Origin of the sequence: Halomonas sp. 18071143 (genome assembly GCF_019211725.1) — a bacterium.
In the GTDB taxonomy this organism is placed as follows: Bacteria; Pseudomonadota; Gammaproteobacteria; order Pseudomonadales; family Halomonadaceae; genus Vreelandella; species Vreelandella stevensii.
On record NZ_CP078120.1, the window covers coordinates 2732532 to 2787402 of the forward strand.

Annotated in this window: 58 protein-coding genes and 1 pseudogene (2 of these 59 only partly in view); 23 read left to right on the forward strand and 36 right to left on the reverse strand. The window is 60.9% G+C overall.

Going from position 1 to position 54871, the window contains the following annotated elements; translation table 11 throughout:
- The 3 genes in view from ntrB to cynS are tightly spaced (at most 10 nt apart) and all read left to right on the forward strand, a layout consistent with a single transcriptional unit that may run on beyond the window.
- Positions 1-404: the 3' end of a nitrate ABC transporter permease gene (gene ntrB / locus KVY02_RS12785; protein ID WP_096922563.1), read on the forward strand. Its footprint begins 454 nt before the window's first position; only the last 404 of its 858 coding nucleotides appear in the window; its start codon lies beyond the left edge, outside the window; its stop codon occupies positions 402-404.
- Positions 405-414: 10 nt separating this feature from the next.
- On the forward strand, positions 415-1371 hold the full coding sequence (locus tag KVY02_RS12790; protein WP_100731155.1) for an ABC transporter ATP-binding protein: 957 nt from the start codon (positions 415-417) through the stop codon (positions 1369-1371).
- Positions 1364-1804: a cyanase gene (gene cynS / locus KVY02_RS12795; RefSeq protein ID WP_039176430.1), complete on the forward strand. Its 441-nt coding sequence runs from the start codon at positions 1364-1366 to the stop codon at positions 1802-1804. Before KVY02_RS12790 ends, cynS begins: the two co-directional genes overlap by 8 nt.
- A 103-nt stretch (positions 1805-1907) precedes the next feature.
- Here the strand turns inward: cynS and xylB are convergent, their stop codons facing one another.
- From xylB to KVY02_RS12845, 10 genes are all read right to left on the reverse strand, one after another.
- The gene (gene xylB, locus KVY02_RS12800) at positions 1908-3392 is read right to left on the reverse strand and encodes a xylulokinase (protein WP_218313632.1); all 1485 of its coding nucleotides are present in this window, start codon (positions 3390-3392) and stop codon (positions 1908-1910) included.
- A complete protein-coding gene (locus KVY02_RS12805; protein WP_218313633.1) occupies positions 3392-4879 on the reverse strand; it encodes a mannitol dehydrogenase family protein in 1488 nt (495 codons plus the stop codon). Before KVY02_RS12805 ends, xylB begins: the two co-directional genes overlap by 1 nt.
- A complete protein-coding gene (locus KVY02_RS12810; protein WP_218315085.1) occupies positions 4863-5528 on the reverse strand; it encodes a nucleoside/nucleotide kinase family protein in 666 nt (221 codons plus the stop codon). The genes KVY02_RS12805 and KVY02_RS12810 overlap by 17 nt, the downstream gene beginning before the upstream one ends.
- Positions 5529-5535: 7 nt before the next feature.
- A complete protein-coding gene (locus tag KVY02_RS12815) occupies positions 5536-6321 on the reverse strand; it encodes an L-iditol 2-dehydrogenase (RefSeq protein WP_218313634.1) in 786 nt (261 codons plus the stop codon).
- Complete coding sequence (locus tag KVY02_RS12820) at positions 6305-7003, reverse strand: HAD family hydrolase (protein WP_039176442.1); 699 nt, start codon at positions 7001-7003, stop codon at positions 6305-6307. Before KVY02_RS12820 ends, KVY02_RS12815 begins: the two co-directional genes overlap by 17 nt.
- Positions 7000-8157: an ABC transporter ATP-binding protein gene (locus KVY02_RS12825; RefSeq protein ID WP_039176445.1), complete on the reverse strand. Its 1158-nt coding sequence runs from the start codon at positions 8155-8157 to the stop codon at positions 7000-7002. The genes KVY02_RS12820 and KVY02_RS12825 overlap by 4 nt, the downstream gene beginning before the upstream one ends.
- An 11-nt stretch (positions 8158-8168) precedes the next feature.
- Positions 8169-9017 carry a carbohydrate ABC transporter permease gene (locus KVY02_RS12830; protein ID WP_096922556.1) on the reverse strand — a complete coding sequence of 283 codons (849 nt, stop codon included), beginning with the start codon at positions 9015-9017 and terminating at the stop codon, positions 8169-8171.
- A gap of 31 nt (positions 9018-9048) precedes the next feature.
- Positions 9049-9939 (reverse strand): carbohydrate ABC transporter permease, encoded by an 891-nt coding sequence (locus tag KVY02_RS12835; RefSeq protein ID WP_039176453.1) that lies wholly within the window; start codon positions 9937-9939, stop codon positions 9049-9051.
- An 82-nt stretch (positions 9940-10021) separates the two neighbouring features.
- Positions 10022-11344 carry an ABC transporter substrate-binding protein gene (locus KVY02_RS12840; RefSeq protein ID WP_218313635.1) on the reverse strand — a complete coding sequence of 441 codons (1323 nt, stop codon included), beginning with the start codon at positions 11342-11344 and terminating at the stop codon, positions 10022-10024.
- Between the two features lie 157 nt (positions 11345-11501).
- On the reverse strand, positions 11502-12461 hold the full coding sequence (locus KVY02_RS12845; RefSeq protein WP_193460774.1) for a sugar-binding transcriptional regulator: 960 nt from the start codon (positions 12459-12461) through the stop codon (positions 11502-11504).
- Positions 12462-12580: 119 nt separating this feature from the next.
- Between KVY02_RS12845 and KVY02_RS12850 the strand changes: the two genes are divergently transcribed.
- Positions 12581-12892 (forward strand): Nif3-like dinuclear metal center hexameric protein, encoded by a 312-nt coding sequence (locus KVY02_RS12850; protein WP_016914566.1) that lies wholly within the window; start codon positions 12581-12583, stop codon positions 12890-12892.
- Between the two features lie 18 nt (positions 12893-12910).
- Here the strand turns inward: KVY02_RS12850 and KVY02_RS12855 are convergent, their stop codons facing one another.
- A complete protein-coding gene (locus KVY02_RS12855) occupies positions 12911-13468 on the reverse strand; it encodes an NUDIX hydrolase (protein ID WP_218313636.1) in 558 nt (185 codons plus the stop codon).
- Positions 13469-13563: 95 nt separating this feature from the next.
- On the opposite strand from KVY02_RS12855, the gene KVY02_RS12860 reads away from it, so the two are divergent.
- The 4 genes from KVY02_RS12860 to KVY02_RS12875 are packed head-to-tail and all read left to right on the forward strand — an operon-like array spanning position 13564 to position 17060.
- Positions 13564-14235, forward strand: a complete 672-nt coding sequence (locus KVY02_RS12860; RefSeq protein WP_218313637.1) for a CoA pyrophosphatase — start codon at positions 13564-13566, stop codon at positions 14233-14235.
- Entirely contained in the window at positions 14232-14900 is a 669-nt protein-coding gene (locus KVY02_RS12865) for a 2OG-Fe(II) oxygenase (RefSeq protein WP_016914569.1), read from the forward strand. Before KVY02_RS12860 ends, KVY02_RS12865 begins: the two co-directional genes overlap by 4 nt.
- Positions 14863-16434, forward strand: coding sequence for an ATP-binding protein (locus KVY02_RS12870; RefSeq protein ID WP_256357488.1), 1572 nt, complete (start codon positions 14863-14865; stop codon positions 16432-16434). Before KVY02_RS12865 ends, KVY02_RS12870 begins: the two co-directional genes overlap by 38 nt.
- Positions 16434-17060: a response regulator transcription factor gene (locus KVY02_RS12875; protein ID WP_218315087.1), complete on the forward strand. Its 627-nt coding sequence runs from the start codon at positions 16434-16436 to the stop codon at positions 17058-17060. Before KVY02_RS12870 ends, KVY02_RS12875 begins: the two co-directional genes overlap by 1 nt.
- 3 nt (positions 17061-17063) lie before the next feature.
- Here KVY02_RS12875 and KVY02_RS12880 read toward each other — a convergent pair whose 3' ends face one another.
- Together KVY02_RS12880 and KVY02_RS12885 are read right to left on the reverse strand one after the other, a co-directional pair.
- On the reverse strand, positions 17064-18017 hold the full coding sequence (locus tag KVY02_RS12880; protein ID WP_371317428.1) for a L,D-transpeptidase family protein: 954 nt from the start codon (positions 18015-18017) through the stop codon (positions 17064-17066).
- Positions 18018-18264: 247 nt separating this feature from the next.
- Complete coding sequence (locus tag KVY02_RS12885; RefSeq protein ID WP_218313639.1) at positions 18265-19260, reverse strand: IS5 family transposase; 996 nt, start codon at positions 19258-19260, stop codon at positions 18265-18267.
- Positions 19261-19699: 439 nt separating this feature from the next.
- On the opposite strand from KVY02_RS12885, the gene KVY02_RS12890 reads away from it, so the two are divergent.
- Positions 19700-20107, forward strand: a complete 408-nt coding sequence (locus tag KVY02_RS12890; protein ID WP_016914573.1) for a PRC-barrel domain-containing protein — start codon at positions 19700-19702, stop codon at positions 20105-20107.
- Between the two features lie 172 nt (positions 20108-20279).
- On the opposite strand, the gene KVY02_RS12895 is transcribed toward KVY02_RS12890, so the two are convergent.
- Complete coding sequence (locus tag KVY02_RS12895) at positions 20280-20702, reverse strand: OsmC family protein (RefSeq protein WP_016914574.1); 423 nt, start codon at positions 20700-20702, stop codon at positions 20280-20282.
- Positions 20703-20852: 150 nt separating this feature from the next.
- Here KVY02_RS12895 and KVY02_RS12900 point away from each other — a divergent pair.
- Positions 20853-21587 (forward strand): annotated as a pseudogene (locus tag KVY02_RS12900) (DMT family transporter); the annotation flags it as partial.
- Here the strand turns inward: KVY02_RS12900 and KVY02_RS12905 are convergent.
- From KVY02_RS12905 to KVY02_RS12935, 7 genes are all read right to left on the reverse strand, one after another.
- Entirely contained in the window at positions 21541-22389 is an 849-nt protein-coding gene (locus tag KVY02_RS12905) for an MOSC domain-containing protein (protein WP_081139109.1), read from the reverse strand. The pseudogene KVY02_RS12900 and the gene KVY02_RS12905 overlap by 47 nt on opposite strands.
- Positions 22390-22584: 195 nt before the next feature.
- Positions 22585-23697, reverse strand: coding sequence for an RNA-guided endonuclease TnpB family protein (locus tag KVY02_RS12910; RefSeq protein WP_218313640.1), 1113 nt, complete (start codon positions 23695-23697; stop codon positions 22585-22587).
- Between the two features lie 170 nt (positions 23698-23867).
- Entirely contained in the window at positions 23868-24863 is a 996-nt protein-coding gene (gntR, locus tag KVY02_RS12915) for a gluconate operon transcriptional repressor GntR (RefSeq protein WP_218315088.1), read from the reverse strand.
- A gap of 78 nt (positions 24864-24941) precedes the next feature.
- Positions 24942-25472, reverse strand: coding sequence for a gluconokinase (locus KVY02_RS12920; protein ID WP_081139106.1), 531 nt, complete (start codon positions 25470-25472; stop codon positions 24942-24944).
- A gap of 12 nt (positions 25473-25484) precedes the next feature.
- On the reverse strand, positions 25485-26765 hold the full coding sequence (locus KVY02_RS12925; protein WP_081195555.1) for a TRAP transporter large permease: 1281 nt from the start codon (positions 26763-26765) through the stop codon (positions 25485-25487).
- A 5-nt stretch (positions 26766-26770) separates the two neighbouring features.
- Complete coding sequence (locus tag KVY02_RS12930; RefSeq protein WP_081139103.1) at positions 26771-27397, reverse strand: TRAP transporter small permease; 627 nt, start codon at positions 27395-27397, stop codon at positions 26771-26773.
- 66 nt (positions 27398-27463) lie between these two features.
- Positions 27464-28540 carry a TRAP transporter substrate-binding protein gene (locus tag KVY02_RS12935; RefSeq protein ID WP_081139102.1) on the reverse strand — a complete coding sequence of 359 codons (1077 nt, stop codon included), beginning with the start codon at positions 28538-28540 and terminating at the stop codon, positions 27464-27466.
- Positions 28541-28847: 307 nt separating this feature from the next.
- On the opposite strand from KVY02_RS12935, the gene KVY02_RS12940 reads away from it, so the two are divergent.
- From KVY02_RS12940 to KVY02_RS12955, 4 genes are all read left to right on the forward strand, one after another.
- A complete protein-coding gene (locus tag KVY02_RS12940) occupies positions 28848-29297 on the forward strand; it encodes a MarR family winged helix-turn-helix transcriptional regulator (protein WP_081139100.1) in 450 nt (149 codons plus the stop codon).
- 112 nt (positions 29298-29409) lie between these two features.
- On the forward strand, positions 29410-29835 hold the full coding sequence (locus tag KVY02_RS12945; RefSeq protein WP_081139099.1) for an organic hydroperoxide resistance protein: 426 nt from the start codon (positions 29410-29412) through the stop codon (positions 29833-29835).
- A gap of 183 nt (positions 29836-30018) precedes the next feature.
- Entirely contained in the window at positions 30019-30879 is an 861-nt protein-coding gene (yghU, locus tag KVY02_RS12950) for a glutathione-dependent disulfide-bond oxidoreductase (RefSeq protein WP_218313641.1), read from the forward strand.
- 89 nt (positions 30880-30968) lie between these two features.
- Complete coding sequence (locus KVY02_RS12955; RefSeq protein ID WP_256357610.1) at positions 30969-31103, forward strand: DUF2798 domain-containing protein; 135 nt, start codon at positions 30969-30971, stop codon at positions 31101-31103.
- Positions 31104-31317: 214 nt separating this feature from the next.
- Here the strand turns inward: KVY02_RS12955 and KVY02_RS12960 are convergent, their stop codons facing one another.
- From KVY02_RS12960 to KVY02_RS18340, 12 genes are all read right to left on the reverse strand, one after another.
- Positions 31318-31635, reverse strand: a complete 318-nt coding sequence (locus KVY02_RS12960) for a DUF6693 family protein (RefSeq protein ID WP_016914589.1) — start codon at positions 31633-31635, stop codon at positions 31318-31320.
- A gap of 53 nt (positions 31636-31688) precedes the next feature.
- Positions 31689-32009, reverse strand: a complete 321-nt coding sequence (locus KVY02_RS12965) for a hypothetical protein (protein ID WP_016914590.1) — start codon at positions 32007-32009, stop codon at positions 31689-31691.
- Between the two features lie 38 nt (positions 32010-32047).
- Positions 32048-33025 carry a lipid A deacylase LpxR family protein gene (locus KVY02_RS12970; protein WP_100731629.1) on the reverse strand — a complete coding sequence of 326 codons (978 nt, stop codon included), beginning with the start codon at positions 33023-33025 and terminating at the stop codon, positions 32048-32050.
- A gap of 148 nt (positions 33026-33173) precedes the next feature.
- The gene (locus KVY02_RS12975) at positions 33174-33713 is read right to left on the reverse strand and encodes a YaeQ family protein (RefSeq protein ID WP_039176533.1); all 540 of its coding nucleotides are present in this window, start codon (positions 33711-33713) and stop codon (positions 33174-33176) included.
- 104 nt (positions 33714-33817) lie between these two features.
- A complete protein-coding gene (locus tag KVY02_RS12980) occupies positions 33818-34516 on the reverse strand; it encodes a glutathione S-transferase family protein (RefSeq protein WP_081195552.1) in 699 nt (232 codons plus the stop codon).
- A 67-nt stretch (positions 34517-34583) separates the two neighbouring features.
- Entirely contained in the window at positions 34584-35201 is a 618-nt protein-coding gene (locus KVY02_RS12985) for a LysE family translocator (protein WP_100731631.1), read from the reverse strand.
- Between the two features lie 118 nt (positions 35202-35319).
- Entirely contained in the window at positions 35320-36093 is a 774-nt protein-coding gene (locus tag KVY02_RS12990) for an enoyl-CoA hydratase-related protein (protein WP_081195551.1), read from the reverse strand.
- 128 nt (positions 36094-36221) lie between these two features.
- Positions 36222-37118 (reverse strand): 3-hydroxybutyryl-CoA dehydrogenase, encoded by an 897-nt coding sequence (locus KVY02_RS12995; RefSeq protein WP_081139087.1) that lies wholly within the window; start codon positions 37116-37118, stop codon positions 36222-36224.
- The gene (locus KVY02_RS13000; RefSeq protein ID WP_218313642.1) at positions 37067-38713 is read right to left on the reverse strand and encodes an acyl-CoA synthetase; all 1647 of its coding nucleotides are present in this window, start codon (positions 38711-38713) and stop codon (positions 37067-37069) included. The genes KVY02_RS12995 and KVY02_RS13000 overlap by 52 nt, the downstream gene beginning before the upstream one ends.
- Positions 38714-38836: 123 nt before the next feature.
- Complete coding sequence (locus tag KVY02_RS13005; RefSeq protein WP_081195550.1) at positions 38837-40633, reverse strand: acyl-CoA dehydrogenase; 1797 nt, start codon at positions 40631-40633, stop codon at positions 38837-38839.
- Between the two features lie 114 nt (positions 40634-40747).
- A complete protein-coding gene (locus KVY02_RS13010) occupies positions 40748-42118 on the reverse strand; it encodes an MFS transporter (protein ID WP_218313643.1) in 1371 nt (456 codons plus the stop codon).
- Positions 42119-42282: 164 nt separating this feature from the next.
- On the reverse strand, positions 42283-43344 hold the full coding sequence (locus KVY02_RS18340) for a transposase (RefSeq protein ID WP_256357489.1): 1062 nt from the start codon (positions 43342-43344) through the stop codon (positions 42283-42285).
- Between the two features lie 21 nt (positions 43345-43365).
- Here KVY02_RS18340 and tnpA point away from each other — a divergent pair, with 21 nt between their 5' ends.
- From tnpA to KVY02_RS13040, 5 genes are all read left to right on the forward strand, one after another.
- On the forward strand, positions 43366-43782 hold the full coding sequence (gene tnpA, locus KVY02_RS13020; protein WP_026001627.1) for an IS200/IS605 family transposase: 417 nt from the start codon (positions 43366-43368) through the stop codon (positions 43780-43782).
- Positions 43783-44121: 339 nt separating this feature from the next.
- Positions 44122-44511, forward strand: coding sequence for a VOC family protein (locus KVY02_RS13025; RefSeq protein ID WP_016914602.1), 390 nt, complete (start codon positions 44122-44124; stop codon positions 44509-44511).
- A gap of 117 nt (positions 44512-44628) precedes the next feature.
- Positions 44629-45024: a DUF4870 family protein gene (locus KVY02_RS13030; protein WP_016914603.1), complete on the forward strand. Its 396-nt coding sequence runs from the start codon at positions 44629-44631 to the stop codon at positions 45022-45024.
- Between the two features lie 3 nt (positions 45025-45027).
- Positions 45028-45960 carry a lysophospholipid acyltransferase family protein gene (locus KVY02_RS13035; protein WP_100731635.1) on the forward strand — a complete coding sequence of 311 codons (933 nt, stop codon included), beginning with the start codon at positions 45028-45030 and terminating at the stop codon, positions 45958-45960.
- Between the two features lie 11 nt (positions 45961-45971).
- Complete coding sequence (locus KVY02_RS13040; RefSeq protein WP_218313644.1) at positions 45972-46334, forward strand: hypothetical protein; 363 nt, start codon at positions 45972-45974, stop codon at positions 46332-46334.
- A gap of 35 nt (positions 46335-46369) precedes the next feature.
- Here the strand turns inward: KVY02_RS13040 and KVY02_RS13045 are convergent, their stop codons facing one another.
- Both KVY02_RS13045 and KVY02_RS13050 read right to left on the reverse strand, forming a co-directional pair.
- Positions 46370-47779 carry a mannose-1-phosphate guanylyltransferase/mannose-6-phosphate isomerase gene (locus KVY02_RS13045; RefSeq protein ID WP_218313645.1) on the reverse strand — a complete coding sequence of 470 codons (1410 nt, stop codon included), beginning with the start codon at positions 47777-47779 and terminating at the stop codon, positions 46370-46372.
- Positions 47776-49386: an alkaline phosphatase gene (locus KVY02_RS13050; protein ID WP_218313646.1), complete on the reverse strand. Its 1611-nt coding sequence runs from the start codon at positions 49384-49386 to the stop codon at positions 47776-47778. Before KVY02_RS13050 ends, KVY02_RS13045 begins: the two co-directional genes overlap by 4 nt.
- A 193-nt stretch (positions 49387-49579) precedes the next feature.
- Here KVY02_RS13050 and KVY02_RS13055 point away from each other — a divergent pair, with 193 nt between their 5' ends.
- Genes KVY02_RS13055 through KVY02_RS13070 form a run of 4 tightly spaced genes read left to right on the forward strand, consistent with a single transcriptional unit; the run spans position 49580 to position 54647 of the window.
- Positions 49580-51109 carry a glucan biosynthesis protein gene (locus KVY02_RS13055; RefSeq protein WP_218313647.1) on the forward strand — a complete coding sequence of 510 codons (1530 nt, stop codon included), beginning with the start codon at positions 49580-49582 and terminating at the stop codon, positions 51107-51109.
- Entirely contained in the window at positions 51102-53060 is a 1959-nt protein-coding gene (gene mdoH / locus KVY02_RS13060; RefSeq protein WP_218313648.1) for a glucans biosynthesis glucosyltransferase MdoH, read from the forward strand. The genes KVY02_RS13055 and mdoH overlap by 8 nt, the downstream gene beginning before the upstream one ends.
- On the forward strand, positions 53061-53840 hold the full coding sequence (locus KVY02_RS13065; protein ID WP_100731641.1) for an FkbM family methyltransferase: 780 nt from the start codon (positions 53061-53063) through the stop codon (positions 53838-53840).
- 36 nt (positions 53841-53876) lie between these two features.
- On the forward strand, positions 53877-54647 hold the full coding sequence (locus KVY02_RS13070) for a creatininase family protein (protein ID WP_081195542.1): 771 nt from the start codon (positions 53877-53879) through the stop codon (positions 54645-54647).
- 81 nt (positions 54648-54728) lie between these two features.
- Here KVY02_RS13070 and ribA read toward each other — a convergent pair whose 3' ends face one another.
- Positions 54729-54871, reverse strand: the 3' end of a protein-coding gene (gene ribA / locus KVY02_RS13075; protein ID WP_100731642.1) for a GTP cyclohydrolase II RibA. Its footprint extends 970 nt past the window's final position; only the last 143 of its 1113 coding nucleotides appear in the window; its start codon lies off the right edge, out of view — the gene reads right to left on this strand; it ends in the stop codon at positions 54729-54731.

Here is a 54871-nt window from a genome sequence, read left to right on the forward strand (position 1 = left end):
TTCGGGATGCCGAAGCGTCAGCCATCTTCGTGATCTTTATCTGTTCCATTTGGCCGATGCTGCTCAATACCGCCTTTGGCGTGGCCGGTGTGCGCAGCGACTGGGTGAACGTGGCACGCACCCATGAACTGTCGCCGCTGCAAACGGCCTTCAAGGTCATTTTGCCCGCCGCGGCCCCGACCATTCTGACCGGCATGCGTATCTCCATCGGTATTGCCTGGCTGGTCATCGTCGCCGCAGAAATGCTCGTGGGTGGTACCGGCATCGGCTACTACGTCTGGAACGAGTGGAACAACCTGGACCTGACCAGCGTGATCTTTTCCATCCTGATGATTGGCGTCGTCGGCATGCTGCTGGATATGTCGCTGGGCTATGTCGCCCGTTTCGTCACCTACGCCGAATAAGGAGCCTGTCATGAGTCATGCCTTTGTAGAGGTGCAGAAGGCCGCCAAACGCTTCCCCGGCGCTGGCAAGGACGCTGCACCGCTCACGGTCTTCGAAGACATCAGCTTTCAGCTCAAGAAGGGCGAGTTCGTCTGCATCATCGGCCACTCCGGCTGTGGCAAATCCACCATCATGAATGCGCTGGCCGGGCTGGATCAGTTCTCCGAAGGCTCCATGGTCATGGATGGCAAGGAGATCCATGGGCCGAGCCTCGAACGTGGCGTGGTATTTCAAAACTACAGCCTGCTGCCCTGGCTCACTGCGCTGGACAACGTGCGCTTTGGCGTACGTGCCCGCTGGCCCGCCTGGAGCGAGCACGAAATCACCGAGCACAGCATGAAATACCTGACCCTGGTGGGCTTGAAAGAAGTGGTCGGCCGCAAGCCCGCCCAGCTCTCTGGCGGCATGCGCCAGCGGGTCAGCATCGCGCGTGCGTTTGCCACCAAGCCCAAGTTGCTGCTGCTGGATGAGCCCTTTGGGGCCCTGGATGCCCTCACCCGCGGCGTCATCCAGGACGAACTGGTCAAGATCTGGAGCCAGGACCAGCAGACCGTGTTCATGATCACCCACGACGTGGACGAAGCCATTCTGCTGGCCGACCGTATCTTCCTGATGACCAACGGCCCCCAGGCGCGGATTGCCGAAGCGGTCGAAATCGACCTGCCACGGCCGCGCCAGCGGGCGGAGATCGTCAAGCATCCCCACTTTTATACGATTCGCAACTACCTCGTCGACTTCCTGGTAAACCGCTCCAGTGAGCTACGCACCCAGGAGTCCGACGGCAAGGGCCTGCGCTACCCCACACCGGTCAACCCCGTGACCCTGGCAGAAGGCAGCGCCTCGCCCGACTCCACCCCGGCACCCAAGAGCGTGCCGCCCCAGGAAAAGCTGGTCACATTTACTCCCAAGGAGATCCGTCATGGATAAGCTTGAAATGCGTCACACCCTTCTCGCCGCCAAGGCACGCAAGCAAATGAGCTGGGACGAGATTGCCAGCGCGGTCGGCATGTCACCGGTCTGGGTGGCGTCAGCCTGCTACGGCATGAACAGCGCCAGTGCCGATGTCGCCCATAAACTGTGCGACGTGCTGGAAGTCGATGGCGACGTGGCCACCGCGCTGACCGCCTTCCCCACCAAGGCATGGGATGAGGCCATTCCTCAGGACCCCTTCATCTACCGCCTGTACGAAGTGGTCGGCGTTTACGGTGAAACCCTCAAGGATGTCGTGCAGGAGAAGTTTGGCGACGGCATCATGAGCGCCATCGACTTCACCATGGAGATGGAAAAGATCGAAGACCCCAAGGGCGACCGCGTGCTGCTCACCCTGAACGGCAAGTTCCTGCCTTATAAGTCCTGGTAAGCCGCCTGGGGACACCCCGCCCTGCTGCCACGCCAGCGCCTGTCGATGAGACAGGCGCTGGCGTTATGGTGCATAGAGTGAGCGGCATTTGAAGCAATGGGTATTAAAGCGAGTGACGCTGCGCCAACAGCGCCAGGTAGCGCCGATACGCCTCATGGTACGCGGCCACACGCTGGGGATCCGGCTCTGCCAGTGAGGCAGCGTCCAGGTGAACCAACCGCTCGCAGAGCGAGGCCAGGCTCACGCCCTCGGGGCCCAGGTCGCACCAGGCCGCCTGAATGGCGGCGCCCAGAGCGGCGGCATCGGTGATCTCAGGGCAGATCACTTGGGTATTGGTCATGTCGGCCACCATTTGCCGCCACACGGGGCTGTTCGCACCGCCGCCGATCAGCCGAATCTGGCGGGTACCTGCGGCCAGTTCTCCCAACAGTTCCAGCCCGTAGCGCAGGCCAAAGGTAGCGCCTTCCATCACCCCACGACACAGGTTGGCCTGGGTCATGTTCACGCTGGTCAAGCCCAGAAAGTCGCCAGAGGCATCCGGCAACATGGGTACCCGTTCCCCGTTGAAGAACGGCAGTACCGTCACGCCTTCGGCGCCAATCGGGGCGCTGGCCACCCGCTCGCCAAAGGCCGCCAGATCCAGCCCGAACAACTCGCGCACGCGGGTCGTTGCCGACGTGACGTTCATGGTACAGATCAGCGGCAGCCAGCCACCGTGGCTGGCGCAGAAGTTGGCCACCATGGCGCTATCGCAGACCACGGGCTCGGGTGAGTAGGCACATACCGTGCCGGAGGTTCCCAGGCTCAAGGTAATCAAGCCACGGGTAATATTGCCGGTGCCAATCGCCCCCATCATGTTGTCGCCACCGCCGGAAGAGACGATCACGCTATCGCTCAGCCCCAGCTCTTGCGCTACCAATGGGCGGACTCGACCAACGGGCTCCCGGGGCTCGATGAGGCGTGGCAGCACGCGCTCAGGGTCGAGTTCTGGCGCAATGGCGGCGAACACCTCTTTTTGCCAACGCTGGGTACGGGTGTCGAAATAGCCAGTGCCCGAGGCATCGCCTGCCTCGGTGACCCGCTCACCGGTCAGCCAGAAATTCAGGTAGTCATGGGGCAGCAGCAGCGTGGCGATACGCTGATAGGCGTCCGGATGGTGCTCGCGAAGCCAAGCCACTTTCGAGGCGGTATAACCGGTTTGCAGCACCAGGCCAAGCTTCGCCAGGCAGCCCGCTTCCCCGCCTAACGCCTCGACCAGCGCACTGTTTTGCGCGCTGGTTTCGGTATCACACCACAGCTTGGCGGGATACACCGGCACGCCGTCGGCATCGAGGGCCACCATGCCATGCTGTTGACCGGAAACGCCAATGCCGCGTACCTGTCGGGCATCGATGCCCGACCGCTGAATGGCCTCGGAAAACGCCCCCTTGAGCGCCGCCAACCACTCGGCGGGCGCCTGCTCGCGGCGGCCGTGTTCGCCTTCGTCCAGGCGGTGCGGGCGGCTGCCTTCCCCCAGGATGACGCCACGCTCCACATCCACCACCACGACCTTGGTACTCTGCGTACCGCAATCCACCCCGATATACATCACACGGTTCCTTTCGACGCGACCAGAGCTTCAAGGGTAGCCCGTGCGCCCCGCTCATGCAGCGACTTCAGCGCCTCCAGGTAGGCATCAAGGAAGCGGGGCTGCTCTGCCAGGTCGCCAAACAGCTCGCGGTTTTCCACGAAGGCCGCCGGGTGGGTGCGGTTATTGGCGGCAATGGCCATCAACGGCTCCCGCAGGCGGTCCACGATCTCGATGGGGTTGCCCTGCTCGTCGACGCCCTCGGCATAGCGTGCCCAGCTGGCCACCACGGCAGCGCTGCGCTGGATCTCGCCGCCCTGAGCAAGCTGCTGGCGAATCACCGGCACCAACCACTTAGGAATACGATCCGAGCTTTCCGCGCACAGCCGCGCCAGGGTGTCTCTGATTTGAGGATTGGCAAAGCGCTCGATCAGCGTCAACTGATAGCTTGCCAGGTCCACCCCCGGCACGGGGGCCAGCGTCGGCGTGCCCTCTTCGCGCATGTACCCCAGCAAGAACTCCACGAACAGCGGGTCCTGGCACACCTCATGGGCGTAGCGATAGCCCGCCAAATAACCAAAATAAGTGAGCGCCTGGTGGCTGGCATTGAGCAGGCGCAGCTTCATCAGTTCGTAGGGCTCGACATCATCGACGACCTGAACGCCAACGTTCTCGAACGCCGGGCGACCCAAGGGGAAGTGGTCTTCCAGCACCCATTGGGTAAAGGGCTCGCACACCACGGGCCAGGCGTCTTCAACACCAAAGCGCTGGGCGAGCTCTTCGATATCCGTAGGCGCGGTCACCGGTGTGATACGGTCCACCATGGCGTTGGGAAACGCCACCTCGGTAGCCAGCCAGTCACCCAGCTCTGCACTTCGGGCGCGGGCGTAGGCGCTGAACATGCGCTTGGCCACGTCGCCGTTGCCCTGAATGTTGTCGCAGGACATCACCGTAAACGGCGCAATGCCCCGTGCCCGGCGGCGCACCAGGGCTTCCACCACAAGGCCAAAGCTGGTGGAGGGGCGCTCTGGATGGGCGAGATCGTCGCGCACCTGAGGAGCGTCCAGATTGAATTCTCCGGTGACCGGATGAAAGTTGTAGCCACCCTCCGTGACCGTGAGCGACACGATTTTGATGGCGGGGTCCGCCATTGTTTCGATCACCGCGTCGGGGTTCTCCGGGGCAAACAGGTAATCCACCATGCTGCCAATCACCCGGGGCCGATACTCGCCATCGGGGTATTTCACCACTAGGGTGTAGAGGAAATCCTGAGCTGCCAGCACCTGCTGCATGCGCTTGTCGCCGGGCATGACCCCGACCCCCACGATCCCCCACTCCAGCGCTTCGCCCTGGTTCATCAGAGCATCCACGTACATCGCCTGATGAGCACGATGAAAGCCCCCGACCCCTATATGCACGATGCCGGGGGTCAGTGCCTGTCGGTCGTAAGCAGGTCTCTGTACGGCCTGGCCGAAGGCCGCCAGCGTATGGTTATTCAACGAGATCATGGTCACTCTCCGATAAGGCGGACAGGGATGGTCGCCAGCGCTGGTCAGGTGATACGCTGCGCGTTTTCACCAGAGCCGCGTTGAGCATGTCTTTCTGGTGGGTTCGCTCCATGGCACCCGCGAGGTCCTGCCCCATGCACAACCAGCGCTGTATCAGCCGCTCGGCCAGCACGGTATCCTCCACGTCGATGAACAGCGTCCAGTCGAACAGAGAACGCAGCGCTCGCCAGGGCTCCTGGTCGAGCAGCAGATAATTGCCCTCCACGATCACGATGCGATGCTCGAGCGTGATCAAGCGCCCCCCGGCCCTCGCCAGGTCCAGCGGGCGATCGAAAATGGGCACGGCCACCGGACGGTCAGCGCGACGAATACGCGCCAGGTCGTGGCGAAGGCCGTCCACGTCGAACGTATGCGGCGCTCCCTTGAGCGGGAGCTGCTCTTCCCCCAGGACAGCGTTATCGAAGTGATAGCCATCCATGGGCACGACCGCTGCCACCCTTGGCTGGCGCTGATTGAGCGCATCGCACAGCAGGGCACTCCCGTAAGACTTGCCAGCACCGGGCGGCCCGGCCAGGGCAACCATGTAGCGCGCTTGGCCTTGCGCGGCATCCAGCAGTTGGTGGCTCAACGAAACAACATCAGGGCTCATTGGCATCTCAGCTCATCCAGTTGCCGCCATCGACGTTGAGGGTCTGGGCCACAACATAGTCGCTGTCCTGGCTGGCCAGAAAGACGGCAGCACCGGTGTGGTCCTCCGGCAGCCCCATCCGCCCGTAGGGCACGGCCTCGCCCACCAGGCGCTTTTTCTCGCCCAGCGGGCGGTGCTCGTAGCGGGCAAACAGCGCATCGACCTCTTCCCACATCGGCGTATCCACCACGCCAGGGGCAATGCCGTTGACGTTGATGCGATGTTTGATCAAATCGAGCCCGCAGGATTGGGTCAGGCTGATCACGGCGGCTTTGCTGGCACAGTAAACGCTCACCAGGGGCTCGCCTCGTCTGCCCGCCTGCGAGGCCATGTTGATGATCTTTCCACCCTGCCCCTGGGCCACCATGGCGCGAGCCACGGCCTGCAGGGTGAAAAACATGCCTTTGGTATTCACCGCGAACTGTTTGTCGAAGCTGGCTTCGGTGACCTCCAGCACGGGCGCCATGTCGAAGACCGCGGCGTTGTTGACCAGAATGTCGATACCGCCAAAGCGCTCGGAGACCTTGCTCACCATGGCGTCGATGGACGCCTGGTCGCATACGTTCAGCACCACGCCCATCACCCGTTCGGCGTCGGCATCCTGCTGGAGCGTGATGAGCGCTTCGTCGACGGCTCGGGCATCGATGTCGGCCACCGCGACGCTGGCTCCTTCCAGAAGATAGCGCCGAGCGATGGCCAGCCCTATCCCCCGGGCGCCGCCGGTAATCACGGCCCGTTTATCGCGTAGTTTCATTGTGATCGTGTCCTTGCAGGTAGAGTTGCCACTCATCGACCAAGGCATGCAGCCCACGCATGTGTAGCAGGATTCGCCAGGCGCCAGCGGCCAGCAGTCGCGCATGTTGGCGGTCATCCACATGGCTGGCACCGACAAAGCCAATCACCTGCATGCCTGCCGCCCGGGCAGCCGTCACTCCGGCCACGCTATCCTCCACCACCAGGCACTGCTCAGGAGGGCAGCCAAGCCTGCTCGCGGCCAGGTGATAAATGGCCGGGTCTGGTTTCGGGTGGTCGACCTGCTCGGCGGTGAAGATGGGCACGTCTCCCAATACGTCGGCCAATCGCGTGGTCGCCAGGGAGGCCTCCACACGGCGACGACGGCTGTTGGAAACGATGGCCTTGGGCAGACTGATGCCACTTACCGCTCGGTGCACACCCTCGATGGCGGTCAGCTCACGCAGCAGCCGCGACTCGATGGCTTCATCCACCTGCTCAGATGCATCCGCTGGCAGCGCATGGCGGCTCTGCTGCTCGAGATGGTGCAGAATATCGGCCGTCGTCATGCCCAGGGCTTGCCCCAGCAGCGTCGGTATATCCAGGTCTGGCAGCCAGTGGGTCAGGTAGGTTTCCAGGGTCTGCTCGGCGAGAAACTCGCTGTCCACCAGAACACCGTCACAATCAAAGATCAGTGTCTTCATGCGTGCCCTCCGGGTAGCTCTGGCTCGCTGGCGGCACGGTTGTCCTGGCGTGTCAGGCTGGCCAACGGATGGCGAGAAAGGCTCTCCAGTGCCAGGCCTTGGGCGTCGAAGAGATGCGCGCGCTGCGCATCGAAACCGAACGTCACGGTATCGTTCACACGGTAGGCCACGTCACCGTCGGCCATGATCGTGATCAGCAGCTCGCCCATTTGCACGTACAGCGAGGTTTGCCCGCCCAGCCGCTCCAGCACCTTGATTTGGCCACTCAAAGGGCCGTTTTCATCCAACTGCAGATGCTCCGGGCGAATGCCCAGCTCCAGCGCTTCGTCGCTGGCGAGCCGTTCACCTGCTACCGGAATGGTGCAGAGTCGCCCACCGGGCAGGCGCACGGTGACACCATCATCGCCAAGGGAGCGCTGCTCGACGCTGAAGAAATTCATCTTGGGCGAACCAATGAAACCTGCCACGAACCGGTTACGCGGGTGGTGGTAGAGCGCCATGGGCGAGCCTACCTGCTCTACCACGCCATCGTGGAGCACGACGATTTTATCGGCCATGGTCATGGCCTCTATCTGGTCGTGGGTGACGTAAATCATCGTCGCGTCCAGCTCTTCGTGCAGCCGCGCCAGCTCGATACGCATCTGCACCCGCAGCGCCGCATCCAGATTGGAGAGCGGCTCGTCGAACAGGAAGATGCTGGGATTGCGCACGATGGCGCGACCAATGGCGACCCGCTGGCGCTGGCCGCCCGAGAGTGCTTTGGGCTTGCGGTCCAGCAGCGGTTCTAGCTGCAGGATCCGGGCGGCTTCCAGCACCTTGGCGCGGCGCTCCTCTTTGGGCACCCCGGCCAGGCGCATGCTGAAGCCCATGTTGCCCTCGACGGTCATGTGCGGGTACAGCGCATAGCTTTGAAACACCATGGCCAGCCCTCGGTCGGCGGGGCCCACCTCGTTCATGCGCTGGCCATCGATGAGAATATCGCCGTCACTGGCGCTTTCCAGCCCGGCGATCATGCGCATCAGCGTGGATTTGCCGCAGCCGGAAGGCCCCACGAACACGACGAACTCACGATCGTTGACGTCGAGGTCGATGCCCTTGATGACCTGGGTGTCGCCAAACTGCTTGGTGATGTTTTTCAGTTGCAAGGTTGCCATGGAAAATTCCTTTACTTGACGGCACCAAAGGTCAGGCCGCGCACCATTTGTTTTTGGGTCATCCAGCCGAGCATCAGGATGGGCGCAATGGCCATGGTGGACGCCGCCGACAGCTTGGCCCAGAACAACCCTTCAGGGCTCGAGAAGGAGGCAATGTAAGCGGTCAACGGTGCCGCTTTCGACGAGGTGAGATTGAGACTCCAGAACGCCTCGTTCCAGCTCAGGATCACCGACAGCAGCCCGGTAGAAGCAATGCCCGGCAAGGTCAGCGGCAGCAGCAGGAAAAATACCTCTTGCAGGGTAGAGGCGCCGTCCATACGGCCCGCTTCGAGGATGTCCTTGGGCATGTCCTTGAAGAAGGTGTAGAGCATCCACACCACGATGGGCAGGTTCATCAAGGTGTAGATGATGATCAGCCCGGTACGGGTATCCAGCAGTCCGACATCGCGGAAAATCAGGTAGATAGGTACCAGAACTCCCACCGGCGGCAGCATCTTGGTAGAGAGCATCCACAGCAGCGTGCCTTTGGTGCGTTTGGTGGGCAAGAAGGCCATGGCGTAAGCCGAGGGAATGGCAATCAGCAAGGCTAAAAACGTGGAGCCAAACGCGACGGCCACGCTGTTCAAGGCAAAGCGGGCATAGCCCGAGCGGGCCTGAACGGCCTGGTAACTTTCGAGGGTAGGCGAAAAAATAAAGCTGGGGTCGGCGATCGCCGCCGTTTCGGTTTTGAATCCGGTCAGCACCATCCACAGGATGGGAAAAAAGATCACCAAGGCCACGGACCAGCCCAGCAGGGTCAGCAGTAGCTGCCGCAGCGGTAACGAACGTGCGTTGGCGGAGGCGTTACGATGCAGGGTCATACAGAGACTCCCAAGGCCCAAAGAGCCGACGTTAATCTTCCAGGTTTCTGGCAACCATTCGGACGAGGAAGATGGCGACGATATTGGCGAGAATGATGGCGATCACCCCACCCGCCGAGGCCATGCCCACATCGAAATCCAACAGCGCCTGGATGTAGATCAAATACGCCAGGTTGGTGGTAGCAAGTCCTGGCCCACCGGAAGTGGTGACAAATATCTCGGCAAAAATCGTCAGCAGGAAGATCATCTCGATCATGATCACCACGCTGATGGCACGCTTGAGGTGCGGCAGCGTGATGAAGAAGAAAATCGCCAGCGGCCCCGCTCCGTCCATGCGTGCGGCTTCCACCTGATCTTCGTCCAGCGACTGCATGGCGGTCAGCAGAATCAGCAGCGCAAACGGCAGCCACTGCCATGAGACGATGATGATGATGGACGTCAGCGGTAGCGCCGAGAACCAGTCCACGACGGGAAGCCCCAGCGATTGCGACAGCCAGGCCAACACCCCATTGGAGGGGTGCATCATCATGTTTTTCCAGACCAGGGCACTGACCGTGGGCATGACGAAGAAAGGCGAAATCGCCAGCACCCGGGCAATGCCCCGCCCGGCAAACTCTTGCTGGAACAGCACCGCCAGCAGCGTGCCGCCCACCACTGTGATGACCAGTACCCAGCCCACCAGCAGCAGCGTGTTGGCCATGGCTTTCCACAGCGCGGGGTCGGTGAGCAGATACTCATAGTTTTCCAGCCCCGCGAAGCCGGTCATCTCCGGCATCAACAGGTTGTAGCGCTGAAAAGAGAACCAGACCGTCATGCCCAACGGCACGATCATCCAGAGCAGCAGAAGAGTCACTGCGGGCGCCTGAAGCGATAGCGTCCTCAGCCCGCCGACCGTTCGGCCAGAAGCACGTGTTCTATTCATGACAATACCTGCAAAAAACGGTCCCGCCAGGAGCCTGGGCAGCGCCTCCCCCTGGCGGGGCAAGCGCTGCCACCTTCAGGGCTCAGCGTTGGATATAGCCCGCACGCTGCATGGCGCGCTCGGTAGTCCGCTGAGCGTTATCGAGGGCTTGCGCCACGGAGGTTCCGCCGGTGAGCGCTGACGCGATGGTCTGGCCCACCTGAGTACCAATCGACTGGAACTCGGGAATGCCGACAAACTGGACGCCGATATAGGGGTTGGGCTCCAGGCTGGAGTCGGTGGGGTCGGCGTCCTTGATGGCATTCACCACGAAGTCGGCAAAAGGAGCCGCCTCGATGTACTGCGCATTGGCGTAGGTGGACTCACGGGTACCCGGGGGCACGTTGGTCCAGCCGTTGGTCTCACCCACCAGCGCTATGTACTCTTGTGACGTGGCCCAGGTGATGAACGACTGCGCCGCCTCCTTGTGCTCGGAAGAGGCAGGGATAGCCAGAGCCCAGGACCACAGCCAATGCGAGCCCTTGGGCGTTTCGGCAATGGGCGCAGGGGCAAAACCCAGCACGTCGGCGACGTCTGATTCATTCGCGTCATAGAGCTTGCCAGCAGCCGAGGTGGCATCGACCCACATGGCACAGTTGCCCCGGGAGAAGAGCGCCAGATTTTCGTTGAAGCCGTTGGAGCTGGCGCCAGGCGGCCCGTAATTGCCCAGCAGGTCGACATAAAACGCGATGGCGTCGTTCCAGGCTTCGGAATTGATTTCAGGGTTCCACTGCTCATCGAACCAGCGGCCACCGAAGGTGTTCACCAGCGTCGAGACGAAGGCCATGTTTTCACCCCAGCCCGGCTTGCCACGCAGGCAGATGCCCGCCAACCCCGGCTCGCTGCCGTGCAGTTGCTCGGCCCAGTCGTGCACCTGCTCCCAGGTGGGCTGATCAGGCATGTCGATACCGGCCTGCTCGAACAGGTCGGTGCGGTAATACATCATCGAGCTTTCGGCATAGAACGGCAGCGCATGCAGTGTGCCCTCCAGGCTCAGGCCATCACGCACCGATGCCAGCAAATCGTCTTCGTGGTAGTCGTCGGGCAGGTCCATCAGGGGTTCGAGCCAACCCCGCTCTGCCCAGATCGGCACTTCATAGGTGCCAATGGTCATCACGTCGAACTGCCCGCCACCGGTGGCAATATCCGTCGTCATGCGCTGGCGCAGCACGTTCTCCTCCAGCACCACCCAGTCCAGAGAGATATCCGGATGAGCCTCCTCGAAGGCACTGGTCAGGCTCTGCATGATGACCATGTCGTTATTGTTCACCGTCGCCACGGTGAGCGTTGTCTGAGCATGGGCGTGCCCCGCTACCGCGATGGCGGCTGCCAGGGTCGTAATGGGCAAGTGACGTGCAAGACGCATGAGGTTCTCCTTGTGGCAGGTATTGGCATTATTGTTACCTTGATCACATTGATCATTAACCGAACAAATGATCGTACGCAGACCAAAAAAAAGCAAAGCCTGACCTCTTAGACTTTACGCTAATTCATTCAATGGCTTGCATATTGCACCTGCACACTCAGCCAGCATCGGATACCGCAAGGATGTGCCTGGCGGCACGCTCATCGGTGATCAGCCCCTTCAGCCAGCCGCCCCGCAGCGCCGCTAGAATAGCAGGCGCTTTGTCCTGGCCACCGGCAATGCCCACCATCAGGTGCTTGCCGAACCGTTCCAGAGGCAGGCTGGTCACCCGCCGTGTGATGGAGCAGTCGATCACCTGCCCGTCGCGGTCCAGGGGCCAGCCCAGCAGCTCACCCACGGCTTCACGTCCCAGCAGCTCGTCCAGCTCGCTCTCGCTGATGAAGTGGTCCTGGAACAGGGTAGCTTGCCGGTCGATGCGCCCGATCCCGATGAAGGCCGCTTCCGACTCCCGGGCCACGTCGGCAATGGCCCTGAACAGCCGCTGGGACAGCATGGCCTCTTTTTCGGCCAACGACTCCGCCACGACCGGGGCAGGCAGTAGAAAACGTTCGCCGCCGGTTTTGTCCGCCAGCACCATGACCGCGTCATAGCGGTTTGCCGAGCCATCACGCGCGACGTTGCCCACCAGCGAGACGAAACGGTGCTGAGGACGCTCCACACGACTCAGCGCCTCCACCGCCGCCCGCACCGAACGGCCCGTGCCCAACGAGAGTGTCAGCGGTTCGCTGCGCTCGACCAACCGCGCGATGCGCTCTGCGCCTGCCACGGCCAGGTAATAGGCAGCCCCTTCCGGCGCCTGCGCATCGGCCGGCACCACATCACAGTAGGTCAGGCCAAACCGTGATCTCAACGCACTGCCCAAGGCCATACAGGTCGAAATAGGGTGATCGATATGCACTTTCACCAGCCCTTCCTGGCGAGCCAACGCCAACAAGCGCTGCACGCCTGGCCTGGAGACTCCCAGCTGGATGGCAATGTCGTCCTGGGTCATGCCGCCGACGTAAGACATCCAGGCCGCCCTGGCGGCCTGGTCGAGCTTCACCTCGAATTTATCCATGGAATGCTCGCTACCTCATGCTCAAAAACGCCATCATACAAAGCTCAAGACAAGACCAGTAGTGTCCTATCCGCTAACATGGGCACCTTGTCAGGCTCCCCGAATAGAGGCTTATTGTCATGTATAAACTCGCTTTTTTTGTTCCTGTTGACCATGTGGAGAGCGTCAAGCGCGCCGTGTTCGACGCGGGTGCGGGGCGTATCGGTGATTATGAGCACGTCTGTTTCCAGACCCGCGGCACCGGCCAGTTTCGGCCGATGGAGGGCGCCGAACCGCATATCGGTCAGGTAGGCACCCTGGAAAGGGTGGAAGAGTTCAAGGTGGAGCTGGTTTGTGACGACGCGCACATCCAGGCGGCCATTGCCGCCCTCAAGCTGGCCCACCCCTACGAGGAAGTGGCCTACGACGTGTGGCAGCTGGCCAACCTGTAGGCGCTCCCCCCTGCCCCATCAGGCACTGCCGAAGTAGCGCTCGCGGTCTTCGGGGGTGATCTTGCTGATGTGCAGCGAAAATTCCGCCTGCTGGCGATCTTCGAAGTAGTGCCGCAGGGTCCGTTCGATGGTGGGGAAGGCCAGCGCGTCCCAGGGGATTTCGTGCTCTTCGAAAAGCGCCACCTCCAGGCTTTCTGGTCCGGCACTGAAGCCACCCACCAGGTCGGCACGAAAAATCATGTAGACTTGATTGATGTGCGGCAGGTCGATCAAGGTGTACAGGTCTCCCAGCGCGACTTCGGCGAAGGCCTCTTCCCAGGTCTCCCGGGATGCGGCCTGCTGCGTGGTTTCAGCGTTTTCCATATAGCCTGCCGGCAGCGTCCAATACCCTTTGCGCGGTGCAATGGCGCGTTTGCACAGCAAGACCTTCGAGCCGCTCACCGGCAGCGTACCCGCCACAATGCGCGGATTCTGGTAGTGAATGGTACCGCAGGCATCGCACAGGTAGCGGGGGCGGTCATCTCCTTCAGGCACCGCAAAGCGGACTTTTTCACCACACTGACTACAAAAGTTCATCGCGTTTTCTCTATGGCTGGAAGGGCGAGCTATCAACGCGCTTGACGCTGATCGTCATGGCTGGGTAAAAGAGAACAAAGTCACGGGAATCCCCTATGTTAGAGAAACTGCGCAAACAGCTGCAACTGCATACGCCTCAACGGCTGGACCACGTTACTCTGCCTGAGGCCGCCGTCTTGATGCCCATCGTCGAGCGGCCGTCGCCGACGCTACTGTTTACCCGCCGCGCGGGCCACTTGAATACCCACAGCGGCCAGGTCGCGTTCCCCGGCGGCAAGCGCGAAGCTACCGATGCAGACCTCTACGCCACCGCACTGCGGGAGGCTCAGGAAGAGATTGCGCTAGCACCGCAGGCAGTGCAACCGCTGGGGCGCCTGTCCGATGTGATTTCGCTGCACGGGATACGGGTCACCCCCTGGGTAGGCCTGATCCCCCCCGACCTGCCATTGGTGGCAGACCCGGCGGAGCTGGATGCCATTTTCGAAGTGCCGCTCAGCCATTTTCTGGAGGACCAGCGCACCCATACCGATGTCATCACCGTGGATGGCGTCGCTCACTACGTGCCCAGCTACCGAGTAGACAGCCACGTGATCTGGGGGCTCTCGGCCATGATGCTGGTGGAGCTGCTGGCCGAAGGGTTTGGCATGGACATCGACCTTTACCGCCGCCCGGTCGGCGCCTTGCGCCACTACCCCGAACGGCGCTCTCCTCAGCGCCCAGCCACCGTCAATCGCAACGACAAGCCAGTCACGAGACACACCACATGATCGCTTCCATGGACACCCGCCCCCATGCTCTTGCCCCCGATGCCCACGTGGCTCTGGTCGACGCCCTGGTGGAACAGGGCTGGTACGTGGGCCAAGGGGTCATCGACCCGGCCCTGTGCCAGGCGCTGCAAGGCGAGCTGCTGCACCTGGCAGCCCACGATGCGCTCGATGAAGCAGGCATTGGGCGTGGTCAGCAGCACCTGCTGCGCAAGGATATTCGCGGCGACGCCATCCACTGGCTGGACCGTGAAAGCGAAGCCCAGCGGCACTATCTCGACGCCATGGCCGAGCTGCAACGCTCGTTGAATCAGGCGCTGTTTCTTGGTCTATTCGAGTACGAGGCACATTTTGCCCACTACCCTGCCGGGGCGTTTTACCAACGCCATCTGGACAGCTTTCGCGGGCGGGCCAATCGTGTCATCTCGACCGTCGGCTACCTCACCCCCGACTGGCCCGCCGACGGCGGAGGCGAAATGGTCATCTACGACCCCGAAGACCCCAGCCGGGAAGTGGCCCGGGTCGTACCCGAAGCGGGAACGTTTGCCTGCTTTTTATCGGAAACCATCCCTCACGAAGTGCTGCCCACGCGCCTGCCGCGCACCAGCATTGCTGGCTGGTTCCGCCGCAATGCCTCGCTGGGTGGCGTACTGGACCCCGCGCGATAATGCCATGACCACGCCGCTGGAAGCCCGCCTGCAAGCAGAAATCGCCTCGTTACAGGCGCGCAATGCCGCCCTGGAAGAGGAGAAGCGCCACTACCAGTGGCTGGCGGAAAGCACCACCGACCTGATCTCTCGGCATGCCCGCGACGGCACGTTTTTGTATGCCTCCCAAGCCGCCCGCGACCTGCTGGGGTACGCGCCCGAGGAGTTGATTGGCGTCTCGGCTTATCAGCTCTTTCATCCCGCCGACCTGAGCGCGCTGCTCAACAAGTCACCACGGGTTTATTACCATGATGGGTTCTACCAGCAGACCTATCGCTTTCGCGCCAAGGCGGGCCATTACGTGTGGTTTGAAACCACCAGCCGGACCCGACGAGACGCCAACACGGGGGAGCTGCTGGACATTCTCTGTGTCTCACGGGACGTGGGGCGGCGCATCGAAGCCGAAGCCACCCGAGAACGCCTGGCGCAGGTGGTCGAGTCCACCACCGACTACGTGCTGTTTCTGGGGCCCGACCAGCGGGTATTCAGCGCCAATGAAGCCGCTCGGCGCTGCCTGGCACTGCCCGACGAGGCCCTGCAAGCTCCCCTGGAGACCGTATACTCCTGCGAGTCGCTGCGGCTGCTCCGGCAGGTGGTCTTTCCTGCCGTCGAGCGTTACGGTTCATGGAGCGGCGAGCTGGAGATACGCGCACCAGATGCCCTGCTGCCCGTGCTCAGCGTCGTGTTGGCCCACCGTGCTCAGGGCGCCGAACCCGGCCACTTCGCGCTCATCAACCGCGATATCAGCGCGCGCAAGCAGGCCGAAGCGCAGGCGCGCCGCCATCAGGAGCACATTGCCCATGCCAACCGGCTAGCGGCCGCGGGTGAGCTGGCGTCCAACATTGCCCACGAATTGAACCAACCGCTGGGCGCCATCGCCAACTACGCCAGCGGCGCGCTGATGCAGTGCCAGCAGCAACCTGCCCCCTCTGCCGAAGAACTGCGCCTGCCGCTGGAACGTATCAACCAGCAGGTCGAACGCCTGGCGCAACGCTTGCGACATCTGCGCAGCTTCGTACGCAAACGCAGCCATCGAGTGCATCCGGTCGCGCTGGCTCCGGTGATCGAGGCGGCCTGCCAACTCTGCGAGTGGCAGTATCAGCAGGCTGCCATTCCTTTGCAGCGCCAGCTACCCGACGAACTCCCCAGGGTCTATGGCGACCCCATCGCGCTGGAGCAGGTGCTGGTCAACCTGCTACTGAATGCACTGGCCGCCAGCCGTGAGATGCCCGACCGCCCCGCCGTGGTCATCACGGTTCGACCCAGCGGGCATCGCCAGCTGACCCTGAGCGTTGAAGACCAAGGGCCAGGCGTGCCCGATACCCAGCGCCCACACATCTTCGATGCCTTCTACACCACTCGGGACGATGGGCTGGGCATGGGTCTAGCCATCAGCCGAACCCTGCTGGAAAGCATGGGCGGCGCCCTGACGCTTCGCGACTGCCCCCAGGGGGCTTGTTTTGAAGTACTGCTACGTACGGAGACAGACGTTTGATGGAACCGCCCCTTTCCACCATTGCCGTGGTCGATGACGACACCGACCTGCGCGAATCGCTGGTATGGCTGCTGTCGTCGGTCGGCCTGACTGCCCAGCCCTTTGCCAGTGGAGACGCGTTTCTGGCGGCCCAGCGCGATCACATAGCCGTCCTGCTACTGGATGTTCGTATGCCCGGCCTCAGCGGCCTCCAGGTACAGCAAGCGCTGCTGGATCAACAGGACACCCTGCCGATCATCATGATGACCGGCCACGGCGATGTTCCCATGGCGGTGGCCGCCCTGAAAGCCGGGGCGTTCGAGTTCATCGAGAAGCCCTTCAACCACCAGCAGATCATCGAAATCGTGCAGCGAGCCCTGGAACACGCTCGCCAACGGCATCAGGCACAGGCGCAAGTGGCTAGCCTGAAGGCGCGCTACAGGTCGCTCAAGCCGAAGGAGCAGCAGATCATGACCCATGTGGCTCGCGGGTTGACCAACCGGGAAATTGCCGAACACATGGAGGTGAGCCCTAAAACCGTGGAGGTCTATCGGCTGAGGGCCATGAAAACGATGCAGGCGGGCAATGTGGCAGACTGGGTGCGTCAGGCGGTAGCGCTGGGCCTGGTGGCCGCGCTACCGCCCTGAGCATTAGCTGAGGGGGACGATTTGACCATTGGCCTCTTCGAGCACACGACTGACCTGCTCGTAGTTGGCACTGCCCTGGCCGTTATGCTCTTCGATCAGGCCAATCACATTCAGCAGGGTGTCCATGCCGAAAGCCTTCTCGTCGGTAGAGGAAAATGCCTGAATATAGGCATTGCCCTGCTCGCTCCAGCCCAGCTTGATGGGAGCATCGATGATATTGACCTGAGTACCGACAGGCACGCGCCAGAAAATCGACTCGATATCGTCCCCGTGCATCCGGATACAGCCCCGGCTAGCGCGCATACCGATGCCGTCCGGCTGGTTGGTCCCATGAATCAAGTAGCCCGGTATATCGAGCAGAATGGCGAACTGCCCCAGCGGGTTATCAGGGCCTGGGGGCACGACAGCAGGTGGCGGGTCGCCCCGCTCGGCGGCCTCACGACGAATGGACGCCGGCGGATACCAGGCAGGATTTTCGAGCCGCATGGTGGTCTTGGTAATCCCCAGAGGCGTGTTGTAGGCATCGCGCCCAATGCCGATGGGGTAGGTCTCGACCACGGCAGGCTCGCCAGCCGCCGCCTCGGGATAGTAGTAGAGGCGCAGTTCAGCGACGTTGATCACAATGCCGGTACGCGGCTCGTCAGGCAGAATGAACTGGCCGGGAATGGTCACCTCGGTACCTTCGCCAGGCACCCAGATACTGACATCCGGGTTGGCCATGCGGATTTCCTCGTAGCCCACGTTGTGTGCCTGGGCGATATCCAGCAGCGTATCTTCGTTACTGGCCGTGACCGTGTAGTTCTCGCCAATCATGTTGCCTGTTTCGGGCAGCAAAAAGTGCCCTTTGGGAAGCTCGCTGGCATTGGCCAACGCGCTGGTCGCCAGCAGCCAGGCGCTGACCGCCAGACTGCCTAAACAGGAGCGCTTGAGCCGTCTGCTGGCAGGATAATGCGTCATGGTCGTCATGGGTTCTCCTTTTTTACAGCTAATATGCCGACTGGCTAGCGGTGGGTCAATCCGACAGACTGTCGCATGGGCAGGCGTTCTCACCTCTTTAATACCAACACTTGAACCGCTGATCAATTCGTCTCTGAGCGGCTAAAGCACTCAGGGCGGCATATTCACCGCGTCAACGGTCACTTTCTGGCCACGGAAGGTGGCCTTTTTACCCTGGCAGCCTGGTTATCCAGCTGCCAGGCCAGATTCAAGACACACTGGCCCCGTCAGCATGCCCCTGGCATCGTCCAGCCAGCACCAAATTGCCGAGGGCGAACAGGGTGAACAGCTGCGCCTGGTTCCTGGCCAGTCCCTTGTAGCGAACCTTCCGGTAGCCGAATAGGTTCTTGATGACATGAAATGGGTGCTCGACCTTGGCGCGGATGCTGGCCTTGGCCTTCTCGATCGCCAGCAGCAGCGCTTTCATGGGACTGTCTTCCATCTTCTTGATGGGGCCGCGCTTGGCGGCAACACAGCAGCGGGAGTCCGGGGCATCCTTCTCTTCGTCCAGGTACTTCCACATGCCGGTGTAGCCCGCGTCGCCGTATACCCGCTTGTCATCCTCCCGGACCAGAGCGCCGGCCATGGTGACATCGGCGACGTTGGCCGACGTGGCGGCGACACTGTGGGTCAGTCCGGTGACCGCATCGACACCGATATGGGCCTTCATACCGAAGTAATACTGCTTGCCCTTCCGGGTCTGCTTCATCTCCGGATCGCGCTGCCTGGCCTTGTTCCTGGTGGAGGGGGCCGCCGCCACAATGGTGGCGTCGACGATGGTGCCCTCGCGCATGAACAGGCCCTGCTCGGCCAGGTGGGCGTTGATTTCCTCGAAGATCCGCTGGGTCAGGGCATGCTGCTCCAGCAGGTGACGGAAGCGCAGCAGCGTGGTCGCATCCGGCACACTCGATACCAGATCGATACCGATGAAGTCACGCATGGCCTGGCTGTCGTAGATGGCATCCTCCAGCGCTTCATCGGCCAGGGCATACCACTGCTGCAGAAAGTAAATGCGCAGCATGCGCTCCAGGCCAATGGGTGGTCGGCCTCGCTTGCCCGCTGAATTCGGGAAGTAGGACGGCGACAGTGCTGCGATCAGCCGTTGCCACGGCACCAGCTTCTCCATCCTGGCAAGAAACCGCTCGCGGCGGGTGACCTTCTTCTTGTTCTGGTGCTCAGCCTGGGCGAATGAGATCTGTTTCATCGGAGTGGCTCTGTCAGCGGGTGTTGGACGACAGGTCAGATTTTACCTCGTCGGTGGCTATGAGGCAGCTCCGACGGGATTTATGCAGCGTTTCCCTAGGATTCAATCCATGACAAAAAAATGGCCATTCATCTTGCAAAACATTATGGAGCGTCTACCTTGATAAGTGTCTTGACGCAGTGACGCGCAAGACAAGACGTTGCTTTCCCTTAATACCAGTTTCTGTTAGCCCACCCGTAATACGGGTTATTGATAGAATCGTTGGCATGAGAGGAATCGCCTCAGGAGTAACGTAAATGGTGGACGCTATAGGAATAGCGCTAGGCAATTAAACACTGCCTTTATCAAATCACACTGTTTGATGAGCCATGACCGTTAATTTGTTTAGACACCGGTGCAACCACACCCTGTCCTAATGCAAGCGCAAGGAGCAATAGCCATGAAAATGATTAAACCTGCTTTCCTCGGTACGTTGATGGTGCCTGCTTTCATGTTTGCCGCTGGCTCGGTCAGCGCTCAGGAAACAGTGGCAGCTGAAGCTACCTACCTCACCACGCAGCCTGAAAACACGTTCCATGCTGATTCGCTGATCGGCAACAACGTGAAAAGCACCGTAGAAGAAGATGAGGATATCGGTACCATTTCTGACCTGGTCATCGATGAAGATGGTCAGATCCAGGCTGTCGTCATGGGTATCGGTGGGTTCCTCGGCATGGGCGAGAAAGACGTTGCCGTCGAGTGGGACTCTCTGGAACTGACGAAAGATGATGACGGCGATGACTACGTGATTCGCGTCAATGCATCACAGGATGCACTGGAAGCTGCCGAAGAGTATGAGCGTGACTAAACGCTGATAACGGTAAGCGTTAAAAAAGGCCTTGGCAATTGCCAAGGCCTTTTAGCATCTAGACAGCAATACTTTAAGGCGCCAAGTTAACACTTCCATTAAGCTTTAAAGCCAGCTCAACTAAAAGTCAAAAGAAGCACTTGACGCCTTTTCCATAACACAAGTTATTAAATCAACCTTTTAACTTTGCGGTCATGGTAATCTCAGCATTCAATACTTTTGAAACAGGACAATTTGCTTTGGCCGTCTCTGCGGCTTCTTTAAAAGCGGCTTCATCCGCTCCGCTCACGCTAGCTTCTACTTCAAGATGAATTTTCGAAATATCGAAACCATTCGAGCCCTGTGACAGCGTTACGCTGGCCTGTGTATCAATGGACTCCGCCGTGTAGCCTTTTTCGCCAAGAATCATGGAGAGCGCCATGGAAAAACAGCCCGCATGGGCAGCACCAATCAGCTCTTCTGGATTGGTGCCCGGCGCGCCTTCGAAGCGCTGCTTGAACGAGTAGTTGGCGTCCAGCGCTCCACTTTCGGTAGATACATGCCCTTGGCCGTCCTTCAAACCACCTTCCCAACGTGCGCTTGCTTTGCTATCCATTCTGTTCTCCTTTCCCAGGGTAGTTCGCTAATGGCGAACTGAGCGCAAGAGAGCGTTCAGCCCTCTTCAGGGTAGCTGATTCTCTTTGGCTTGCCGAATGTGACGGGGCGATATCACCCGACGACTCGCTGCTCAGCGCCGCCAACTCGACGGGTGCACTGGCAGCACAAAGGGCCGCTACTTCTGCTGGGCGTGGTCAGCCATGTGCTGCCCTTTTCCCTGCTGGCACTGGCAACCACGCGCCTGGAAGCAGGGTTCACCTCGCTGCTCAACGCCACCACGCCTATTTTTACCGCGCTGCTGGGGGCGGCTTTTTTTGCCACGCCCGTGAAACGTCAGCAATACCTGGGGCTGACGTTGGCGCTGGTGGGAGTTTATGTGCTGTCGGCACATCGTCTGGACTTCAGTTTGGGGGGAGACGGCTGGTTCATCGTGGCCGTGCTGGGAGCCACCCTCTGCTATGGGGTCGCGGGCAATTATTCGAAAACCCGGCTAGGCCATTTACCCACGCGGGTACTGGCCGCGGGCAGCAGCGCCATGTCGGCGCTCGTGCTGCTGATCCCCGGCCTGCTGCTATGGCCCAGCGAGCCCATCAGCACGCTGGCCTGGGGTAACGCCTTGGCCCTGGCGGTGCTGAGCACCGCCGTGGCCTTTCTACTTTATTTCGGACTGCTGGCCAGCGCCGGGGCCACCGCCACATCCACGGTCACCTTTCTGGTGCCGGTGAGCGCGCTGCTGTGGGGCTATCTGCTGCTGGAAGAAACGCTCTCGCTGCAGGTAGTGCTCGGCATGGTGATTACATTGATGGGCACCGCCGTGGCCACGGGGCTGCTGCGCTTCAAACCTCGCGTGGTAATGCCTCTACGGCGTCCCCCACACGAATAGTCGCGCCCTGCCCCTTGGTCAGCGTGGCATTCTGGCCAAAAAAAGCGCCCTTCAGATGCGGCTGGGTATTAAGTGACAGCAGCGTCTTGAGTGGCTCGCCTTGGGCAGGGACCGCACCGGTCTGCTGATCCACAGTGGTGATCTTGCAGCGCTGGCAAGGCTTGCGCAGGGTGAGTTCGATACCACCAGTGGGTACTCGCAGCCCGGCCCAGCGGTCTTCCGCCCAAGCGGTGGCACACTCCACCACGATGTTGGGCCGAAACCGGTTCATGGGGATGGGAGATTGCCCAGCAGCCACCAGCGCCTGATTGAGCGCATCCAGCGAACCGGTGGTGGTAACCAGGAAAGGGTAGCCGTCCGAGAAGAAAGTATCCGCGCTGTCGCCCGCCAGGAAGTCCGCTTCCACGGGCCGTGGAAAGTCGCTGGCAAAGCGCACCAGACTCAAGCCCCGGGCCGTATCCCCCAAGGCAGCCTCCAGCCATCGTGACACCTCTGCACCTTCCGGATAGGCCTGGCAGTGATCTTTCCAGACGGTCACCTGGCGTAGCTCCCCCTCGGGCTCATCCAGTGAAATGGCGATAGGCGCCAGTGACGGATGCGAGAGCACCAGCGAGCGCTCATCGAGAGCCACGCCTATGGTGGCCAGGGCGGGCAGCTGACGCTGAGTGACGAAACGCTGCTGCGCATCGACCAGCATCCAGCGCCGATCACAGGCCAACCCGTGGGTGTAGAGCTCGCTCTGTTGCAGGTCGATCCCCTTGAGCGACTTGACCGGATAGACCGTCAGTTGAGTGATATTCACGGCAGCCTCATTTGAAGATTGACATCCTCCCCTCCCTCAGCTTGCGCTGCCGCCTCGCGGCGGAAAGGAAGGGGATTCCCAGGTTGTTGCCTTCCTGGTTCCTGCTTCGCTGTCCGTTGCCCTCAATGCCTTGGCATTGCCGGTCTTACACAAACTCCACAGGCGTTAATTCCCGAGTGCCCCTCGGTAGTTACTTCAACGCTCGGCACCCGCTAATAGCGCGGTGCCAGCTTGTAGGATGTTGCGGGCGGCATTGAGGTCACGGTCAATGCCTTCGGTGCCACAGCCTGGGCAATCCCACATGCGAATATTTAGTGGCAGCGATTCCATGACAAATCCACAGCCATGGCAGCGTTTTGAGCTTGGGTACCAGCGGTCGATCTGGACGAACTGGCGTCCGGCCCAAGCCGCTTTGTAGTCAAGCTGGCGCACCAGCTCCCCCCAGCCAACATCACTGATGGCGTTAGAGAGATGGGGATTTTTGACCATGTTCTTCACCTGCAAACTCTCCGCTGCGATCACTTGGTTCTCGTTAACGATCTGGCGAGTGAGTTTATGCAGGCGGTCTAGCCGAGTGTCAGCGATCCTGGCGTGACAGCGAGCGACCTTTAACCGTGCCCTGGCACGGTTGTTGGAGCCTTTTTGCTTACGACTTAGCTGCCGTTGCGCCCGCGCTAACTTGCGCGCATAGCGCGCCGTATGACGCGGGTTGTTAACCCGTTGACCCTCGCTGGTCACGAATAGGTCTTTTAATCCAAGATCAATTCCTACCATCTTCGGCGTAATTGGCAGCGCCTCAGTATCTACCTTGCACAGACAGCTAATGAAGTAGCGGCCTGCTGCGTCCTTTGACACGGTGACGGTGCTAGGCGCTGACGGTAGCTCGCGGCTCCAGCGTATGTTCAACGGCTCGCGGCACTTGGCGAGCGTGATCTGACCATCACGGTACGAAAATGCCGAACTGGCAAAGGTGGCTGACTGCCGGTGCTTTTTGGATTTAAAGTTGGGATACCGCGCACGCTTGGCAAAGAAATTCTTGAAAGCGGTTTGTTGGTGGCGCAGGCATTGTTGCAGTGGCACCGAACTGACCTCGGCCAGAAAGGCGGTGTCAGGCTGCTTTTTTAACTGTGTCAAAAACGCGCTGGCGTCGGTGTAACCGATTTTTTCCTGACGCTGATAGAACGCATCGGTGCGATAGCGCAGCACCGCGTTCCAGACAAACCGCACGCACCCAAACGTTCGCGCCAGCAGGGTTGCCTGTTCTGGCGTGGGGTAGAAGCGGTATTTGAAAGCGCGTTCGGTTATCATACCTTACAAATTATCGTGTTTTATGTAAGATTACAAGGCACAAGGCGTCCTGCCGGACGCCGCGCTATCCATCCTCGCACTCAAAGTACGAGGTTTTACGCGCTGACTGATAAAAAAACAGCGGTGACTGGACACAGCCCACCTCACACAGACTAGCTCACACAGACTACCTATAGCGTATCGCCTGCTTCGATACGGTAGCCCAAGTCAATGACGGGCTGGCCCACTCCTTCGCCACGGATACGTGCCAGCAGGGCCTGAGCCGCCCTTTCACCGATGGCCTCGCGAGGGGTCACGACGCTGGCCAGACGCGGCGTCATGGCCTGCCCCACATCATGACCGTGAAAACCGGCAATGGCCATCTGCTGGGGGACGGCAACTCCCTGGCGCAGGCATTCGAAATACGCCCCCACCGCCACGTCATCGTTGGTGCAGAACACCCCATCCGCCTGAGGGTAATCCTGCTGAATCTGTTGCATCAATGCAGCGCCCACGGTGTAAGAGGAGCGCTGGCTACGCTGCAAGGTGACGGGGGAAAGCCCATGCGCCTGCATGGCCTGTCGATAGCCTTGCTCACGCTGGCGCGTCCGCTCATCGAGACGCACCGCCAGATAGAGAATGTGGCGGCGGCCACGCCGGATCATCTTGCTGACCATTTCGTAGGCGGCACTCACGTTGTCGTACCCGACGGCCTGCTGAAGCGGGGGGCGATGGGTGTCCATGATCTCCACGATAGGAATACCCGCGGTTTCCAGCATGCGCAAGCTGCGCGGCGTATGGTCTCGATCCGAGAGAATCACGCCATCGACATTATAAGAGAGCAGCGAGGCCAGGCTACGCTCTTCGAGCTCGGGGCTGTAGCCGTAGTGGGAAAGCATCAGATGATAGCCCGCAGGCTCGGTATACGCTTCGATGCCCACGATCACGTCGGCAAATACCTGGTTGGTCAAGGAAGGAACCAGCACGCCAATGGAGTGGCTCGTGGCCCGCGACAGCAGGTCCGGCGCCCGGTTGGGAATGTAGCCAATCTGCTCCGCGGCACTGAAAATACGCTCGCGCAGCCCTTCCGAGACCGCTTCCGGGTCGCGCAGGCAGCGACTCACGGTCATTTTGGTGGCGCCAACGCGGTCGGCGATGTCTTGCAAGGTGGGGCGTTTTTTCTTCAATGGCGTCACTGCCTGATATCGTGGATGGGCACGGGTCTTACCATAACGAATCCTGCGACCCGTCGCCTATCCCTTCCTTTAGCTTGACGAGCGCTGCGGCTGCCGGGACAGCGTGGCACAAAAGCGCTCGACAATCACGCGAGGCGGCAGCTCAATCGACAGCGTGACGGCCTCATCGGCCAGCGGCGGTTCCAGGTCCGCCAGCTGGCTGGCCAGCATGTCATCCCCCTTGAAGAAGTGGCCGGCGCGAGTGGCCAGCCGCTCGCGCAGCACATCGGGCGTCCCCTCCAAGTAGAGGATACGCAGCTCACCATCGCCCTGCCGCAAGCGGTCGCGATAACGCCGTTTGAGCCCGGAACAGGCAACCACTACCGAGGCATCCCGGGTGCGATAGCTTTCCAGCAGGGCCGATAGCGTTGCCAGCCACGCCTGGCGGTCGTCGTCGTTGAGCGGCGTACCGCTGGCCATCTTGGCCACGTTCGCGGCACTGTGATGGTCATCGCCATCGATGAACGTGGCCCCCAGCGAAGACGCCAACTGCTGGCCAATATGAGTCTTGCCGGAGCCCGAAACCCCCATGACAAGAATACGCTGTGAAGTGCTCGTCACACTGCTCTCCTGTCAGTTGCCGCGCACGGCGGTCAAGTTGGGTAACCATGTCACGATCCCGGGGAAGGCAATCAACAGCACCAGCACCACCAGCAGCGCCGCGTAATACGGCAACATGGCCTTGACCAGCGACTCCATCGACACCTTGCCCACGCCACATCCCACGTACAGGCAGGTGCCTACCGGCGGTGTCAGCAACCCGATACCCAGAACGAAGGCCATCAGAACGCCAAAGTAAGCCGCGTCCACCCCCACCGAGGTCACGATGGGCGCCAGCATCGGTGCCATGATCACCATGGCGGGCGTGAGATCCATGACGAACCCGACCAGCAACAGCAGCGCCGCCACGATCAGCAGCAGCAGGAAAGGCTCCTGGGTAATCGCCTGAACCTGACGCACCAGCGTCTGGGGCACCATGTTGATGGTCAGGAACCACGCGATCACGGTGGCAAACGCCAGCAACATCATGACCATGCCAGTCAATCGGGCAGTGCGAATCAGCATGCCGCCAAGCGCTGCCAGCTTGAACTCCCGATAGACCAGCAGGGAAATGGCCAGCGAATAGAGCAGCGCCGCCACGGCCGCTTCCGTGGCCGTAAAGACGCCGCCAATGATGCCGCCAATCACGATCACCGGCAGCACCAGGGCAAGCCAGGCCGCCTTGAACGCCTGCCACAGCACGTCCCAGCGGAACTGGCGCACGCCACCGCCCTGTCGGGAAGCCAGCAGAAACGTCGTCATCATCAGCGCACCGCCAATCAGCAGCCCCGGGACGATACCGGAAATGAACAGGCGACTGATCGAGGTTTCCGTGACGATACCGTAGAGAATCAGCGGAATGGAGGGCGGGATGATGATCCCGATCACCGACGAGACCGTATTGATCGCCGTGGCATCCGCTGCGCTATAGCCCTGCTGCTTCATGGAAGGAATCATCATGGAGCCGGTCGCCGCCGTGTCCGCCACCGCCGAGCCACTGATTCCGCCGAAGAACATCGAGCCGGTGATGGCCACTTGGCCCAGCCCACCACGCATGAAGCCGACGAGCGCCCCCGCCAGCTCCATCAGACGCCGCGCAATCCCCCCTTGGCTCATCACTTCGCCCACCAGAATGAAGAACGGAATGGCCAGCAGGGGAAAGCTGTTCACGCCCCGGATGGACTGCTCGATCATGATCGACAGCGGAATGTCCGACAGTATGGCCATGACCAGTGCCGCCACTCCCAGCCCAAAAGCAATAGGCAGGCCAATCACGATGGATGCGAACAGGATCGCCAGAAAAATCCATAACATAGTGGTTACTCCCCCACAGAATTGGTGGATGGGCCGCGCGGCGCGAGCACCAGGCGCAGGCTGACCCATAGCCGCCACAGCGATACGGCAGCGATGAAGATCACACACAGCACCAGAGACAGGCTGACCCAACTGAGCGGCACGCCCAGAATGGCAGAACGACCACTGGAGCGAGACAGCACCTGATACCCGCCCCACACCATCACCAGCATGAGCCCCGTGATGATCAGGTGCTGAAGCGCATACAGCAGATGCGCCAGGCGCAGCGGCAGGCGGCGCACCAGGGCATCCACCGCAATATGCTCATAGCGCGCAAAGGCCGCCGCCGCGCCAATGAAGACCAGCCAGATGAACAGCATGCGCGCCAGCTCATCGACCCAGGGAAGCGAGTGATTGAACAGCGAGCGCCCCACCACGTTGCTGGATACCGAGACGATCAGCGCGACCAGAATGGCGCCGATCAGATACTCCATGCCCAGCGTGAGCCAGCGAAACAGGGCGGGCCCCTGAGCCGAATCGGTGTCGATTTCCAGGCACCGTCGGTTAGGGTCGTCCAGATAGGTCGAAGGGTCTGTCGGGTCAGGCGTTGCCAGCACAGGCTCGGCCTGGGGAGTATGCGAGGGGGATGTCATAAAAGCTCCTGGGGCACTATCGAATCGGGCAGGCCACTGGCCTGCCCGAAAACCCACGGCAATGGCTTACTGAGACGTATGGTCTGCCACGATCTGCTGAATTTCAGCAATCAGGTCTTCCCCGATACGCGGCGCCCACTGGGTGTAGACGGGCTGAACGGCTTCCTGGAAAGCGGCCAGCTGCTCATCGTCCAACCGAGTGATCTGCATGCCCCGCGCTTCCAACTGCTCACGAGACCAGTCGTCGTATTCGGCAGAGAGCTGAATTTCATACTCGGCAGACTGGCGGGCAGCTTCCAGCACCAGTGCCTGATACTCCGGCGCCATGCGGTTCCAGGTGCGCTCGGAGAGCATCATGATGAATGGCGTATAGACGTGGCGCGTTTCCGTACCGTAATCCTGCACTTCGTTGAAGTTCGAGGTCAGGATGGTGCTCCAGGGGTTCTCCTGGCCATCCACGACGCCCTGCTCCAGCGCCGAGAACAGTTCACCAAAGGCCATGGGTGTCGGGTTGGCGCCCAGCGCTTCCCAGATGGCCAGATGCACCGGGTTCTGCATGGTGCGCACGCTCAAACCGCGCACGTTGAGGCCCGCCACGTCGTCAGGGGTCGCCACCGGGCGGGCGCTGTTCGACAGCTGGCGGTAGCCATTCTCGGAAAACGTCAGCGCTTTCAAGCCAGTGCCTTCAAAAGCATCCAGCATGTTCTGGGCCGCATCGCTCTGCATGACGGCAATGGCGGCTTCACGGCTGGGCAACAGGAACGGCAAATCGAACACCGACAGCGCCTGCACGTAGCCGGTCGTAGCCGAGCTGGAAGGGTAAGTCATGTCCAGCGTTCCGGTCTGCAGCATCTCCATCATCTGCACGTCATCCCCCAATTGGCTATTGGGGAAGACATTGACGGTAATCCGACCATCGGTACGCTGCGCCAGAATCTCGCCGAAATATTGGCTGGACAAGAACTGCGGGGAGGTTTCGGACAACCCGATACCCATGCGCAGCGTATGGCTACCATGGTCTGCCAGAACCTCGCCCTCGATGGCGGGCGGCGCGGAAAGCTCCGGGCCTTGTGCATGCGCCATGCCAAAGGTCAGAGTGGTGGCACCCAAAAGGGTCAATGTGCTACGCCAAATCGTTGTCATCGTTGTTTCTCCACGCAGAATTGTTGTTAGTGGCCGGGTTGTGCATGGCCAGTTTTGAAGGACCAGTGCTTGAATGACCAGGCTGCCGAGCGATGCGGTAGCTCGATGGCTTGCCGATAACGTATGTCAGGCCATAGGCTATTTGTTACCGGTAACATCGAGTATATGAAGGCTAGCGGCGGCCTCTGAGCGTGTCAAAACAAATATGGTGATTTGCGACCAACGTCCAGGGTTGTCTAAAAAGTCAGATAGTAAGTAGACGCTGGGCACGATACATTACCTTTCACGTCAACACCTCGGAGAAGACATGACAGAACTTGAGCCCTGCAACGAACTGGAGCTGGACCAGCAGCTCTGCTTCGCGCTGTACTCAACGTCGCTGATAATGACCAAAACCTACAAGCCACTGCTCAAGGAGCTAGGGCTCACTTACCCGCAATACCTGGCCATGCTGGTGCTATGGGAAAACGATGGGATTACCGTAGGTACATTGAGCAAGTGCTTGCTTACCGATCCGGGTTCGCTCACTCCGCTGCTCAAACGGCTGGAAAACGAGGCGTTGATCAAACGCCAGCGCAGCACCCAGGATGAGCGTGTGGTCGAGCTGTTGCTGACCGACAAGGGCCGCGCGCTACGCGCCCAGGCGCAACATATTCCGGGCTGCATCATCAAGGCCAGCGAACACTCTGCCGACGCCTTGCGTGAGCTGAAAGACGACTTGATTGCGCTTCGTCAGCGCCTGCAGTCGAACCAGTAAACGCGAATGACACTGTCTTTTGAGTGACTCCATATTTATCTTGTGCGCAAGTTAAAATAACACTAAATTAAAGTCTCTTTTTCCAAACTCGCTCATACCCTTGGAGACGCCCATGTCTATCGAAACCATTGCTTATCGCGCCCATGCCCACGCTACTGGCGGCCGCGAAGGCCACGCCAAGTCTTCTGACGGCGCTCTGGATGTCAAGCTGAGCACGCCGAAGGAACTGGGGGGCGCTGGCGGTGCTGGCACCAACCCGGAACAGCTGTTTGCCGCAGGCTACTCTGCCTGCTTCCTGGGTGCCTTGAAGCACGTTGCCAACCAGGAGAAGGTAAAGCTGCCTGCAGACACACAGATCGATGGCAGCGTGGGTATTGGTGCCATTCCTACCGGGTTTGGCATCGAAGTGGAGCTCAAGATCAGCCTGCCGGGCCTGGAAAAAGATATTGCGCAGTCGCTGGTCGATAAAGCCCACATCGTGTGCCCATACTCCAATGCCACCCGTGGCAACATCGACGTCACTCTGACATTGGTGTAAATGCTTGAAACGCCTCTGACCTGTCTTTCGCAGGTCAGAAACAGCCTGCCCCCTTCTGCCAGCGTTGCCTTTGTTCTGCCCTTGCCATTTAATTAACTCGCTAACGACACACCCTTGTAGCCAGGCTCAAGCGCCCCAATCGATTCACTACGACAACGCATGACCGCTAAACGCGAGGACCTCATGAGCGATCCAACCTATACGCCGCCCAAGGTATGGCAATGGGAACCCGGCAACGGTGGCAAATTTGCCAACATCAACCGCCCCGTCGCAGGTGCCACCCACGATAAACCTCTACCCGTCGGCAAGCATCCGCTGCAGCTTTACTCGCTGGCCACGCCTAACGGCGTCAAGGTCACCGTGATGCTCGAAGAGCTGCTGGAAAAAGGCATCACCGACGCCGAGTACGATGCCCACCTGATTCAGATCGGTGAAGGCGACCAGTTTGGTAGCGGGTTCGTGGAGGTGAACCCCAATTCGAAGATCCCGGCACTGATGGACCACAGCGTTCAGCCACCCCAGCGGGTCTTCGAGTCAGGGGCCATCCTGCTCTATCTGGCCGAAAAATTTGCTGCCTTTCTGCCCAGCGACCCCGCCAAGCGTACCGAATGCCTTTCCTGGCTGTTCTGGCAGATGGGCAGCGCACCGATGCTGGGCGGCGGCTTTGGGCATTTTTATGCCTATGCGCCGGAAAAGTATCAGTACCCTATCGACCGCTACACCATGGAAGTGAAGCGCCAACTGGACGTACTCGACCGCCACCTGGCAGACAACCGTTATATGGCGGGCGACGAATACACGATTGCCGACATGGCGATCCACCCCTGGTATGGCGCACTGCTCAAGAACCGTGTGTATGAGGCAGCCGAATTTCTGGAGGCCCACACCTACACCCACGTGCTGCGCTGGACCGAAGAGATCGATGCCCGCCCCGCCGTGCAACGGGGCCGCATGGTCAACCGTACCTGGGGGGAACCCCATGAGCAGCTTCATGAACGCCACGATGCCAGCGACTTTACTGAAAAAACCGAAGACAAGCGTTAATTCGCGTATCAGGAAAACGTACGATGTTCGATCCGAAATACGCCCAGCTGATATTTTCATGCCTCATGGCGCTGTTCATGTCATGCATCATGTCGCTGGTGATTACGCTATATAACGTGGGACTCGTGGATGGGATTGTGATGATTTGGCTCAAAGCGTCGACCCACGAAGAGACCCAAAAAGGCAACGGGGCCTGCTCATCGCAGGCCCCGTTGTTCATGTAGCGAACTCATGTAGCAAGTTCATGTGGCGGTATGCCGCCGTATCTCACGCGGCACGTATATCAAAACTGATAGCGTACGTTGGCCGTGACGCTGCGACGATCACCGTAGCCACAGTCGCCTCCGTCATAGCGGCACCAGGAGATGTACTCTTCGTAACGTGCACCGATGAAAGAGAGTGCCCGCTGACAGGCAGCGGGCGGAGGAACCAGTAGAACTACAGCACGCGTGAGTTGTTCAACGCGTAGTTCCAGACGCGGTAAAAGTAGAAGATGTAGCCAATCCCCAAGGTGAGAAACGAAATCACCATCCACAGGATGATATGGCCGATATTGCTGAAGATATTGATATCGCAGACCATTTTTCGCTCTACCCCACTGGCATGGTCGACCACGCTAGTACGATTGATGACAAAGCGAGCAAAGGAGTAAGGAAAGAAAAACAGCGCGATCCCCAGCGTAAAAATCGTCAGTAACAGCCACACCAGCAGGTGGCCCACGATATCCAGAATGGACAGATTGGCTTTGATGGTCACAGGGTGCCTATCGATGCAGTAAGAGTGGCGTGCAGATTACCACACACCAGGCTTCAGGAGCGCGAGGCCCACCAGTCGGCATAGGAGCTGTTGTGGGGAGCGAGACCGCCTTCGTCCGGTGCTCCATCCTGCCACCAGACAGGCCCCCGCTCACCCAGTGCTTCCTTGGCTTCCTGCACGGCCTGACGTGCCTGGCGAAGCGCGTGCTCATCGTCATGCTGCTGGGCACTGCGCACCGCACGCCGCGCCTTCATCAACGCCTTGACATGAAGACGCCGGGTGTCTTCCGAGAGACGCGGGTCGGTGCAGCGCCACAGCCGGTTCCTGGCAACGAAGTAGCGTCCATCCGGTGTCTGTGGGTACTTGCTGCTCATGCTGCCCCTCTCGGTCGTTTGCGCGTCGGCCTACTACACTAGAAACGCTTGGTCAGCGTCATGGCGCCAAACACATCCTGCTCATCCTGCCCTTCGAACTCGCGGGTGCGCTGTACGACGGCGTAGGTCACCTGCCAGTCTTCCCAGGCCAGCGCCAAGCCCGTGGAGGCATCGGCGACCCACTCCTTGCGGTCTACCGAATGGCTATCGCGCACGGTATTACCGTCCAGGGTCAGATTATGGGCCATGTAATAGCCTTCGACGCTGGCAAACAGATACCACTGCCAGCCACGGCTCTCGCTCATCAGATGGCGCGTACCGGGGTTGGGGGTCAGGGTGGGAATACCTTGAGCGTCGTCTCCCCAGCGCACGCTGTAGCCAGCGCTGGCGTAGGTGTACAGGTTGCCCAACGCCGCGCCGACACTGGGGCCGTGAGCAAACTGTTTGCCCGCCAGCGGAGTGTCATGCCACCACTGGCGGCGCAGCGTCAGATTGATCAGCGCTTCGTCACCCAGCTGATGACGCCAGCCCCGCGGGCGGTCGCTATTGGTGACGCGGTGTACCTCACGCTGGATGCTGTCAGCCAAGGAAGAGGGCCCCACCAAGCCCACATCCAGGTGCAGATCGGTGGCCCGCTGCCACTGCCCCACCGGCACATCTTCATATAGCGACACACCGCCGTATACCAGCCCTGCATAGGGGCGGTCATCTTCGATCAGGGAGCGCCGTTCGATGTTATCGGGTGTATAAATCTGGTGCACGAAGCGATACGCCACCCGGTCAGCCTGCCCCATCAACCCCGCTGGCAACGCCACGGCAAGCCGCTGCAGCCAGTTCTGTTCGGAGGGCGTCGTCATCCAGTTCAGCTCGAAGCCACTGGTGAAGTGGCCGTCATCACTGCTGGCCAGGCCATCGTTTTCGAGCTTGAGGGTCAAGGCGCTGTCGCTGGCCATGGCTAGCGCAGGCAGCAGGCTAAACGGCAATACCAGGGCACGTAATACAGCAAAGGGTTTCATGGCTCGTTCCTTGAGTAACAAACATTGCTGATTGTATGTAATCTTGCAAAAAGATAGCAAGCTACTTTTATAGTCGCCTATGGCTCGCTCAACGCGGTTTCCACTTGCGCGGAGTCTGGCGGTTATCCCTCACCGCCAGTACCCTCGATCAGCGTTCGCGCAGCAGCCATTCAGGGGTGATTTCGTGCTGGCCGTTTTCATCGGTAATGAACAGCGCACCATCACTGATCATCACGGCCCAGTTGATGGCCCTGGGCAAGTTCGTCGCCACCGTAGACAGCGCATCGGCGGGTAACCCGGCCACGTGAACGTTCTTCAGCGATGCGACCGCAGGCAGCACTTTGCTCTCCCACAGGTCGACACGGCCATAGGCCAGCAGGGAAACCCGCTCGGCACGCCGAGAACACCAGGTCATGCGTTCGGCATCGGGAAGGCCTACTTCAATCCAGTGTAGCACTCGCCCGTCCAGGCTCTTCTCCCACAAGGCTGGCTCGTCCACGTCCGAGAGCCCGCGTCCAAAGGCCAGCGCTTCGCTGTACCACAGCAGATAAGCGATCAGCCGTGTGCACAGGCGCTCTTCGGTTTCGGAAGGGTGGCGCGCCACCGTGAACCGCAGCGTTTCGTAGACGTTGCGGTCCAGGTCGGTCAGGTTCACATCCACTTTGTAGGGGGTAGCACTTAGCGCCATCTGATGACTCTCAGTCGTGTTGCGAAATATTAGAGGCGTCAGTGTAACGGATTTACGCCCTCTCCGCGCCGTCCTCCCTCCAGCCCGGAACTTCCTGCACAGTACTAGGCGGTCGCCCGCTCGTCGCTCAGCAGCGTGGCCTGTTTCAGGGTCTCTTGTTCATGCATGGGCTCCCGCCAGGTCTCTTTTAGCGCCGCCGCATACCACGCCTGCATGGCAGGCAGAGCCAACAGGCGCTGCACGTAGGCCAGCGAGGCATCGCCCAGCGGAAGGCCGAAGGTTTGCACGCGAAACGCCACCGGGGCATAAAACGCGTCCACGGCGGTAAAGTGCTCACCCGCCAGAAAAGGGCCACCAAAACGCTCAAGCCCCTCCTGCCATAGCGCATCCAGCCGGGCCAGGTTGCTTTTCAGCCCAGGGGACATCGCGTTCATCGCTACCCGTACACCACAGTTCATCGAACACTCATCGCGCAGCGCTGCAAAGCCACTATGCATCTCGGCACTGGCGGAGCGTGCCCAGGCCCGTGCGGCAAGCTGCTGTGGCCATACGTCAGGATGCGCTTCGGCCACGTACTCGACAATCGCCAGCGAGTCCCACACGGCCACCTCGTGTTCGCGATCGACCAGGCACGGCACCAGCCCCGAAGGAGAAAAACGCTTGAAGGTCGCGAGGCTCTCCCCAAAGCCCCCTTCGAACGGCATCAAATGCTCGTTGAAGGGAATATCCAGCGTTTTCAGCAGCACCCAAGGGCGCAGCGACCAGGAAGAGTAGTTCTTGTTGGCGATGTACAGGTCAAACATGGTGCGCTCCTTGTGGTGAACACTTCATTGATCGCTTTAGCGATTGATAGCCTTGCGATTGATCGTTTTAGCGTGCCGCCTGAACCAGCGTATTCCCGCCCAACCCCATCAGTACGCCGCCGCCCATCCGCTGAACCCAACGGGTGGAACTATTGGACTTTTGCAGCCAAGCGCGCAGCGGGCTGGCCAGCAACACCACGACCACGTCCGCCGACGAAAACAGTACGTTGGTGGCGACCCCCAGCCACAGCAGTTGCCATGCCACCGGCAGAGCGCTGTCGGGCTGCACGAACTGGGGCAGGAACGCCACGAAGAACAGCGCCGTTTTAGGGTTAAGCACTTCCACCAGAAAGCTATCGCGCAGTACCCGTTTGGTAGAGGCTAGCGGAAGTTCGTCACTGCTCGTGCGAATGCCTTGTTGCCATAAGCGCACGCCCATCCAGAGCAAATAGAGTCCGCCGATGATTTTCATCGCCAGATAGGCAGGCGGAATGGCCGCAAATAGCAGTGCTAACCCCAATGCAGCGGCGATAACATGCACATAGCAACCAAGATGCACCCCAGCCACCGCCAGCCATCCTGCTCGCCGACCACGCCCCAGCGTTTGTGCTGCGGTGTATAACATCGCAGGCCCGGGTAAATAGGCAAACCCCAGCGCGGCAAGAAGAAAGGCGGCCCACTGCATCGCGGTCACTCCGGCATAGTAAGAAATAGTAAGCCTGAGAATAAAATAAGGGGTGACGCGTGCGCCACCCCTCAAATAAGTAAAACTCGAAAAAAGAGAGCTTAGAAAAAAAGAGAGCTTAGAAGTTGGGTTTGCGCTTCTCGACAAAGGCACTCATGCCCTCTTTCTGCTCCTGGCCTGCAAAGCAGAAAGCGAACAGGCTGGTTTCCAGCGCCAGGGCACTATCCAGATCTTGGTCCATGCCGTCATGAACGGCTTGTTTGGCACCGCGGACCGACTGCGGCCCGTTGCCCTTCAGCTGCTTGGTAAGCTCTTCAACATAGTTCTCAAGCTCGGCCTGGGGCATTACCCGGTTGACGAGGCCAATGCGCAGCGCTTCGTGGGCATCGATTTTGCGCCCGGTAGTGACCAAATCAATCGCCATGGCGGGACCGACTCGGCGCGGCAAACGCTGGGTGCCGCCAAAGCCGGGAATGACGCCTAGCAGGACTTCCGGCTGGCCGAAGATGGCGTTGTCGCTGGCGACGGCCCAGTCGCAGGCCAGCGCCAGTTCGCAGCCGCCGCCAAGGCAAAACCCGTTGACCAGCGCGACCACCGGCACGGGCAAGGTTTCCAGGCGTTTGATGGTGCGCAGTGCCTGGCTGGCAAAGGCGCGCGCTTCTTCCGGGGTTTTATCACGCATCTCGGTGATGTCTGCCCCGGCCACGAAGGATTTTTCCCCGGCCCCCGTAATCAATACCGCCCGCAGGCTGGGGTGAGCTTCCAATTCGACCAGATGCGCTTCCAAAGCGCTGAGCACTTCGCTGTTCAGCGCGTTCAAGGCTTTGGGACGATTAATGGTCAGGCGTACCACGCCATCGTTATCAACCTTCTCGATCACTGCGTCGCTCATGGCGGCTCCTTAATTGTTATTGCGCGTAGAAGTGGTTACCACTCAACCCTAGCGAACGCTTGGTTGGGTGGCAATCACTTCTTTTGTCGCCCCCTAAGCTTTTTGTCGCCCCCTAAGCTCGCTGCCTGCTATTCGTAGATATAGAACCCACGGCCACTTTTGCGGCCCAGATAGCCTGCGGCCACCATGCGCTTGAGCAGCGGGCAGGGGCGGTACTTGGGATCGCCAAAACCTTCCTGCAGCACCTCCATGATCGCCAAGCACACATCCAGGCCAATCAAATCCGCCAGCGCCAGCGGCCCCATGGGGTGGGCGGCACCCAGCTTCATGGCGTCATCGATGGCTTCCGGCGTGGCGGTGCCTTCCTGCACGATAAACGCGGCTTCGTTGATCATCGGCACCAGCAAACGGTTCACGGCAAAGCCCGGCGCATCGCCCACCGGCACAGCGGTTTTGCCCAGCGCTTTGGTCAGCGCTTCGATGCGCTCTACGGTGGCATCCGAGGTCTGCTCGGCGCGGATCACCTCGACCAACTTGAGTACCGGCACCGGGTTGAAGAAGTGCATGCCTACCACCCGCTCAGGGCGCTCGCAGACCGCCGCCAGCCGAGTCAGTGATAGAGACGACGTGTTCGACGCCAGAATCGCGTCGCTGCTCAAATGGCTGAGATCCCGAAACAGCTTCTCTTTCAATGCGGGCTGCTCGGGGGCAGCCTCGATGATCACGCTGCAGTCGCTGAGCGCATCCAGCGCCGTGGTGGTCGAAAGCCGAGCCAGCGCTTCCTGCTTGCCCTCTGCCGTCATCTTCTCTTTGGCAACGAGCTTCTCGAGCCCTTTATCGATTGCATTTTTGGCGCGGGTGAGCTGCTCATCGGCGACATCGTAGAGCCTCACGTTAAAGCCACTCGCGGCCACCACTTGAGCAATCCCCTGCCCCATGGTGCCTGCGCCTACCACGCCAATCCGCTGTTCGCTCATTGCTGTTCCCCTGACTGGTGCTGTCTGGCTTCTTCGCGCAGCACGAATTTTTGAATTTTGCCCGTGGACGTTTTGGGCAGTTCGCTAAAAACCACCGTTTTCGGCACTTTAAAGCTCGCAAGATGCTTACGGCAGTGGGCAATGATATCCGCCTCGGTGACTTCGCCGTAGCCTATTTTCAGTTTGACGAACGCGCAGGGCGTTTCGCCCCACTTTTCATCCGGCTTCGCGACCACGGCGGCCTCTTCCACCGCTGGATGGCTGTAAATGGCATCTTCGACTTCAATGGTGGAGATGTTTTCACCGCCCGAGATGATGATATCTTTCGAGCGGTCTTTAATCTCGATATAGCCGTCGGCGTGCCATACCGCCAAGTCACCCGTGTGGTACCAGCCGCCCTCCAGCGCTTTTTCCGTGGCCTCGGCGTTTTTGAGATATCCCTTCATCACGTTGTTGCCGCGCATCAGGATTTCGCCGATGGTTTGGCCATCCTTGGCAACGGGTTCCAGCGTGACCGGATCGGCGACGCAGAGCGCTTCCAGCATGTGGTAGCGCACGCCCTGGCGTGACTTGAGTTTGGCCCGCGACTCCAGCGGCAGTTCGTCCCAGGCCGCGTGCCAGGCACATACCGTGACCGGGCCATACACTTCCGTCAGGCCATAAACGTGGGTCACTTCAATGCCCAGCTTTTCCACCCCGGCTATCACCGAGGCAGGCGGCGCGGCCCCGGCGGTGGTCACCTTCACCGGATGATCGAACACCCGCTTCTGTTCGGCGGGCAGGTTCACCAGCCCATTGAGCACGATCGGCGCACCGCTAAAGTGAGTGACGCCCTCTGCAGCGATCAAATCGGTAATGCGTTTGGGGTCTACCTTGCGTAAGCAAACGCTGACGCCTGCATTGGCGGCAATGGTCCAGGGGAAACACCAGCCGTTGCAGTGGAACATCGGTAGCGTCCACAGGTAGACAGGATGGTGCGGCATGGCCCACTCGAGAATGTTGCTCACCGCGTTCAGGTAGGCACCGCGATGGTGATATACCACCCCTTTGGGTTTTCCCGTGGTCCCAGACGTGTAATTCAATGAAATCGCCTGCCACTCGTCGCTGGGCAGTTGATAAGCGTACTCCGGGTCGCCCTCGGCCAGCAGCGCCTCGTACTCCAACTCGCCAATGCCTTGGGTCTCACCCAAAAACTCCGGGTCAGCCACGTCGATGATCAGAGGCTTGCTCTCCAACGTGGCCACTGCCGCTTGAATCACCTCGGCAAACTCAGGATCCACCAGAATCGCCCTGGCTTCGCCATGGGCCAGCATATAGCCGATGGCATCGGCATCGAGGCGGATATTCAGCGTATTCAGCACGCAGCCCGCCAGCGGCACACCGAAGTGGGCCTCGAACATTGCGGGTACATTGGGCAGCATGGCCGCCACTGTCTGGCCCGGCTGAATACCGCGTTTTTCCAGCGCGGAGGCGAGCCTACGGCAGCGTGCCCAGGTCTCAGCCCAAGTGCGGCGCGTCTGGCCATGCACCACGGCCGGGTAATCGGGATACACCGCCGCCGAACGCTCGATGAACGTTAGAGGGGAAAGCGCCACGTGATTGGCGGCTGTCGGTGGTAGATCTTGTTCAAAGATGGAGGTCATGATCGGTTTTGCACTCTTGGTTTTATTATTGAAGGTTTTATGACTGAGGGTTTTATTGGGCGCGAGGCTCGCCATGGGCGATGCCTGATGAACACCGCCGCCTGGAAGGCGGCGGCAGTGGGATCAGTAGGCGACGCGGCTGTCAAACTGGCTAAAACACTGCATGCCGGCCTCGATCACCGCGCGCTGGGCACGCCCGACCGGCAGCCACTGGTGGATGACGAACTCGGCGCTGCACAGCTTGGTGCGGTAAAACGGGTCGTCGCTGCCCTGGGTAATGGCTTGCTGGGCATGCAGCGCCGCCTGGCCCATTTGCCAGGCGCACAGCACGTGGCCCGCCAGGTTCAAGAGAGGCGTGGCGTAGGCTTGCACAGCATCCGGCCCCTGTTCAGGGTGGCTACCCTGCTCCAGCACGATTTCCATGGCGGCCTGCAGGTCGTCAGCGGCATCGCTCAGCAGCGGCCCCATGGCATTCAGCCGCGTACTCTTGCTCAGGTCGTCAGCGGTGTTGCGTACCTCGGCCAACAGGGCCAGCAAGGCGGCACCACCATCGCGCTGCAGTTTGCGGCCTGCCAGGTCCAGCGCCTGAATGCCGTTGGTGCCTTCATAGATGGGCGCGATGCGGGCATCTCGGAGCAGCTGGGCAGCGCCGGTCTCTTCCACATAGCCCATGCCGCCGTGCACCTGAACCCCCATGGAAGCAATGTCCACGGCCTGGTCGGTAGAGAAACTCTTGACGATAGGAATCAGTACATCCACACAGGCCTGGGCCGACTGGCGCTCGGCGTCATCGGCCGCATGACGGGCAACATCCAGCTGGCCAGCGCAGTAGAGGGCCAGCGCACGCAGCGCATCGGTACGGGCACGCATGGACAGCAGCATACGGCGCACATCGAAGTGGTCGCTGATGGTGCAGTCGCTGCCGCCACGCTGCTTGGGTGAACGCCCCTGGGTGCGGTCATTGGCGTAGGCAAACGCGTGCTGGCAGGCGCGCTCGGCCACGCCAATGCCCTGAATACCGACCTTATGACGTGCCTCGTTCATCATGGTGAACATATGGTTGAGCCCGCGCCCCTCCTCCCCCACCAGATAGCCCACGGCACCGCCGGCTTCACCAAAGCTGAGAGTACAGGTGGGCGACCCGTGAATGCCGAGCTTGTGCTCGATGGAGGCGCAGGTGACATCGTTACGCTCGCCCAGCGAGCCATCGTCGTTGACCAGGAACTTAGGCACCAAAAAGAGAGAGATACCCTTATTGCCTTCCGGGGCATCGGGCTTACGGGCAAGAACGAGGTGAATGATGTTGTCGGCAGCGTCGTGCTCGCCCCAGGTGATGTAGATCTTTTGACCGCTGATGCGGTAGTGATCGCCTTCTGGAACGGCTTTGGTACGCACCTTGGAAAGATCCGACCCCGCCTGGGGTTCGGTGAGGTTCATGGTGCCGGTCCAGGAGCCCTCGACCAATTTGGGCAGGTAGGTCGCTTTTAAGGCATCGCTGCCGTGATGGGCCAGCGCCTCGATGGCACCGGCGGTGAGCATCGGGCACAGCCCTAACGCCATGTTCGCGCCGTGGAGCATCTCCTGCACCGCACTGGCCACCACTTCGGGCAGGTTCTGACCGCCCAGTGCTTCAGACACGCCAATGCCGTTCCAACCACCCTCTACATACGCCAGGTAAGCGGCCGCGAAGCCTTCGGGGGTAGTGACGCTGCCATCGGTGTGACGTTGGGCTCCCTGACGGTCTCCCGTACTATTGAGCGGCCCCCAGACGTCACCTGCCAACTTCGCAGCTTCTTCCAGTACGGCTTCAACGAGATCCGGGGTGGCTTCTGCGAAGCCTGGCAGCGACAGCGAGCGATGCGCCAGCATCTCTTCCAGCACAAAGCGCAGGTCGCGTACCGGCGCGGCGTAGTAATTCATGGCAATACCTCGGGCAAAAGGATCGGTGTAGCAAAAACACTATCTTCGATAGTAGTTTCACTACTCCCGACATACCATTAGCCCAAGGTCTCACCTGATAGCCGCCTCAGCGGCTTATTTGCGCACCTCGGTTTCTACGTCGTCGTAATAAGTGATGTGGCTTTCGTCTTCCTGGGGCGGCCCCACTACCGGCTCGGCGACCTCCACTTCCGGCACGACATCGGAAAGGTCTTCCAGATGCTCATGCTCAAGCGCCCCCTGCACCAGCTCTTCGGTGACCACCAGTTCAGCACCGGCAGCGGTCATGGGCGTCGTGGCGGTAAACGGCGCCACGGGGACCGGGGCCGGGCGCACGCTGCGGCGCCACGTGAAGAACAGCACGAAGAACAGGCTGAGCGAGCCAAACGCCCAGAATAGTCCGGCATCGCCCATGGCGGTCATTACCGGCGAAATCATCAGCGGGCTGATGGTGGCCCCGATGGAGTTGATCAGCAACAGGCCCTGGCTCATGCGCACCAGCGCCCCTGCTGGCGCACGGTCGGCGGCGTGGCTCACGGCCACCGGGTAAAGCGCAAATACGCCCCCACCCAGCAGGAACAGCAGCGCGACCAACAAAGGAGTAGAGAGCGGTAGCCACAGCATGGCTGCCGAGATCACCACGCAGAACGCGCTGATGCCGATCAGCACCATCTGGCGGTCGTGGCGGTCCGACCAGCGGCCAATGGGGTATTGCAGCAGCATGGCGCCAAGAATCACCACCGCCATCAGTTGCCCCACCTGATTGACACTCATGCCAATGCGCTGGAGATAGAGCGGCAGCAGCGTATAAGCCGCCGCCACCACCATGCCCGACCCCAGGCTGCCCATCACACCGGTGGGGGTCATGGTGATCAGCCGGTGCGGAGGTAGCGGCTCGGCGTGTTCGATGAGCGGCGATACGCGGGGGATCATGGCCATCGGCAGTACCGACAGCGACGCCAGCAGGCCGATCACCATGAAGGGCGCGGTGTCACCCATGGCGCTGGTCACGCCCAGCATCAGCTGGCCCAGTACGCCCGCGGCATAGAGCGCGATCATGTACAGTGCCAGCAGGCGGCCACGCACTTTCTGGTCGCCCGCGGTCAACAGCCAGCTCTCGATGACCAGATAGACGCCTACCGTGGCCCAACCGCCCACCAGGCGCAGGGCAAACCACGCCCAAGGGTCGAAGAACAACCCCTGCAACAGCACGGTGACGGCCACCAGCGATGCAAAACTGCCGTAAGCACGAATATGGCCAATGCGCAGCAACAGGCGATCATTGAAGATGGCCCCCAAGGCCAGGCCAATGAAATAGGCAGACGACACGATACCGATCACCGTGGCCGACTCGCCCGCAGCGTCCAGTCGAACGGTGATCAAGGTGGCGAGAAAACCGTTGCCAATGCCCAGAATGAACAGCCCGAGTAGGGGCGCCAGCGCCATGGCCAGCAGTTGCCGCGACATGCGTACCTCACATTGCATTGAGTGTGAATCGATGGCCGTTTATACGCCTATCGCACCGGCAGGCAGAAAACGGGCGCGCAATTATTGCTGCCAGTGGCATAAAGTCAATGCTTTTTCAGCCCCATGCCCAGCAGTCTGGTGTTTTTGTTGACGTCCTCCCCGCCCTAAAGGACAGGGATTCCAACTTCTTGAGGGCAACGTCCTGCCCCGAGGCTGAGGATATTCCGGGCCGCATTCACGTCCCGGTCGTGGAGTACACCACACTCCACGCACTCCCAGACCCTTACTCGCAACCCGTTGACGCCCTGCGGCCCGCTAAGCGAGCCGCACGACGAACAGGCGCGGGTGGTGTTGGTTTCGCGAACGACCTTGAAGACAATGCCTGCGTGAGCGCATTTATATTCCAGCATCGTTTTCAGTTGTGACCAGCCAGCGTCGTAGACGCTTTTGGCCATCCTGGTCTTCGCGAGCCTGGTTGAGGAAACATCGCCCACGACGATTTCGCCGTACTGGTTGACGAGTTTCCGGGAAAACTTGTGCTGCGCGTCCTGGCGACGGTTCTTGATCTTGGCGTGAATAGCTTTTACCCGCCGCTTGTTGCGGGCACGTTGGGCTGTCGCCAACTGGTCTTCCATGCGGCGGTAGAAGCGGCTGTTTTCCAGCCTTCCTCCATCGCTACAGGTGGCCACATCCTTGAGCCCAAGGTCGATGCCAACGGCGCCCTGCCCAAGCGTCGGCTGCACGTCCACCTCGACCGCAACATTGAAATACCACCGGCCCCGGCTATCTTCGTTGAAACTGCCGGCACGGAACTTGTATGTCGACAGGCCGTAGCTATCCCACACCTTGAAGTAGGTGCCGTTGTGAAATACCTGCCCGTTCTTCCACTTGGCCGCGCCGGTATTGACCGGAATCCAGCCAAGTGAGCGGCGTACACCGCCGGACTTGCGCCAATTCAAGCGGGGCTTTTTGAACTGCTTGCGGCGGGCAACGTATTCAGCAGCGATGCATTGCAGCGTTTGGCTGTGCAGACCGAGGTCCTTGCCAGCACCCTTGGTATAGGGGTGCATGTCGTAGGCAGACAGAAACAGACCTTTCTCCCGAATGGCTCGGGAAGACAGTTCGTTGAGGTAGTTCCAAACAAAATTCACGCTGCGGGCCATGCGGTTAAGCTCGGCGGCGTATTTGTCCTTCACTCGAACCTTGAGGGTCCTGGTCTGCTTCATGGCTTCGAATATACTTGGTCTATGGAAACCAAACAAGCTATCAGAACAGGAAGACACTGCGTTTTTAAACTCCATGCCCATTTGGTATTTGTCACCAGGTATCGGGGCAAGGTGTTCACCGGCGCGCATCTCAACTCCCTCGAATTGCTTTTCGACCGAGTGTGTCGGGACTTCGAGGCGGAGCTACAGGAGTTCAACGGTGAAACCGATCACGTCCATTTGCTTGTCAACTTTCCACCCAAAGTGGCGGTATCCAGGCTGGTGAATAGTTTGAAGGGGGTATCCAGCCGGCGGATGAAGTTACTACACCCTGAACTGGTGCAGCCCGCCTACCGGAAGAACTCGCTGTGGAGTCCAAGCTACTTTGCGGGAAGTGTCGGAGGCGCCCCCCTGAGCATGGTCAAGCAGTATATTGAGCAACAATCGAGGCCGGACTAGGGGCGCTCTCGCGCCCCTCGCTATCCATCCTCGCACTAGAAGTACGAGGTTTTTCGCGATGTTCGATAACTGAATGCTTCCTTGGCAGGAAACTCATCTGCTCCAAGCCATTGAATGACGTTTGGTGCCCTTCCCAAAATAGCTGCCCGGCGCCCATCGCGCGACCCATATGTCCCTTAAACCCCACATAGCCATGCAACCGTGGCAAACTGATGACATTATCGATGACCCAGTCATGGCCTTGCGACGGCGCGATGGTCGTGCGACTGCCGCTGACATGGCGGGCAGCGTCGCATCATCGTATTCTCTGGTTTTACGTTCGTATTTAAGGAAAGAGGCATGCTTTCAGGTCTGGACCATCTTGTTGTAACCGTGACCGATATGGGTCGCGCTGTGGATTTTTATTCCCGTGTGCTGGGTCTGGATGTGCGTTATCGGGATGCCCAACGGGTCGACCTGTTGCTGGGTGATACGGCCCTGCGCCTGCATCAAACCGACACTGACATTGCCCCGGTGTCGGCCACCCCAACGCCTGGCAGTCTGGACTTGTGCCTGCGCTGCCAACTGCCGCTGGATGAGTTCAAGCAGCATCTGGACGCGCTCGAAGTCGATGTGGAGCTAGGTCCGGTGGCCCGCCAGGGCGCCAATGGCCCCATCGAATCCCTCTACCTGCGCGACCCCGACGGCAACCTGCTCGAAATCTGTCGGCCAGCCGCACGCCAGCCCTGAACCAGACCGCCATACTGGGCGGGCCGACGGGTGATAAGTCGCCCTGCCCACGCTATCATGGCGGGCTAACAGGGTATCCGCTGGATGCTATCGTCGAATCGAAAAGAAGGAACGCCCATGCGCGACGACACCCCCATCGAAGGTGAAGTGGTCAACCGCACCGACACATCTGAAACGCCCTCACCGGCTCCCGACACCACCATGGCCATGGTGATCTATGCTCTTTATCTGGCCAGTTTCGTGGTGGGCTTCACCTCAGTCATCGGGGTGATCATTGCCTACGTGTATCGCGGCAAGGGCCCTGTCTGGCTGGACGAACACTACCGTTATCAAATTCGTACGTTCTGGATCGGGCTACTGTACGGCAGTATCGCCACGCTGCTGACGCTCATCCTCATCGGCTTTCCGCTGCTGCTGGCCTTTGCCGTGTGGTTTATCGTGCGCTGCGTCAAAGGCTTCAAAGGGCTGCAAGAGAAGCGCGCGCCCTCCAACGTCGACAGTTGGTTGCTGTGATCCATGAGTGAACCGTTACACACCCGCCGGGCGCAGTATCAGGCCCGTGCCATCGCCGGGCTTTGGCGCATGCTCTCCCGCTGGCCCGTCACTCGGCTATGGCGCACTGCAGCCTTCATGGGGCCTCAGATCTACCGCTTCAGCAAGCGTGAGCGACGCGTGACCGAGCTGAACCTGGCGCGGGTTTTTCCAGACCAGTCCGCTCAGCAGCGCAAGGCGTTTGCGATTCAGAGCCTGCAGCACTCCACGGCCACCATGCTGGAGCTGGGCCACGCCTGGATGGCGCCTCCCGAGAAGGTGGAAGCCAGCATTCTGGCCGTGCACGGGCGCGACAAGCTGGACAGCGCACGGGCCGAAGGGCGCGGCGTCATCGTACTCGCGCCCCACTTTGGCAACTGGGAAGTGCTCAACTTCTGGCTCTCCAGCCACTTCCCGTTCACGGCCATGTACGAACCGCCCAAGATCGCTGACCTGGAAGCCATTACGCGCCACGGCCGGGAGCGCATGGGCGCACAGCTGGTGCCGACCAACCCACGTGGCGTCGCCGCCCTGCTGAAAGCCTTGAAGCGCAGCGAAGCCATCGGCATCCTGCCCGACCAGGAACCCGCCTGGGGCAGTGGCGTATTCGCGCCGTTCTACGGGCACGAGGCCTACACGGCCACCTTGCTACCCAAGCTGGTCGCTCGGACCCAGGCTCGCGTGGTCACGGGAGTGGCACGACGTATTCCCGGCAAGGGGTTCGAGATTCACTTTCTGGATGCCGACGAACGGGTCTACAGCGAGGACGACACGCTGTCAGCCACCGGCGTCAACGCCAGCGTGGAAGCTTCGATTGCCCTGGACCCACCCCAGTACCAATGGGAATACAAGCGCTACCGCAAGGTCGTGGAGGAGCAGCAAGGGCTCGCCAACGCCAACGATTTCCGCCTTTATTGAACGAGAGTGGCATGACCGAATCTTCTCCCCACCCGCCTAACCCGCCACAGGATACGCGCCCGCCGCAGATCGTCTATGCGCTGTACCTGGCCGGGCTGGTCACCGCCAACATCACCCTGCTGATAGGTGTGATCGTGGCGTATGTGTACCGTCGAGAGGCAGCGCCTTGGCTGCAGGCCCACTACCGCTACCTGATCCGTACGTTCTGGATCGGCAGCCTCTATTTCCTGGTCACGTTCACCTTGACCCTGCTGTTTCTCGGCGCGCTGCTGTGGCCGCTGCTGGCCCTTTGGCTGGGCGTGCGCTGCACGCTTGGCTGGCTGGCGGTACGCAAGGGCCAGCCCCCGGCCAGGCCAGCCAGTTGGCTGTGGTAAAGAAGCTTCTGGCTGTGGTGAAGAAGGCGGCGGGCTCAGTCGTCGCTGTGGCGCGCGTAAACATCGTCCAGCCGTTCGATGTCATCTTCGCCCAGGTAGCTGCCGGACTGCACTTCGATCAGCTCCAGCGGAATCTTGCCCGGGTTCTCCAGGCGATGCAGCGCCCCTATCGGGATGTAGGTCGATTGGTTCTCGCTGACCAGAAAGGTGCGCTCCTCCACGGTGACCTTGGCAGTGCCGCTCACCACCACCCAGTGCTCGGCGCGATGATGATGGCGCTGCAACGACAGCCGTGCACCGGGGCGCACGGTAATGTGCTTGACCTGATAGCGCTGGCCGCTGTCCATGGCCTGAAAACTGCCCCAGGGGCGGTGCACCAGCGGTGACGAGCAGGGCTCACGCCGCCCTGCCTCGCTCAAGGCCGCCACCAGCTGCTTGACCCCCTGCACATGATCGCGGCGAGCCACCAGCACGCTGTCCGACGTTTCCACTACCACCAGGTCTTCGACGCCCAGGGTCGCCACTAGGCGATGATTGGCCACTACCAGTGAGCGCTGGGTATCCCGCAACACGCCGTCACCGGTCACCACGTTGCCAGCCGCATCAGGGGTGTGCGTGGCCATCAGCGCATCGAAGCTACCGATGTCGCTCCATCGCGCGTCCAGCGGCACGACGGCGGCCCTGGCACAGTGCTCCATCACCGCATAGTCGATGGACTCGCTGGGGCAGCGCTTGAAGGAGGCCTCGTGCAAGCGCAGGAAATCGAGATCGTGGTGCGCCTCGTCTACCGCTACCTGACAGGCCGCCAGCATGTCAGACTGTAGCCGTGCCAGCTCGGCGAGATAATCCGATGCCCGCAGCAGGAACATGCCGCTGTTCCACAGCGTATTGCCTTCGGCCAGCAGGGCCTTGGCTTTTTCAAGAGGGGGCTTTTCGATGAAGGCATCCAGATGGTGGCCATCTCCCAACGCCGCGCCGCAAGCAATGTAACCGTAACCGGTTTCCGGATGAGTCGGCACGACGCCAAAGGTCACCAGATAACCTTGCTCAGCCAACGGCGTGGCCCGCCGCACACTGTCGGTGAACGCGGCCACATCGCCAATCACATGGTCGGCGGGCAGCACCAGTAAAAGCGGGTCGTCCCCCGTCTGGCGTGCCAGCAGCGCGGCACAGGCGATGGCCGGGGCCGTATTGCGCCCTTCCGGTTCCAGCACTACCTGCCCCTGCTGGCCAGCTTCGCGAAGCTGCTCGGCCATCAAAAAGCGATGCGCATGATGGCCCATCAACATGGCGGGCTGTGCGGTGATGTCCGCAAGCCGAGCCAGTGTTTGCTGTAACAGGCTTTGCTCGCCGGTCAGGCGCAAAAACTGCTTGGGCATCTGTTCCCGGGAAAGCGGCCACAGCCGTGTACCGCTACCGCCGCTGAGAATGACGGGTTGAATCATGGTGTCGTCCTTGGTTGCGTACCCGGTAACGGTTCCACTGCGCCAAAATCTTCTTGCAGCCAGTGGCGTAACTGGCTCATCGGTGGGGCATCGAAGGTGGCTGACAGGTCGGGCAACATACCGTTCACGAAGCCACGCGCCATGAAAGGGACCAATAGTTCAGGGTCGCCGCTGACGATGTGCACTGGCACCGCCGCGCTGGCATTTTCTCCGGTAATCAAAGGCGCCGCCTGGTGGTCACCCAGGGCAATCAGCAGGGTCTGTTCGTCGGCCACCCTCTCTGCCCAGCGCCCGGTGACTTTCACAGCGTAGTCCACAGACCAGGCATAGTGGTCACGAATACGCTCGATATCGCGCCAGATCACCTCGGGCGGGTCGGCCGCGTTCTCCCAAGGGGCGAAAATCGACCCATCCCCCACCATCGACCAGTTCTCCAGCACGGGCAGGATGGGCGTCCAGGGGGCATGGCTGGAGATCAGCGCGATTTGGGCAAACACCGGGGAGCCGCCCAGCAAGTGGCGCTGGGTATAGTCCAGCGTAAACTGGTCGGGCATGGTGACCCAGTTGAGCGGCGGCCCTGCGTAAGGCATGTCTCTGGCAGCGACGATCTGGTCGAAACCGTAGGCTTCGCCTTCGGGCCAGGCCAGGGTGATGGCTGGCATCACGGTCAGCGTGTGCTGGCCCGTGGCGCGAAAATCATCGATCAGCGTGGGGTGGTCGCTATCGAGCATCAGCCGATACCACAGCTGGTTGTCGATCCAACGGCCGCTGAGCGTGGTGGCATGGGCCAGCCACGACTGCCCGCCGCGAATCGGCGCATCCATCAACCCGGACACCACCGATAGCCCGCGTTGCTCCAGCCGCGACTCGATCTCGGCCAGGGTGGCCAGAATCTGCCGGTTGTAGCGCGGGTCATCCAGCGCCGTGACGCCGTAAGACTCAATGAAGGTCAGCAGCACATCGCGCCCTTCCAGCCCAGGCAACGCCCGGGTGGCCATGGGTGAAGCCTGCAGCTGTTCGGTGAAGGCCAGCCGTGCCTGATGGGTCGAAACCACCTGCTGCCACTGAAAACGCGCCGTGTTCACCACCGGCAGCGTAGAATGGGGCACCCAGCGGTAGCGGTTTGCCTCCAGCAGCAGCAGGCCCGCAGCCACCACCAGAACCCCCAGAGCAAGCTTGCCCTGACCGCGCGCCAGCGAAAGCGGCACCCTGGGAAGCAGCAAGCGCAACAACCCCCATACACCCCCCAACAGCACCACCAATGCCAGTAGCATCAAGCAAATAGCCGCAAGTTGGCCTACATTACCTACAAGCAGGTGGTAAACGGAGCGCATCAGCGGCACGTCGAGATACAGGTTCAACGAACGGCCAAAAGCGCTGTGGGTGGCGGCATCCCCAAGATTGATGAGCGTGAACAAGGCCAGCGCACTGACCACCAGTAGGCCAGCGGCACTTCGCCATGGCCGGGCAGGGAGCAACCACAAGGTGGGCACCAGCACCCAAGCCTCCCAGGCCAACAGCGGCACCCCCCAGGTGCCAAAGCGCCACCACAGCGGCATGACCAGTAATGTATTGACCACCAGGATAGCGAGCAGGAGACGAAACATTCACACCTCTTGGGCAATTGACAGGCCGTTGACAAGGCCATGGAACAAGCCAGACCTGCCCATTTTGGCTGGTCAGAACGCATTGCGGTGCCACAATCAATAAACAGGACTTGTTAAGCGTACAGCTTTTGTTTAATTATTTCATATCACATTGTGCTGTCGTCTTTGGGTTGACCACGAAAGGAACTCGATCATGGGCCGTCGTACCGCTGCAAGCTGGATGATGTCGTTGAGCTGGTTGTGCTCTGCCTCAGCCATGGCCAGCCAGGAACAAGTACTTTTCGAGGCTATCATAGCGCAGGCCCAGCAGCTGGCCGATGCGCCCTATCAGGCACCCAAAGCCACCCTGCCGGAGGCGCTGCAATCACTGGACTACGACGGATATCGGCAGATTCGCTTCAACCCGGAGCGCGCCTACTGGAAAGACGAAAGCCCGTTCAGCCTACAGCTTTTTCATAGCGGCTTTCTGTTTCAAACGCCGGTTACCCTGAATGTGCTGGATGGTGAGACCTTGTCTCCCCTGGCCTTCAACAAACAGGACTTCACCTACGACGGTGCGGCCAGTGAACTGCTGGAGCACGACCTGAGCAGCAGCGGTCATGCCGGTTTCAGGCTCCACTACCCTATCAACGACCCGGACTACGCGGACGAATTTGCGGTGTTTCTCGGCGCCAGCTACTTCAGGCTGGTAGGCCAGGGGCAAGCCTACGGGCTCTCCACACGGGGCCTGGCAATCGATACCGCCTCCGAGCGGGGGGAGGAGTTTCCGGCGTTTCGTGAATTCTGGCTGGTCAAGCCCGAGCAGGATGACGAGAGTGTTACGCTCATGGCGCTACTGGATAGCCCATCGCTGAACGGCGCCTATCGCATCACGCTGACACCCGGTGAACAGACCGAAGCCGAGGTGGAAGCCGAACTGTTTGCTCGCAGCGACGTGGCCAAGCTGGGGGTTGCCCCACTGACCAGCATGTTCACCTTTGGGGAGGCAACGGCTCAACGACCCGACGACTTTCGCCCTCAGGTACACGACTCGGATGGGCTACTGGTTCACACCGGCCAGGATGAGTGGATATGGCGCCCGCTGCAAAACCCCTCGGCCCTGCGTATCTCCGCGTTCATGGACCATGATCCACAAGGGTTTGGCCTGATGCAGCGAGAGCGCCACTTCGATCGTTATCTGGATCTGGAAGCTCACTATCATCGTCGCCCCAGCCAATGGGTCGAACCGATTGGCGAATGGGGGGAGGGCCATGTCGAGCTGGTCGAGATCCCCACGCCGGATGAAACCCACGACAATATCGTTGCCTACTGGGTAGCCGATGCGCCACTGAAGGCGGGTGAATCACGCAGGCTTCACTACCGCACCTATACGCTGAACACTCAGCCCGAGCAGCATGCTCTGGGCCGCGTGATTCGCACGCGCCAAGGCAGTGCTGCCGTCCCTGGCGAAGCCGATTCTGCGTCTGCCGACCAGCGCCAGCTGGTGGTCGACTTCATGGGCGGCCCCCTGGAAACGCTGGCCGAGGATGTCGTACCGGAGCTGGACATCAGCGTACTGGACGGCGAAGCCCAGCTTCCCCAAGTGAAGCGGCTACCCGACCATGGCTGGCGGGCCACCTTCCGCTTGCCCTCCGATCGCCCCAGCGATATACGCCTGCGCCTGACCCACGACGGGGAGCCACTGACCGAGAGCTGGAACTACGTATGGTATCCCGATGCCTAGTTCGACGTCTCTTGGCCCCCTCATTCCCTGGCTGAATGCCCGCCGTACGCTGCTGGCCACGCTGGTCATCGGCACCAGCGTGGTTGGCTGCATGGTCATGGCCAACGTGGTCGCCAACCTGGCGCTCGGTTGGCGCATCGTCATGCTGGTGCTGTTTGGGCTGACCTTCAGCTGGATTGCGCTGGCCTTCTGGGGAGCGGTATGCGGCTTCATCTTGTGTAGCCTGCGGCTGGATCCTCTGACCTTGAAACGGCAGTCTCATGGGCCAGCCCTCAATGCGCTATCCAGCAAAACGGCTTTGATCATGCCGATTTATGCCGAGCCCCCCATCCCCACCCTGGCCGGTCTCGAAGCCACCTGTCGCTCGCTGCTCCAGGAAATGAGCAGCAACCCTCGCTATGCAGCCACCCCGTTACAGGCGCATTTCGAGGTGTTCATCCTCAGCGACACGCAGCAGGCTGACCAGGCGGCCGAAGAGGCCGCCCATGTGGCCGCCCTGCAGCAGCGGCTGGCTGGCCAGGTAGCCGTGCACTATCGGCGGCGCCCCAACAATCGCGGCCGCAAGGCGGGCAATATTGCCGAGTTTTGCCGTCGCTGGGGGCGGCGCTACGACTACATGGTCGTGCTGGATGCCGACAGTCTGATGAGCGGCACCACCATGCTGCATCTGGTGCATCAGATGCAGCGCTACGCGGGCGTAGGACTGATCCAGACCGTCCCCTTGCCGGTAGGTCAGCGCACCCTGTTCGGGCGCTTCATTCAGTTTGCGTCGGCGCTGTACAGCCCCATGCTGGCGGCAGGTCAAAGTTTCTGGCAGGGCGACGCCGCCAACTACTGGGGGCACAACGCCATTATCCGCACCCATGCCTTCATGGCCCATGCCGGGTTGCCGACCCTGCCTGGCAAACCCCCGTTGGGCGGTGAATTATTGAGCCACGACTTTGTCGAGGCCGCCCTCCTCAAGCGGGGCGGCTGGCAAGTGCTGCTGGATACCTCGGCCACGGCCTCCACCGCCTCGCCCCTGCCCTTGGCAGGCAATCACAGCCTCGAAGCGATGCCCAGCAACCTGCTGGATTTTGCCAAGCGTGATCGGCGCTGGCTGCAGGGCAACCTCCAGCACCTTCGGCTGCTGACCGGTGCCGGGTTTCACCCGATTAGCCGATTGCACTTTCTGTTTGGTGCCTTCGCTTATCTCTCATCGCTGGTATGGCTTGGGCTCTTGCTGTGCACAAGCTTCATGGTGGGTTATCAGGCCATCGACAACGGCGCGCCTCCGCTCTTGCCGCACAGTCTCTCCCTTGGCCTGCTCAGCGTGACGCTCGGCATGCTGCTGGCGCCCAAGATACTCGGCCTTGTGCTGGCGCTGTGGCAAGCCCCCCGCGCCTTCAATGGCCGCCTGGCTCTCATCACCAGGACGCTGCTGGAAATGCTCTTCGCCGCCCTGATCGCACCGTTGATGATGGCGTGGCATAGCCTGTTCATCATCAATGTGTTGATCGGGCGCGCCATCGATTGGCAGACCCAGCATCGGGGCGAGCGCTCGCTGAGCTGGCGGGAAAGCTGGCGGCACACTGGCTGGATGACGCTGTGCGGCAGCCTCTGGGCAGGCTTGATGATCCTTTTTTCACCCTCGGCCTTTGGCTGGCTGACACCAGCCTGGCTTGGCCTGGTCGCGGCAGCCCCGCTGGTGAAGTACTCCAGCAGCGGCACCTGGGGCGGGATGGCCAGCCAACGGCTGGGGTTGCTGCATATCCCCACCGGCTGCCCGACCCCACCCCTGCTGCAAGACTTCGCCGACCTGTGCGCACGTCATTCCCAACGTCTGATCGTCAGTGGCTCGGCCACCCCCAACCAGCCGCCACGGGAGCAGTTCGGTGACATGCCCAGCCAACCGTTGAAGGCCTTGTCCTCGCGCCGAAACGCCGCTTCCCGTGCCAAGGAGCCTCATTAAATGCCTTCATTGACCCTGGCACCGCTGCGCCGCGCAGGCGGCATGGCTCGCTCGCTGTTCATTTACTGGCGGCCGGGGCGGCAGCGCAGCCTGCAACGCCTTTATCGCCCCTTCATCGCGCCTGGCGACATTGCCTTCGATGTGGGTGCACACCTAGGAGATCGCAGTGCAGCATTTCAAGCTCTGGGGGCCAGGGTCATTGCTCTGGAGCCCCAGCCAGCGTTAGCCAAGTGGTTTCAGCGCTTGCTGAAACGCCCTGACATCACCCTGCTGCCGCTGGCCGTGGGGCCTCGGCTCGGCGTCGCCGAGATCGCCATCAGCGAAGGCAACCCCACCCTGTCCACGCTGGCCAACGACTGGCGCCATCAGGTAGGCGAGCGCAACCCCGGCTTTCATCACGTGCGCTGGGAGCAGACTCTGCAGGTCGACATGACCACTCTGGACGCACTGATCGAACGTTATGGCACCCCGCGCTTTATCAAGATCGACGTGGAAGGCTTCGAGGCCGAGGTACTGCAGGGGCTCCATCACCCCGTTGCGGCCCTCTCCGTGGAGTTCGTTGCGGGCATGCTGGAGGTCAGCCATGCCTGCCTGGCAGAGATACAGCGGCTGGGGGAGTATCGCTTCAACGCCATTGCAGGCGAGCGCCGCCGATTCCTCTTCGAGCAGTGGCTAACCCCAGAGGCCATGCAACAATGGCTCGCCCAGGGAGCGGGACAGTTGGCGTCGGGGGATATCTACGCCTGCCGCCACGACCATCCGATACTGACCGACGCCTAGCACTCAGCCGTACTGATCACCCTTGAAGAGACTGTTATGGTTCATGAATGGCAACACCTGACCGCGCCCAAACTTCAGGCCCTGGCCCAGCGCCAGCCCATCGCCCTTATCACGCTGGGCGCCATCGAGCAGCACGGCACCCACCTGCCCCTGGGCACCGACCTGATAATCGGCGAGGGCCTGCAGGCGGCCATGCTGGCGCAGCTCCCCGACGACATCGAGGTGCTTTGCCTGCCCCCCATGGCCATCGGAGCCAGCGATGAGCACGCCAGCTTTTCAGGCACCCTGAGCCTGCCCGCCAGGCTGGCCATCGAGGCGTTGGAAGCCTACGGCGACAGCGTTGCCCGGGCGGGCATCCACAAGCTGATGATGATCAACAGCCATGGCGGCAACAAAGCCGTGATGGACCTGGCGGCCCTGACCCTGCGCCAGCGCCACGCCATGCGCGTGGTCAAGGCGACCTATACTCGGCTGCCGCCGCTGGAAGGTGCCCTGGCCGCCGATGAGCTGCGCCATGGGCTGCACGGAGGGCTGCTGGAGACCTCGATGATGCTGCACCTGGCCCCTCAGTGGGTAGACACCGAAGGGTATACGCCCACGCCCCCCGCCACGCCTCCCGAAGGTGGCCTGCTGGGCGCCGAAGGCAGCGCGGCCTATGCCTGGTTGGCAGAGGACCTGAGCCCCCACGGAGTGGCGGGCGATGCCCATGGCGCCAGCGCCGACCTGGGCGAACGATTGGTGCGCCACTATGCGGGCCTGCTGGCCCGCGTGGTGGAAGAAACCACTCGACTGCCCGCCCTGAACTGACTCTCTTGACCATAAAATGCCGCTGGCCGGATGCTGGCTCAGCGGCAACGATTAAGTGTTCAGCGGTTGACGCCTGATATTTCAGTGGCCACGGCTCTCCAGCACGTCGTCCAGAAAATGTCCGGCCCGGTTGGCCTTGGCACTCAGGTAGCGATGGTTGTGGTCGGTCACGCTGCCATACAGGGCCTGACGCGAGACGACCTCGATCCCCCCTTCCCGCAGGG

What these genes read in the sequence shown, in the direction of transcription:
- KVY02_RS12790 (WP_100731155.1), top strand. Translation starts at nt 415, where the DNA reads ATGAGTCATGCCTTTGTAGAGGTGCAGAAGGCCGCCAAACGCTTCCCC.
- cynS (WP_039176430.1), top strand. Translation starts at nt 1,364, where the DNA reads ATGGATAAGCTTGAAATGCGTCACACCCTTCTCGCCGCCAAGGCACGC.
- xylB (WP_218313632.1), bottom strand. Translation starts at nt 3,392, where the DNA reads ATGTATATCGGGGTGGATTGCGGTACGCAGAGTACCAAGGTCGTGGTG.
- KVY02_RS12805 (WP_218313633.1), bottom strand. Translation starts at nt 4,879, where the DNA reads ATGATCTCGTTGAATAACCATACGCTGGCGGCCTTCGGCCAGGCCGTA.
- KVY02_RS12810 (WP_218315085.1), bottom strand. Translation starts at nt 5,528, where the DNA reads ATGAGCCCTGATGTTGTTTCGTTGAGCCACCAACTGCTGGATGCCGCG.
- KVY02_RS12815 (WP_218313634.1), bottom strand. Translation starts at nt 6,321, where the DNA reads ATGAAACTACGCGATAAACGGGCCGTGATTACCGGCGGCGCCCGGGGG.
- KVY02_RS12820 (WP_039176442.1), bottom strand. Translation starts at nt 7,003, where the DNA reads ATGAAGACACTGATCTTTGATTGTGACGGTGTTCTGGTGGACAGCGAG.
- KVY02_RS12825 (WP_039176445.1), bottom strand. Translation starts at nt 8,157, where the DNA reads ATGGCAACCTTGCAACTGAAAAACATCACCAAGCAGTTTGGCGACACC.
- KVY02_RS12830 (WP_096922556.1), bottom strand. Translation starts at nt 9,017, where the DNA reads ATGACCCTGCATCGTAACGCCTCCGCCAACGCACGTTCGTTACCGCTG.
- KVY02_RS12835 (WP_039176453.1), bottom strand. Translation starts at nt 9,939, where the DNA reads ATGAATAGAACACGTGCTTCTGGCCGAACGGTCGGCGGGCTGAGGACG.
- KVY02_RS12840 (WP_218313635.1), bottom strand. Translation starts at nt 11,344, where the DNA reads ATGCGTCTTGCACGTCACTTGCCCATTACGACCCTGGCAGCCGCCATC.
- KVY02_RS12845 (WP_193460774.1), bottom strand. Translation starts at nt 12,461, where the DNA reads ATGGATAAATTCGAGGTGAAGCTCGACCAGGCCGCCAGGGCGGCCTGG.
- KVY02_RS12850 (WP_016914566.1), top strand. Translation starts at nt 12,581, where the DNA reads ATGTATAAACTCGCTTTTTTTGTTCCTGTTGACCATGTGGAGAGCGTC.
- KVY02_RS12855 (WP_218313636.1), bottom strand. Translation starts at nt 13,468, where the DNA reads ATGAACTTTTGTAGTCAGTGTGGTGAAAAAGTCCGCTTTGCGGTGCCT.
- KVY02_RS12860 (WP_218313637.1), top strand. Translation starts at nt 13,564, where the DNA reads ATGTTAGAGAAACTGCGCAAACAGCTGCAACTGCATACGCCTCAACGG.
- KVY02_RS12865 (WP_016914569.1), top strand. Translation starts at nt 14,232, where the DNA reads ATGATCGCTTCCATGGACACCCGCCCCCATGCTCTTGCCCCCGATGCC.
- KVY02_RS12870 (WP_256357488.1), top strand. Translation starts at nt 14,863, where the DNA reads ATGCCTCGCTGGGTGGCGTACTGGACCCCGCGCGATAATGCCATGACC.
- KVY02_RS12875 (WP_218315087.1), top strand. Translation starts at nt 16,434, where the DNA reads ATGGAACCGCCCCTTTCCACCATTGCCGTGGTCGATGACGACACCGAC.
- KVY02_RS12880 (WP_371317428.1), bottom strand. Translation starts at nt 18,017, where the DNA reads ATGACGCATTATCCTGCCAGCAGACGGCTCAAGCGCTCCTGTTTAGGC.
- KVY02_RS12885 (WP_218313639.1), bottom strand. Translation starts at nt 19,260, where the DNA reads ATGAAACAGATCTCATTCGCCCAGGCTGAGCACCAGAACAAGAAGAAG.
- KVY02_RS12890 (WP_016914573.1), top strand. Translation starts at nt 19,700, where the DNA reads ATGAAAATGATTAAACCTGCTTTCCTCGGTACGTTGATGGTGCCTGCT.
- KVY02_RS12895 (WP_016914574.1), bottom strand. Translation starts at nt 20,702, where the DNA reads ATGGATAGCAAAGCAAGCGCACGTTGGGAAGGTGGTTTGAAGGACGGC.
- KVY02_RS12910 (WP_218313640.1), bottom strand. Translation starts at nt 23,697, where the DNA reads ATGATAACCGAACGCGCTTTCAAATACCGCTTCTACCCCACGCCAGAA.
- KVY02_RS12925 (WP_081195555.1), bottom strand. Translation starts at nt 26,765, where the DNA reads ATGTTATGGATTTTTCTGGCGATCCTGTTCGCATCCATCGTGATTGGC.
- KVY02_RS12930 (WP_081139103.1), bottom strand. Translation starts at nt 27,397, where the DNA reads ATGACATCCCCCTCGCATACTCCCCAGGCCGAGCCTGTGCTGGCAACG.
- KVY02_RS12935 (WP_081139102.1), bottom strand. Translation starts at nt 28,540, where the DNA reads ATGACAACGATTTGGCGTAGCACATTGACCCTTTTGGGTGCCACCACT.
- KVY02_RS12940 (WP_081139100.1), top strand. Translation starts at nt 28,848, where the DNA reads ATGACAGAACTTGAGCCCTGCAACGAACTGGAGCTGGACCAGCAGCTC.
- KVY02_RS12945 (WP_081139099.1), top strand. Translation starts at nt 29,410, where the DNA reads ATGTCTATCGAAACCATTGCTTATCGCGCCCATGCCCACGCTACTGGC.
- yghU (WP_218313641.1), top strand. Translation starts at nt 30,019, where the DNA reads ATGAGCGATCCAACCTATACGCCGCCCAAGGTATGGCAATGGGAACCC.
- KVY02_RS12955 (WP_256357610.1), top strand. Translation starts at nt 30,969, where the DNA reads ATGTCGCTGGTGATTACGCTATATAACGTGGGACTCGTGGATGGGATT.
- KVY02_RS12965 (WP_016914590.1), bottom strand. Translation starts at nt 32,009, where the DNA reads ATGAGCAGCAAGTACCCACAGACACCGGATGGACGCTACTTCGTTGCC.
- KVY02_RS12970 (WP_100731629.1), bottom strand. Translation starts at nt 33,025, where the DNA reads ATGAAACCCTTTGCTGTATTACGTGCCCTGGTATTGCCGTTTAGCCTG.
- KVY02_RS12975 (WP_039176533.1), bottom strand. Translation starts at nt 33,713, where the DNA reads ATGGCGCTAAGTGCTACCCCCTACAAAGTGGATGTGAACCTGACCGAC.
- KVY02_RS12980 (WP_081195552.1), bottom strand. Translation starts at nt 34,516, where the DNA reads ATGTTTGACCTGTACATCGCCAACAAGAACTACTCTTCCTGGTCGCTG.
- KVY02_RS12985 (WP_100731631.1), bottom strand. Translation starts at nt 35,201, where the DNA reads ATGCAGTGGGCCGCCTTTCTTCTTGCCGCGCTGGGGTTTGCCTATTTA.
- KVY02_RS12990 (WP_081195551.1), bottom strand. Translation starts at nt 36,093, where the DNA reads ATGAGCGACGCAGTGATCGAGAAGGTTGATAACGATGGCGTGGTACGC.
- KVY02_RS13000 (WP_218313642.1), bottom strand. Translation starts at nt 38,713, where the DNA reads ATGACCTCCATCTTTGAACAAGATCTACCACCGACAGCCGCCAATCAC.
- KVY02_RS13005 (WP_081195550.1), bottom strand. Translation starts at nt 40,633, where the DNA reads ATGAATTACTACGCCGCGCCGGTACGCGACCTGCGCTTTGTGCTGGAA.
- KVY02_RS13010 (WP_218313643.1), bottom strand. Translation starts at nt 42,118, where the DNA reads ATGTCGCGGCAACTGCTGGCCATGGCGCTGGCGCCCCTACTCGGGCTG.
- KVY02_RS18340 (WP_256357489.1), bottom strand. Translation starts at nt 43,344, where the DNA reads ATGAAGCAGACCAGGACCCTCAAGGTTCGAGTGAAGGACAAATACGCC.
- tnpA (WP_026001627.1), top strand. Translation starts at nt 43,366, where the DNA reads ATGGAAACCAAACAAGCTATCAGAACAGGAAGACACTGCGTTTTTAAA.
- KVY02_RS13025 (WP_016914602.1), top strand. Translation starts at nt 44,122, where the DNA reads ATGCTTTCAGGTCTGGACCATCTTGTTGTAACCGTGACCGATATGGGT.
- KVY02_RS13030 (WP_016914603.1), top strand. Translation starts at nt 44,629, where the DNA reads ATGCGCGACGACACCCCCATCGAAGGTGAAGTGGTCAACCGCACCGAC.
- KVY02_RS13035 (WP_100731635.1), top strand. Translation starts at nt 45,028, where the DNA reads ATGAGTGAACCGTTACACACCCGCCGGGCGCAGTATCAGGCCCGTGCC.
- KVY02_RS13040 (WP_218313644.1), top strand. Translation starts at nt 45,972, where the DNA reads ATGACCGAATCTTCTCCCCACCCGCCTAACCCGCCACAGGATACGCGC.
- KVY02_RS13045 (WP_218313645.1), bottom strand. Translation starts at nt 47,779, where the DNA reads ATGATTCAACCCGTCATTCTCAGCGGCGGTAGCGGTACACGGCTGTGG.
- KVY02_RS13050 (WP_218313646.1), bottom strand. Translation starts at nt 49,386, where the DNA reads ATGTTTCGTCTCCTGCTCGCTATCCTGGTGGTCAATACATTACTGGTC.
- KVY02_RS13055 (WP_218313647.1), top strand. Translation starts at nt 49,580, where the DNA reads ATGGGCCGTCGTACCGCTGCAAGCTGGATGATGTCGTTGAGCTGGTTG.
- mdoH (WP_218313648.1), top strand. Translation starts at nt 51,102, where the DNA reads ATGCCTAGTTCGACGTCTCTTGGCCCCCTCATTCCCTGGCTGAATGCC.
- KVY02_RS13065 (WP_100731641.1), top strand. Translation starts at nt 53,061, where the DNA reads ATGCCTTCATTGACCCTGGCACCGCTGCGCCGCGCAGGCGGCATGGCT.
- KVY02_RS13070 (WP_081195542.1), top strand. Translation starts at nt 53,877, where the DNA reads ATGGTTCATGAATGGCAACACCTGACCGCGCCCAAACTTCAGGCCCTG.